The following is a 57,671-nucleotide window of genomic DNA, read 5'->3' on the forward strand; positions in this document are numbered from 1 at the left end:
CACAAAGCAAAGTGCTGCGTGAAGATATCTATTTCAGACTTGCGGTGTTTCCAATCACCATACCCACTTTGCGCGAACGCAAAGAAGATATTCCTTTATTAGCAAAAACCTTTATTGAAGAGTTTAATAAAGATAATGGCTCTAAATTTAGTTGGCAAGAAAGTCAGCTAAACACATTACAAGCCTACGATTGGCCAGGTAATGTTCGTGAATTACGCCACTTTGTTCATCGTGCTGCCATTATGAGCGACCCGACAAAACAGGTCATAGAGCTTCCTAAAACGATTGAATCGCCTTTTGCTAAAAAACAAAGCACAGCACCAGCACTTCAAGCAGGACGTACTATTGAAGATGTTGAAAAAGAACTTATTTATGCCACGCTTGAGAAGGTTAATGGGAATAAAACCATGGCCGCTGACATGCTGGGCATAAGTACCAAGACCCTATACAACCGACTTCACGCGTATGGCGATTTGGTCAAAGAAGACTAGTAAAGCAGGACAAAAGTTATGACTGAAGATGAGTTTGCCCGATTGAGCACCTATGTACACGATGCACGCAAACCGCTGAATCGCATTTCGATGCAAGCTGAATTGGTAAAAATGGCGCTTAATGGTGAAGTTCCCGCCCAAAAAGCGATGGCAGCATTGGATAAAATAATTTCCAGTGCTAAAGACTGCAGTGACTCCCTTTCTGAAATGACTTCAGATTTTGGCGACACATTATTGGATTGATGTAATGCTAAACAAAGTTTTGTCTTCGCTATACAGCTGGGTAATCATGGTGGTATTCGTGATTGCTATTATCACTGCGAATTCATTTTATGTAGTGCAAACCCTTGATGACTTATCGGCCCTAGAAGCGCGCTTGTTTACCACCAGTCGCGTAATAAGTGCGGTAAACAAGCTGCACGTGGCCGTTTTGCGCGCCGAATCAGGGCAACGTGGTTTCCTTCTTACTGAAGATGAAGCTTATCTGGAGGAGTACACACAAACACTGAATAACTTCACTGCCCTTGCTGATGAAGTTGAAGTGAGTGCTTTGGCGTCTGATTTGCCGGAACAATCAGAGCGGATAGAAAAGCTACTCGCCCTTACTCGCGTTAAAATTAACGGTATGGTGCGAATTGTAGAGCTAGTAAGAGTAGGTGATATAGAGCAAGCCTTCACGTTGCTTGAAAGTGACAGAGGTCTAGATTTATACAACGACTTCGAAAATATGTTCGAGCGCATCGATTCCTCTGAAAGGGATATTCAAGGTACGCACTTAGCCAGTTTAATGAAGCTAAGACGTGACTCAGTGAATACTTTATTAATTTCTTCAGGTACCACCCTGTTTCTTATTATCTCGATTTTCTTGTTGTTAAAAGCCAACATTCGAGAAAATGAAAAACACAAAGATACGCTTGTAGATGTTAATGAAGACCTAGAGCATAAAATTTCAGAACGAACCCAAGAATTACGTATTTATTCAGATGAGTTAGCCCGCAGTAACCGAGAACTCGAGGATTTTGCTTTTGTAGCGTCTCACGATCTGCAAGAGCCACTTCGGAAAATTCGCGCCTTTGGTAATCGATTAGACTCGGGCTATAAAGATGTAATGGACGAACGTGGGCAAGACTTTCTCGCCCGTATGCTTAATGCGGCAGAGCGTATGTCTATGTTGATATCTGATCTTTTGTCTTTTTCTCGCGTGTCTACACGGGGTAAAGATTTTGAACAGGTAAACGTTAGTGAGGTTATCGATGGCGTGTTAGGCGACTTAGAAATAGCTATTGAAGAAAAAGGCGCCAAAGTGATTGTGCAGGACATTCCGACTATTCGCGCAGACAAATCACAAATTGATCAGCTGTTTCTAAACTTGCTGTCTAACGCGCTAAAATTTCAAACCGCCGACAAAGAACCCCTTATTGAAATTACGGCGATACCACCAAGTGAAGCTGATATGAAAGACATATTGTTAGCTGACGAGTATGACTGGATTAAAATCCAAATCTCAGACAACGGTATTGGCTTTGAACAAAGTTTTGCAGAAAAGATTTTTGCCCCGTTCCAACGCTTGCACGGACGAAGCGAATACAAAGGAACAGGGATTGGCCTAGCGGTATGCCGACGCATTGTTGAACGACACAATGGTCAAATTTCGGCAAAAAGCTCGCCAGGTGAAGGCGCAACCTTTACTATCCTTCTGCCAACAAACAGCGAGCCTTTTGGCTCTCTAAATAATAATGGAGATACCACACATGACGCGTAAACAAACCCAACCAATTAATATCCTTATGGCAGATGACGATGAGGACGATCGTCTATTAACCGTGGACGCACTGAAAGAAAGCCGTGTGTTAAACAACTTATTTTGTGTTGAAGATGGCGTGGAATTACTTGAATTTTTACGTCATGAAGGCAAATACACAGATGCCAGCAAATTCCCCCGCCCTAGCTTAATTCTGTTAGACCTTAACATGCCACGTAAAGACGGCAGAGAAGCGCTGCAAGAATTGAAAACTGACCCTAAACTACGTGGGATCCCAGTAGTCATTCTTACTACCTCCAAAGAAGAAGAAGACATGCTTCGCGGATACGATTTAGGCTGTGCTTCCTATATCACCAAACCTGTGAATTTCGAGGGACTTGTCGAGCTTATGCGCGCGCTAGGTCGCTACTGGATTGAGTTTGTAGAATTGCCCCACGATTAATCGCCCTTTTCATCCGATTTAACGTGTTATGAGTCAATATTGATGGGCTCAATAAAGTGTTACTCAAGTTGTACGGCGCTAATTATTAGGGCCGTAATGTTTTAAAGTGCTGGGTATTCAGCGCTAAGTTTTACGGCTAAATGTTTTATGGAGCGCACAGTGACCGAAGTTATCCGGGTTTTACTGATTGAAGATGACGAAGATGATTATTTCCTAACATCGGATTATTTACTTCAATGTGAAGAACCCCGTTTCCAGCTTACCTGGGTAACCAACAGTGCTGACGCCATAGACGCGTTACAGCGTCGAAATTTCGACTTGTGCTTACTCGATTATTTGCTAGGTGCTGAAAATGCAGTAGATGTGTTGGAAGTACTAAAATCGAATCAGTTCAACCTTCCTGTTGTTATTCTAACTGGTCAGTCAGACTCTCAAGTTGACGAATTGGTAATGCGAGCAGGTGCAGCCGATTACCTACAAAAAACAGAAATTGAGTCGCCACGTTTCATGCGAACCATTCGTTACGCCATGGTTCGACGAGAGATAGAAAACGAACGATTAGAAAGACATAAAGTTGAACAGCAAAATAAAGCGAAAGATAAGTTTTTGGCCCACTTAGGTCACGAACTTCGCACCCCGCTTACGTCTATTCTAGGTTATACAGAACTACTATTAGACGACAAAGGTAATGATCCTCTCGCGCAAGAGCTTTCTATTATTCATTCCAACGGAAAACATTTACTAAGCCTGTTAAATGATTTGTTGGACATGTCTCGCATTATGGCAGACAAACTTGAGCTTAATATCAAAGAGGTACATTTAAGCCCTTTCCTCACTGATATTCACTCATTGATGCGATTGGCCGCCAAAGATAAAGATCTTATTTTCGACGTTATTGCAGAAACCAAGATTCCAGAAGTGGTTAAAACTGACCCTACCCGTTTGCGCCAGGTGTTAATCAACTTAGTCAGCAATGCCGTAAAATTTACCGATACCGGAAAAATTACCGTCACAGTAGAGATTCGTCCACCCGCGCCTGGCAAAACGAATGAGCGATTACACTTTATTGTTGAAGATACTGGTATTGGCATGCCACCAGATAAGCTAGATAAAATTTTTCAACCTTTCGAACAAATCGAAGATATTATGCGCGCGAACCATGGCGGAGCTGGATTAGGTTTAGCGATAAGCCGTGAGCTTGTCACTAAGCTAGGTGGTAGCATTAGTGTTGATTCCGTGTTTGGCAAAGGCAGTCGATTTTCATTTTCCATCGACCCTGGTGATATTAGTGAGCAAAGTCGCGCTCATCTTACGCTTAAGCCACCTAGCAAAACAGAATCGAACAATTTGGATTTACAAGTCACCGGCAAAGTACTAATTGTTGATGATATCCGCGAGATTCGCCGTTTAACTGGTCATTTAGTCAGTCAATGTCACGCTACTGTAGCTTATGCTGAAAACGGGGTTAAAGCGTTAGAGGCAGTACTACAAGCCGAAGAAGATAACGACCCTTTTCATTTAGTTTTGATGGATATTCATATGCCTGTAATGAATGGCATTGAAGCGCTTCATGCAATTAGGCGACACAAGAGCAACGTACCTGTTGTGGCCGTCACAGCCGCTAGCCGTAAAGGATTAAAACAGTCTTTAATGGATGACGGATTTAATAATGTTATTGGTAAACCTATTGAGCGAGCAGCGCTTACTGAAGTGCTCGACCAATATTTGGTGCGCTCTCAAGGACCAGCCGTGTCGAAAATAGAAACCGTTAAAACAGTCACCCAATGCACTCAACCTCAACCAACCTCAAAGAAAGTATTAGTAATAGAAGACGATGAGGATGCGGCTGAGTTATTGCAATTATTTTTGGTTCATCAAGGGCATGATGTTATTACGGCAAATACGGGCGCGGATGCTATCGAGCGTATGAACGAAGTAGTATTTGACCATGTATTGATGGATTTAACGCTTCCTGATTACCATGGATATGACCTAGCCGCCGAGTTGAATCAAATTCAACCCAAAGCGAAACTGGTTATTGTGAGTGGCAACGAGCCGGATAAAGATACTATGAAGCATTTAGGCGTGAGTCAGTCACTTCTAAAGCCTGTTAGTAAAGAAGATTTAATTAGTGTGGTGTCTTAAAAAAACACATCACATGAATCAGTTAGCTACTACAAGTAGCTAACTTTCCCTCCGCGTTATTTGTTAGATGCTCACCGATTACGAAATTATTACACGGCCTACCTTGCAACTCTTACGTTAAATTCAACTTAAGAATAACCCTTAAAACTCACCAAGAAATAAAAGACATATAAAACAAGAGCTTAAATATTTTTCCATGTTGGTATAAGCGTTGCAACTCTCTATGTGCAATCTAGCAAACTTAAGGAGAGTACTATGGCAACACAAACTACTACGCCAAAAACAGCGAAAGTGAATAGCGTAACCGAGCCTAGTCACCCAGTCACGGATCAGTTAAAAGAAACACTTCATTCGTCAGTTGATAAACTGGCTGATAGTGCGGCCGTAGCTGAGGACAACATTCGTAACACGGCAAGCCGTTCTGCGGACAATATGTCTGAACGAAAACGTTTAGCTGAGCAAAAATGGCAAGCCTCTGGTGTACGTAAGTATGCTATCGAGAACCCATTAGCAACTGCTGGTATGGCCTTCGCAGCAGGTATGTTAGTTACTTCACTATTTCGCAAGAAATAAAGCATGCAGCCTTTACCAGATTTTCGTAGTGCCACATACACGCTGAGCAGCGAAAATCCGTTTCGTCTGACTTCTCCGAGAAGTCAGGCGACATTTCGCATTCACCAGCAACGTATAAACGGCGCTTCATCCGAGTCGTCTAACGACATTCCCCCAGACATTGCTTTTGAAGAGGCGCTTTCTTCTTTTAAAGCGCTTTTCACGCAGAAAAAATATCAAGGTTATGCCTTAATCGACTTGGTTAACGCTGAACTTCAACTCATTACCAAATCTATTTTTGTCAGCATATTTGGCGCACTTACCGCATTTGCGTTAGGAGGTTTTTGCTGGATTTTGCTCAATTCATGTATTGGGTTAGCGATGCACCATGCTGGCATGCCGGCATTACTTATTATGGTTATATTGTTACTGGTTAACAGTGTATTGAGTGTTATCGCATTTATGCATGCGCAAAGTGCATTCCGCTTTATCAATATAAAGCGGCTTAGTACGTTAATGCAGTCTTTAACCAAATAGCAGCAAACTAATTACGGGATTGCCGTCCGTCTGTGTAAAACTAAGGAGCACTTATCATGAATATTTTTCTGAAAAAGAACTTGGAGGACATTAGGCAGTGCCAGCATAATTACCTAGCCCAAAAACATCACGCTGAAGAATCACTTGAAGAGGCAAAGCGAGACTGTCGACTGCTAATGGGCAAACCTGAAGTATTATTGGGTATTGTTGCTGCAGGGGCTTACAAGGGCATAAAAACTGACGCCCCCAAGAGCAAAAGAAATCAAGCTATTATGACCTTTGTGCGCACCACCGCACTTTCGTTCCTAAAATAATAGTCACTACAATTAATACTAGGAATTACCATGCGCCTACCAACAAAAATGAAAATAGCGGCTTTAGCATGCAGTTTATTTGTTACCGCTTGCACCACCACCCCTATCGCCTCACCAACACCTTATAAATCAGCAGTCACTAAAGAAGGTTACGGGTACTCTAGCGTTCAACTAACCGACAATGAATATCGAGTATTATTTAAAGCAACAGATCGCACACCTGCGGATGTTATTCAGCAATTTGCTCTGCGCAGAGCCGCTGAACTTGCTAAAAAACACAATTATGAATGGTTGGCTATTGTCAAAACCGATGTTGATAAAAAGCCCGTCATGGCCAGGGCAGTAACCCACAATACCGATGAGTCCCAACCGTTTGCCACCAATCAGCAATGCACTATGTCAGGATGTACCGAGGTGGCACAGCCTGTGCCGGGTCAGGGGCAAAATACGGTGACGCAGACACAGATAAACGATGTCTACTTCTCTATTCTTGTAAGAATGAGCAGTACCCAAGGTAGTTTAGGGAAAAACGTGATGTCTGTTCAGGAAATTTTGGCAAATCAGGCTGACAACGCGAAATAAGCGTTTCAGCTAACAAATATTGTGTAGTTAAACGACCGCCATCCGGCGGTCGTTCTATTGTCAACATGCATTACTATTTATTACTTTTTTCGGAGTCTAAATGTAATGTATTAGCACGTTCGACCCAATCCAGATCTTTCGTTTGTTCATCTAACGTCGCATTGGCATCTTCTAAGAAAACTTTACAGAAATATTCTACTGACTGAAATCGTTCTCGGTACTGTTGCAATTGCACTTCCATTTCATACATAGCATTTGAAAATTCTGAGTTGGATTTCGACAACTCATAATCACACTTAAGATACGCACATAAAACATCAGCCGCCTTAGCAAGTCGCACGTGAATGTCATCTTTATCTTGTTCTATTAAAGGCTGGTAACGCTTCTGTAGCGGCTCAGGCAAGGTTTGTATCAGCATAGCCTCAAACCTGCGCTCGAGCTTCTTAATAGCAGCAGTAGTTTCAGGGTCGTGATATTTCACAGGGCTTGGAATATCACTCATACCCGCAATTTCGCTACCTTCATGAAATATAGCCATAGCAGCAACTCGGTCAGGGTCGACATCTTCGTTAAACACATCCGCGGCTATTGCGCCTAGCATATGCGCTACCATAGAGGCTTCGTAGATGTGTGTAGACAACATCTCCTCTTGAAACTGTGCCATTAAAGGCCATCGTTTCACATTTCTTGCCCGTTGCATTAAACCTATAAATGCGGAGTGAGTTTTTGCCATTTCGCGCCCTTTAGTATAACGAGAGTTAAAAAGTGATAGTAGCATCTGCAAATCGTGAATGCTTCTTTGCTTCCTACCTGCCTTAGCTATGTAAAAAGTGCAAATGCTCTGTAAACCTTGTTTATCCCACAAAGAAATTACTAGCCTAAAGTAGCACAAATAAAAAATAAAACTTATTAAATCATAAACTTAACATTTAGGCACAGAGTTCGCATTAGTATCTATGTCAGTAACGGAGCAAAAAGAGGATTTAGCTATGTTAGGTTGGGCAATTACTTTTTTCATTATCGCCATTATTGCAGCAGTTTTTGGTTTTGGCGGCATCGCAGGTGCAGCAACAGGTATCGCACAATTTTTATTTTTTGTGTTCATCGCCTTACTAGTCATTTCACTAGTCGCGAATGCCTTACGCGGTCGGTCACCACGAGCATAAATTTATTACGCTTTTAGATATTTTTAAATTTTTAAGATACTTTTAGGAAACAGGAGAACGGACATGATCTCACAGAAATCATTATTAAAACTTTTAGCAGCTGGTACATTCGCACTAACACTTGCCGCATGCGGCGATAACAACGCAGAAGATGCAGGCGAAGAGCTAGACGAAATTGTAACAGATGCAGGCAACGCAGTAGAAGATGCTTGTGAAGATGTTAAAGAAGGCGCAAACGCCGAAGATAAAGATTGTTAATTCACGCTTTATCATGAAAAAAGCTGATGGACTTTGTCCATCAGCTTTTTTTTATACTTCTTCCCCGCCAAGCTCTCGCGCTAAATCGTCTAACTCTGATAACGTTCTATCAAACTCAGCTACCGCGTAACGGTAAGATACCAACACGTGACGATCACTGCGTCCAAACTTCACGACAAGTGAATCAACATCCATATGTTTAACCGTGTTGATAAAACGATATGCCGTCATCTCACTGGCAAAACCAAATTCAACTTGGCTTTTCATTTTAAGCAACCACCTCTGGATTGTTATCCAATACATTCACTACTCGTTCAAGTAAATGCGTTTCTTGGTCATCAACTTTCCCATGCGCAATCCAATCTTCCAACAACTGCGCAGGAGATAGGCTCTCGCCTTTCTCAAGTTTCGCCGTCATCATGGTTAGCTGTACATTGGTTCGCATACTGTTATCGCTCTGGGGGCTGGGTATATCAGTAGCGGCTTCCAACGCAACGGTTAGCCAATGACGACTTTGTTGCACAGGTGTAGGTTTAGACAGCGCAGACTTCCAACGCTTTCCTAGCAGGTCAGCGTCATCATCACTGATACTAGTAAAGTCGCCTGCCCGCAAACTTTCACTTAACACTGAAATAACCGATTGAGCCCGCTGTTGTACTTTACGAACGTGGCGCTGCTGAGCGCGTGTTTGCTGCTGCTTTTGAATACCGGTTATTTTCTTATCGAGTTTTGCACGCATTGCACCAGGCAAATCTTTCGCACGTGTTTCAATATCCTGAATTGAAGTAGCAATCGCCGATTCATCAGATTCCGAGTCAATAGCATTTAATTGAGTAAAAAGGGTATTAAAGGTTTCATTAAATGCAGATGACTGTGCCTTACGCTGCTCTTTTAAGCGTCCAAACAATGCATCATTTGCTAGGCGGAACTCACGCCACAATCGGCTTTCATCACGCTTACCGGCATGGCCTATGGCTTTCCAATCGTGTTGCAACTGCTGCGCTGTTTCAGTGGCACTAGCAATATCCTCTTGTGCTGACAGCGCTGATGCTTTAGCAACGAGTTCCTGCTTCGCTTTTTTATTCATCCCATGCCACTGGTTCACTTTCGTTTGCAGCGGGCTAATGGTTTTATTCCAACGTTGCTTTAACGACTCGTAATCACGCTTTTCAACTTGGCCACATTCGTGCCATTGTTTAACGGTTCTATCTAACACTTTAGCTAACACCGCTTCGTCTTGTGACAAATCGATGGCGGCAACTTGCTCAATTAATGCCTGACGAGCTTTAAGCGCTTTCTCACGCTCGGCATCTAATGCTGCGTAATGTTCGCGACACGGTTGAAATGCAAGTTCTAATGCCGCATCGAAAGCACGCTGTAGCGTGTCATCGTCGCTGCCAGCGCCTAACGAAAGCCACTGCTGTCGTAAATAACGAATAGCTTCACCGCGCTGTTTAATATCTTCAACAGGGGTTGCCGCTAATGCCTGCGCTTCTTCTACCAGCGCAGGTTTTCTAGGCGCCGCGATATAATCTTGCCAGCCTTCAAGGTGAGCAATATCTTCAGCGGTTTTCTCAAAACGCTTAGCCAATTGTTTTTTCACATTCTCAGGCACAGATTCGAAGCTTGCAGATAGCTTTTCAAACTTGGTAATAGCCGCGCGGTATTTACCTTGGGCAATCAAGTTATCAACCACACTGATTTGTTTTCTACACTGGCGAAGCGCGTGGTCTACCTCTGCTTTTTTAGCTTGTTTTTTCTGACTGAAAACACGGGAAGCTGCATGCCAGCGCTTATTAAGGGCGCTTGGTACTGCAATGAGTTCATTGCGTAAATCGTGATACTTTTCACTTAAGGCTTTAAATTCAGCCTCAATCGATTCTGGCGCTTTCTGGCTAACGTTGCTGTCTTTATCGGCTTTGGCTTGACCGACTTTGGCTTGAACAGCTTCGCCTTCAACAGAGGCTCTTTCAGTTGCATCAGTGCTTGCAGCTTCTAACACGTCAGTCGTTTGTTCTGTTTCGCCTTTTTCTTTAGCGTCTTGGGCACTTGTTGCTGGTTCAGTAGGCGTACCTGCCGCCTGCTGCTCAGACTCTTCTGCAAAAGACTCTTCTGCAAGGGATTCTTCTGCAAGAGATTCTACTTGAGACAAACAAATCAGAAGTTTTTGACCGTACTGCTGCTGCATCGAAAAGGCTTCTAAACTGTTGTTTAATGCCGCTATGCCAGCACGAACTTCGTCTAGCAGTTTGTTGCTGCCACCTAATGAAGCCATGTGTTCTGCGCTTACTTCTAACGCGCGTACCGATTCATTAACCACCGCTACATCAGCAAGGGTAGCCTCGCATAAACGCTCACCATAAAGCCAATTAACTTGCGTGGTGGCATGCGATAAGTGCTGCTTGCAAAGGGCTTCTATCTCAGCTTTTTCTTTTGCCGCTTTTTGCGCTTCCCATTCAGGTCGAATACGCGATAAGTGACGTGTTACTTTTTCGCTAATACGGGCGAACTTAGCGTCTACAGCGGTCTTTTCTTCTGTACTTAATATCGATGCATCTAACATTAAGTCGTTATATTCAGCTAACAATTCAGCTTGGCGCTTATCAATATCTTCAACGTCTGATTTATCTACCAGCGCTTGGTACTTAGACAAACATAAAGTAACACGTCGCATTAACTCAATAGGCTTTTCAGCTTGCGCTTTTAATTGCTGAAGCTTTGCAACGATAGCGCCGTAAATAGCATTATCTCGGCATTTCTTTTCCAGCTTTTGTAGCACACTACTATCTTCAATTGTGGCTAAAATAGCCTGTTGCAGTGCGTTATCTGCATGTTGAAGAAAAATGGTTTGAGTAAAAGCAGGCTTATCGACTTTGTGAAGCAATGTCATTACTAAGCTTTGGTCTGCCAACAACTTTGCGTCATTAACCAACACGGTCTGAATTAATTCACCATTGGCACTTTCGCGCAAGAATGAAGCTTTTTCATTCGCGTTTATATTGACATCACCCTGCCCCATCAATGCGGCTTCAACGGTGCGTTCAGCAATTTTTTTCACTTTCGCATGTTGCGCGCTTTGTGACATTTTAAGCCACAATACAAAAGTATTTAATTTGCTTAGGGCTGCAAGGCTGACATCAGCATTGGCATCGTTAAATGCCAATTCGTGTAAAATTGTTTTGTCTGTAGGCTTTTCCGGCGACAGGTTTTGAATGGCTTCCAGTCTTTTTTCGGGATTCTGACTGGTGTGAGAAGGAGCAAAGAACCGACTAAATATCATCCTGTTTAAACCGCGCTATAGTGTTGTTATCATCTTCTTGCTTGGAAAGTGCACGTTTAAAATCTGATTTACTTTTATGCACTATTTCGCCGCTTTCATTTACCGTCATATGTTCCGACGATTTCTCAATTTTTGCTTGATACAGCATAACTGCTTGCATACAGCTGGCTTTCTGATCTTCACTTAACGGTGTTCCATCAAGCCATTTACCGGTTTCCACCGATTGACGCAGGCGTTCGTACACCTCTGGCGTCATACTATTTAGTAATACTTCTATATTCATGAACGGAATCGTTTAATAAGTACAATTCTTACGCGGTTGACAAGATACCACACGAAGCCTGCAATACTGGCTACAATAGCGAGATTATGTTGCAAGTCGCCGGGTCTTGTTCCGCCCCAATACATAAAACCGAATCCCGCCACAAATATAATCATGGCAATAAGCGATTGATTTTGAATGCTCTGTAACTTTTTGAATTTTTGTAGATTTTTCTTACGTTCAATATCTTCTGAGGAAGCATCGCCTATTTTGAAATCACAATGCGGGCATATTTTTGCTTTGTCAGACGTCTTTTTATTGCACGATGGGCAGTCAACGAGTGCCATAGTTTGCTCCTGTAGGAATGATGCGGAAATAACCAGGTAGCATTGGTTTTAGAGGTGAGTATTTTACGTATTGAAATGCGTATTGCAAAGCCTATTCAAAGGCAGATGAGCATTAATATAATTTAATTGAAATTGTGGTGTGAAAGCCAAATTTAAAAGGCTACCACGTTGGCTTGCACACCACATTCACACTAACGATTATTTTTTGTGTCTAGACCAGTAATCATTAACGGTTTCTTTCATTTCTTTACTGAGCAGCACAATACCAAATAGGTTAGGTAAAGTCATTACTACAATGGCCACTGCCGACAGTGCCCATACCAATGTGGTATCAGAAAAGGCTGCCCATACAAAGCCAGCTACGTAAATAACACGATATGGCATTACCGAGCGGGGGCCGAGCAAGTAAGTCATCGCCCTGTCACCGTAATACGACCACGCAATCGCGGTTGAGAACGCAAACAGCATAAGCCCAATAGACACTATGTATTGGCCGAAGTTACCGAAATATCCGCGTGTAAAGGCAATGGTCGTTAGTGCAGCAGAGTGCACCAATGATTTACCGCTTACTTCTAGGTTGTCTCGTACGGGTTTACCCTCTTCGATTTTAAGCGTACCGGTAAACAAGTCTTCGCTACCAATGTTGTATTTAACATCTTCAGCAACTGAGCGTGAATTTAACAAGGTGAAGCCATCGCTAACCGCAGTGCCGTTTACTACCGTGATGCTACCTGTGTACGCTTTTATCTCGTTACCTTCTACATCGTTCAGGTAACCGTAAAGTTTATCGACATCGGCCTGATCGCTGTCATCATATTGGCCTTGAACGAAGAACATGTCTGAACGGTCGAATACGTTTTCATGCTTCTCCTTCCATACACCAGAAGACAAGATAACCAAACCAGTCACCGTACAGATAATGATAGTATCGATGAAAGGTTCAAGTAGCGACACCATACCTTCAGACGCTGGCTCTTTGGTTTTCGCCGCAGCATGAGCAATTGGCGCAGAACCTTGACCCGCTTCGTTCGAGAACAAACCACGGTTCACACCACGGTTAAAAGCATACGCAAGTGACGCCCCTAAGAAGCCCCCCGCAGCTGCTGACCCTGTGAACGCATCTTTGATTACTGACGTGAATGACGGAATAATATTTTCGATGTTGGCAAAAATTACCGCTAACGCACCAATAAGGTAAATAACCGCCATTACCGGCACGACTCGCGCAGTAAAGGCAGCAATGCGTTGAATACCACCAAGGATAACAAGCGCAAGTAAAATACCTAGCACGCTACCTACTGCCCAAGGCTCAAAACCAAACGTGGCTTCGATACTTTGCGCAATACCGTTACTCTGCGGCAAGTTACCTGTTCCGAATGAACTCACTACAGTGGCAATAGCAAACGCCACCGCTAACCATTTCATGTTTAAGCGTCTGTCCATGTAGTACATGGGACCACCCGCCATGGTGCCATCTTCGGTTTTCACACGGTATTTGTGAGAAAGGGTTACCTCAACGAATTTCGTAGTCATACCTAAAAAGGCAGTTACCCACATCCAGAACAAAGCGGCGGGACCACCTAAGAATATGGCGAACGCCACACCACTGATATTACCGGTACCAACCGTACCTGATAACGCGGTAGTCAGTGCGCGGAAATGGGTGGTATCACCTGGATCGCTCTCTTTGTCGAACTTCCCAGTTACCACTTGCCATGCGTGTTTGAAAAAACGAATTTGAGGAAATTTAAGGTAGATAGTGAAGAACAAACCTACACCTAGCAATACGTAAGGAAACCACCCTGCGCCGCCTAAAAAACCATCCAGTATGACGAGAAAACTATATAACCCTTCCAAGGTATCACCCCTTTATTATCTTGTTGTTATGATTTCTATTATTGTATTTATTAATAAAGCCCCGTTGAAAAGGGGCTTTTTTGTGATGCTAATTTAACGTATTAACCATTTAACTTCTTTACTACGGCATTTACGGCAATAAGTAAATCCTCGCCAAGCTGTCTGCTGCGCTGAACAGACCAGCCATAAATTTCATCTGGTACATCTGCGTTGTCCTTAAACGGCATTTCAACGGTGTAAGACATGCAGTTAAACTTCTCACCTACTGCATTGGCTGCCACGGTTAGGTTCCCCTCACCTGGCGCGTCTTTGTCGTATCCAAATTCGTCTTGGAACTCTGGCGTTGCATTTAACAATGCATCTTTAAAGGTGTCCTCTAACGCTTTGATTTCGTCAGAGTAACTTGGGTTACCTTCACAGCCTGCCACAAAATTGTACGGCAATGCTTCATCACCGTGCAAATCGACAAACATATTTACGCCAATTTTTTCCATTGCGTCCATCACATAAAGCACTTCGGGGCTTTTATCTGCACTAGGCGTTGCCCACTCACGGTTTAAATTGGTGCCTACCGCGTTGGTACGTAAATGACCGCGTGCGCTACCATCAGGATTCATGTTAGGGACGACGTAGAACACAGCGTTATCCAGCAATTGTCGCGCCAGTCCGTCTTGCTCATCAAGCAAACGGTAAATGAGCCCTTCTGCACACCACTCGGCCATGGTTTCACCTGGATGCTGTCTGGCGGTAACCCACACTTTTTTCTTATTCGGTGTCTCTTCACCAATCACTAGCATAGACATATCGCGACCATCTAGGGTTAAACCTAGAAAGCGATGTTCACATAGCAATGACATCTGCGCATCGTGCACTAGGTCAAGATGCCTTTCGTAGCTATAAGGGATGAAGTAAGCAAAATAAACGCTAGGCTGTTCGAGGGTAAGTGAGAATGTGAGGTTATCGCCGTCAAACTCGCTGGGAATACGAAACCAGGTTTGGCGATCGTATGACGCAAGCACATTGTAGCCTTTCCAACCATCTGGATAAGCTGACTTTGCCAGGTCAGTAATAGTCATTGTATGGGTAACAAACGACTCGCCAACTAAGCGAAAGTGAAACCATTGAGCAAATTCAGATTGATTATCTTTAGGTATAGCAAGACGAATGTCTTCAGGTGATTGTGCGCTTAGCACCTCAATATTACCGCTGTCGAATAGACTAGAAATATGCATAAACTGTCGTTTCCCTCTTTATTTGAGCGGTAATTTAGCATAGTCAGCAACACAAATACCATGTGCCAATGCGCTATTTATGCCACTTGAAGGCACGGTTTTGTTTACACAAATAAAAAACCGACCCTAGGTGGTCGGTTTTTTATTCAAATTGAATATTAAAGCGGCAATGTTGGGAAGCTTTGTCCTGCCATATCACGGATAACACGCATTACCTGACAGCTATAACCAAACTCATTGTCGTACCAAACATAAAGCGTAAGGCGTTTATCGGCTACAATCGTCGCCTGGGAATCGACCACTGACGCTGCTCGAGAGCCCACTAAGTCGGTAGACACAATCTCTTTACTGGCCGTGTAATCAATTTGGTGTTGCAAGGTAGAAAAGAGTGCAGCATCCCGTAAGAATTCATTCACTGCTACTCTATCTGTGCCTTTCGTTAAGTTAAGGTTCAAAATAGCCAATGATACATTCGGCGTAGGCACCCGAATAGCGTTACCGGTTAGCTTGCCAGCAAGCTTAGGGTAAGCTTTCGATACCGCTTTCGCTGCACCCGTTTCGGTAATAACCATATTAAGCGGCGCACTGCGACCACGTCTGTCACCCTTGTGATAGTTATCAATGAGGTTTTGATCATTGGTGTATGAATGCACGGTTTCAACATGACCGTCTTCAATGCCGTATTCTTCATCCAACGCTTTAAGCACAGGCGTAATCGCATTGGTAGTACAACTTGCTGCTGAAAGAATGGTATCGTCTGGCGTAATCTCTTCATGGTTAACCCCATGAACGATGTTTTTAATATCGCCTTTACCTGGTGCCGTTAGTACGGTTTTAGACGCACCTTTCGCTTTAAGGTGTAAACCTAAACCATCGCGGTCACGCCAAATACCGGTATTATCAACAATAATCGCGTTGTCGATACCGTATTGTGTGTAATCAACCTCGTCTGGACTGTTTGCGTAAATCACTTGAATAAATGAGCCATTTGCTTTTAATGCATTACGTTCATGATCAATAGAGATACTGCCATTAAATGGCCCGTGCACTGAGTCGCGGCGAAGCAAGCTAGCACGTTTTTCTAAATCGCCATCGCGCCCGCCACGCACCACAATGGCACGTAGACGTAGTTTGTTGTTTTTACCTTGGCGTTCTATTAGCAAACGCGCTAATAAACGACCTATACGACCAAAGCCATAAAGTACAACGTCTTGAGGCTTCTGATCGTCCTCTTTATCAATAACGTCGCCTAACTTCTCACTTAAAAATGCATTTAAGTCGTCGTTGTCTACCGCCGAACCGTAATTAAAGTCGAAGGCCAATTTACCAATATCAATTTGAGCAGGGGCAATCTGCATTTCGCTTAGCGCGAGTAAAATTGGGAAACTCTCCCGAAGTCGCAATTTTACTCCCTCGTGCAAGCGTACTTTGCGATGCGCTTTTATCACATCAGTCGCACTGGCATTTAATAAAGAGCGGCCATAAACTGAAATTTCTACTGCGCTATTTCGGTATAGTTTACCGATAAGGGGCAACATCATTTCCGCGTATTCCTGACGCTCTTGCCAGCTGCTTTGTAATTCCTGCTCAAACTGTTGGTTCATGTTTTTGCCTTTATCGACGTAAATTAACGGTATGTGACACGTCAGTTTTTTAATATTTTAGGGTACACTAGGTGAAGATTTCGTCTGACGGTGACGAGCAGTATCTTAAAGAAACAAACAAGGATGACCAAATTGTTGATAAATTTCATGAAATCACAAAATTCGCCAGTTCTAGGCACTTTATTTAGTAATTTTCCAACAGGTTATAAAAATGTTATTGCCACGCTATCGTTGACCGTCATGTTGTCTGGATGTAGCGATTGGTTCGAACCGACTATTAGTGAAATTTGCGAAACCCACAGTGAGATGTGTTTAGATTTGAGCCTAGATGCACGTTGTCGTCATGAACGTGCTGATATTATAAGGTTGAGATACAACCACCAAGCAGACACCTCAGAAGCATTCAAATACCCATTATTATTAGCATTTGAAGATTACTTAGTGTGTGTGGAAGAAGTTCAGCATATTGAACACGTGAAACGTAAAGGCAAAGAAGCCACCCGCCTTAAGGGAGTAATGACTGCTCAACGCGAACTTGCTCGATTAGCCCGTGAAACGAAACGTTCCCTCGACCCTTACCTTTCTTACTACCATTGGTCTCGTCACAATGATAAAGAGGCATTTCACCGGTTTGAGCGCTATGCCGCGAGTAACAAAGTTAAAGATCCAGAATTGCTCATCTCTTTGGCCTCGGCGCAAATTAAAACCGATCCTGAGCGCACTATCGATACCTTGTATAAAGCGCTAAGCCTATACAAGGATGCAGATGATATAGACAGTGCGGTTTACCTCTCATTGGTGTCGTTAGGCATGGATAAAGAAAACTACAGAATGGCTTATGTATGGCTAGGCGTAAGTGAATACTTTGACGAAAAAATCCCCTCAGCTAGACGGGAATCAATCGGTCAAAAGTTTAATTTACCGATTGATATTTTAGACAGCGTAGTGAGTGAAATAGTCTCTGCTCTTGATAATAGCCAGTTCGATGCAAGTGCACTTAAGCTAAATAGGCTGTGATAATGAAAATGAATTACATTTTTTTCGTATAAAATAAGTGTTAAAAAAAGAAAAAATCCGCCAAATAGAGGCGGATTTTTTTATTTCTAACATCAAGGCAATCACAACTGTATATTTTTTGTTCGACTGTTTACCTTGTGAAAATCACTTACTCAATGTATTCGCTACGGCGCTTATGCCTAGCCTTTTACCACAACATCACCATTGCCTTTAAACGTCAGTGAAATTGAATTTACACAATAGCGCTGCCCGCTTGGCTCTGGCCCGTCTGGAAACACATGCCCTAAATGGGAATCACATTGTTTACAGAAAATCTCTACGCGATGCATACCATGGGTATTATCGTCTCGATAGCCAACGTTATCGTTTTCAAGTTGTTGAAAGAAAGAGGGCCAACCACAACCAGCATCAAACTTGGTTTGTGATGAAAACAAATCAGCACCACAGCACTTACAAACATAGGTTCCTTCCCGGGCTTCATCTAACAATGCCCCAGTAAAAGGTCGCTCTGTCCCGGCATTGCGGCACACTCGGTATTCTTCTTCAGACAGCGTTTCTTGCCATTTTTGCTCAGACATAGTTTCTCCTAAAATTTAACCCTCAAAAAGAAAAAAGGTGCGCCAATAGAACCTGGCACACCTTTCAATTTGGTACAGGGACCGTGTTAGCGCTTTATAGAAGTTTGCGGACGTTGGGGATCACTCCATTCTAAGTGATACTTTTTACCCGCAGGCTTATCTACACGTTGGTATGTATGGGCACCGAAAAAGTCTCGTTGACCTTGTAGCAAGTTAGCCGGTAATACTGCAGTGCGGTATGAATCATAATAGCTTAACGATGACATCATAGCGGGGCACGGCACACCAGCAATAGTGGCTTGCGCAATTGACTGACGCCAATCAGATTGGAACTCAGAAATTTGATTGGCAAAGAAAGGGTCCATCAGCAAGTTCGACAACTCTTCGTTGTTTTCGTATGCCTTAGAGATAGACTGCAAGAACACCGCGCGGATAATACAGCCTGCACGCCAAATCTTGGCAATTTCACCAAACTCTAACTGCCAACCGTGTTCTTTGGCAGCAATAGCCATTAGCTGGAAGCCTTGCGCATAAGCACAAATTTTAGAGCAGTATAACGCTTGCTCTAGTTTATTAATGATGTCTTCTTTTTGCTCATCAGAATGAACAACAGGTTCAGGGCCACTAAGCACCTTACTTGCTGCCACACGCTCATCTTTCAAACTAGAAATGCTGCGCGCAAAAACGGCAGACGTAATGGTTTGAGCTGGGCTACCCACTTGCAATGCACTTACCGCAGTCCAAAGGCCAGTGCCTTTTTGCCCTGCTCTATCAAGAATTACGTCAACAAGAGGCTGCTGGGTATCAGGGTCGAGTTGGTCTAGCACTTCAGCGCTAATTTCCATCAGGTAGCTATTTAGCTTACCTTCATTCCAGCGTCTAAATACGGCTGCAATGTCAGAAGGCGACATTTGCAATGCTTCGCGCATCACATGATAGGTTTCACAAATTAGCTGCATATCGGCGTATTCAATACCGTTATGCACCATTTTCACATAATGGCCTGCGCCAACTGGGCCAATATAGGTAGCACAAGGTTCACCTTCTAATATAGGTTTACCTGGCACGAAACTCTCGAGAGGTTTACCCGTTTCTGGGTCTACCTTCGCGGCAATTGCTTTAAGTACAGGTTCAATACGGGTCCACGCATAAGGGTTACCTGATGGCATTAATGATGGCCCAAAGCGTGCCCCTACTTCACCACCAGAAACAGCAGTAGAAAAGAAGATAAACTTGCCTTTGTATTGCTCTTCGCGAGCAACGGAGTCTGTCCACAAGCTATTGCCAGTATCAACCACGATATCGTCGGCATGAATACCCGCATCAATAAGATGATTGCACACGTGGTCGACAGGGTCGCCAGCTGGAACAGAAAGAATAATAAGATGAGGGGCTTTTAGTTTGCTAAGTAATTCGGTGTAAGAGCTACAACCTTCTACGCGAGGTTCAGCGTTGGCATCTCGCTCACTGGCGTCTTTTGCAAGAATCGCATCAACCTTGTGCTGATCTAAATCGAAACATGCTACTCGATAACCATGGTCTACCAAGTTCATTGTAAGGTTATTACCCATTACGCCTAAACCGATAAAACCAATATCACACGCTGTTGTGGCGTGCTTACTTCCACCTTCATTTTGCATAGAAAAACCCTCACATTCAGATGGGAGAGCATAATACCACCTGTACCAATAAAGAACAGCATACCGTGCCGATATCCGTTCGGTATGCTATTTTTTTCGTCAGAGGTAAAGCTTACGAGGTAAATTCGTTAAAACTAAACAAGGTAAGAGACTTACCCGCTTGTAAAAAGACCTTTTGAATACAGATTTTAGGTTGCTCGCTAAGTGAGGCGTAACGAGTATCTAAATGCAACGTCCACCCTCCTTTCGGTGACAAACTTGGCAAATTAAATCTCACGTCGTTGTCACTGGCGTTTACACACATAAACCAATGTTCTGGGGTTTGCTCACCCACCGCGCACCCTCTGATTTCGACACCAAAAGCTTTGTTGTGTGCCGCGTTCCAATCTTCAGACGCTTTATCGGTGCCATCAGGTTTGAACCAATTAATTTGGCTGACATTTTTGGATAACGAGTAAGGGTCATCCTCTAGTTTTATCTCGCTTAACAAGGTAGAGCCTTGTTTTAGGCGAATAACATACTGACAAAAACTAAGGAAATCTTGTTGACGCTTGTTCATTTCCCATTGCGTCCAACTAATTGGATTATCCTGGCAATAGGCGTTGTTGTTACCGTTTTGCGTACGACTTAGCTCGTCGCCACCTAAAATATGCGGCGTGCCTTGCGAGAAAATAAGTGTGGCGAATAAATTCCGCTTTTGCCGCTCACGTAGCGCTAATATGTTTTTATCTTGGGTTTCACCTTCAGCGCCATAGTTAGCCGATAAGTTATGCCCGTGGCCATCTCGATTTTCTTCCAAGTTAGCCAAATTATGCCTATCGGCATAACTCACTAAATCATGCAGCGTAAAACCATCGTGATAGGTAATGTTATTTACCGATGTGGAAATATGACGGTAGCCTTTATGAAATAAATCGCGAGACCCCATAAAGCGAGTAGCAAAATCGGCTGCTAAACCTTCATCACCGCGCCAAAATGCCCGCGCCGTGTCTCGGTACTTATCATTCACTTCAAGCCAAGGCGTAGGGAAGTTACCCACCTGATAACCACCAAGCCCAATGTCCCAAGGCTCGGCCAGTAATACAGTTTGCTTTAAAACCGGGTCTTGTCCGATGGCACGAATTAGCCCCGCATATTTGTTGTAGGCTTGAGGCTCGCGCCCTAGGGTAACCGCCAAGTCAAAACGAAAGCCATCTACCCCGATAGTGGTTGCCCAGAAACGCATGGCGTCTAAAATGAGGGTCATCATGTAAGGATGAGAAGTGTGTACTGTATTACCGCAGCCAGAGTGATTCGAATAAACCAACTCTCCCCGCTTAGTTTGCTCTAACAAATACGCTTGGTAGGGGCAGAAACCTTTATACGACAAAATAGGGCCGCCTTTACCGCCCTCTGCCGTGTGGTTGTAAACTACATCGACAATCACCTCAAGCCCCGCTTTATGGTATTCATCAACCATATGCTTAATTTCGGCCAACGCATCTTTGCTGGCATAGCGAGGTTCAGGTGCGAAAAAGTTAACGGGGTTGTAGCCCCAGTAGTTCGTTAACCCTTTTTCCGTAATGTAAGGCTCTGGCATAAACGAACACATTGGCATGAACTGAACCGTGGTTATGCCCAGTGCTTTTAAGTGGGCAATAACCGCAGGATGGCTTGCCCCAAGGTATTTGCCTCTGTGTTCTTTTGGCACATCGGGGTGTAACTTTGTTAACCCTTTTACATGCGCTTCATAAACAATACGTTTGTGTTTTGGGATATCTACCTTGCGAATAGCACTTTCAGGGTAATCGGCGTCAGCCACCACCACGCACTTTGGCACCATAAATTGCGAGTCGAATTTATATTGCCTTGCATCCCAATGAATGGGTCTACTGAGTTTTTTCGCATAAGGGTCGATAAGTAGTTTATCGGTAGGCACGCCGTGAAGTTGCCCTTCCCCACGCTCTACACGGTAACCATATAAATGGCCTGCTTTTACATTGGGAAAGAAGCCATGCCAAATATCACCGCTTTTTTCAGGCAGCAATATTTCTTCCATAGGCTCTTCGGTATCGTTGTGAAAGAGACATAACGCCACCGCTTTCGCATCTGGCGCATAAACAGCGAAATTGCACCCATCATCATACGGCGTAGCACCTAATGGAAACGCTTCACCCAATAAAACATGGCTTGTCTCTGTGACGTTCTGTTTCGCGTCCAACGTAATTCCTATTTCGTAATGTAAAATACGGTAGATAATGGGGGTAAATTAATACTAACTGAGTGGTCTCGGTTATTCCATGCTATCGGAGTAGGCGTTACATGGCCGTCCACAGGATAATCGCTACCCCAAAATACCTGACTATCTGTATTTAGTGCAAGCGCCAACTCACCTGCCCCATCTACACCTACGCGGTAATGTTCTCTAGGAATAGGCGTAAAGTTACAAATCACATATACTTTTTGCTTACCATCTAAAGACGTGCGCACAAAAGACACCACACTTTGGTCTGCATTTTCATGGTCAATCCATGCAAAACCATTATGACTGTGATCTTGTTCGTACATGGCAGGGGTGTGGGTATAAAACTGATTCAAGGCCTTATACAAGCTTTGGATACCCTTGTGCTTTTTATGCTCAAGAAGGTGCCAATCTAAACTGGTGTCATGGTTCCATTCTTTACTTTGTGCAAATTCATTGCCCATGAAGCTTAATTTCTTACCTGGGTGACCAAACATAAAGCCAGCATAACAACGCAAGTTAGCCGCCTGCTGCCATTCGTCTCCGGGCATTTTGTGTAATAAGCTACCTTTACCGTGTACCACTTCATCGTGAGATATTGGCAGAACAAAGTTTTCGTCAAACGCGTAAACCATGCTGAAAGTAATTTCGCCATGGTGATAATTACGGTAGGCAGGATCTTTAGCAATATAGGTTAAAGAATCGTGCATCCACCCCATATTCCATTTAAAGCCAAAACCTAATCCGCCTTCAAACACCGGTCGTGACACTCCCGGAAAAGAAGTCGACTCTTCGGCGATAGTCATTGCATCAGGGTAGTGCTTATACACTTCTTCATTCATCCAACGCAGCAGGCTGATAGCTTCGTAATTCTCGTTTCCACCGTCGACATTCGGTATCCACTCGCCTTCATTGCGGGAGTAGTCGAGATAAAGCATAGAGGCAACAGCGTCTACTCTTAATCCATCTACATGGAACTTGTCTAACCAGAATAATGCATTGGCGACGAGAAACTGGCGAACGGTTTGTTTACCAAAATCATAGATGCATGAATTCCAATCAGGATGCCAACCGCGTCTTGGATCTTCATATTCATAAACATGGCTGCCATCAAAGCGAGCAAGACCATGGCCGTCTTCTGGGAAGTGTGCAGGTACCCAATCAATAATTACCCCTAATTCAGCTTGGTGGCATTTATCGACAAAGTATTTAAAGGCATCTGGGTTACCAAAACGGCTGGTTGGCGCAAACATGCCAACCGGCTGATATCCCCACGACCCATCAAACGGAAACTCTGAAACGGGTAATAGCTCAAGGTGGGTATAGCCCATCTCTTTTGCGTAAGGAATGAGGTCTTCGGCCAATTCTTCGTAAGTTAAATAACGCTGGCCACTGTCTGCACCAGGGCGTTTCCACGAGCCTAGGTGCACTTCGTAAATACTCATGGGGTTCGCGTATTTATTTTGTTTACGAGATGCAAGCCATGCATCGTCGTTCCATTGATACTTATCGTGGTTAAATATCTTTGATGCGTGAGAAGGATACTGCTCTGCGCTAAACCCTAGTGGGTCGGTTTTGTGCGGTAATTCATGTCCATGAGCATCTTTAATTTGGTATTTGTAGCGTTCGCCTTCGCCTAAGTTTGGAACCACTAATACCCAATACCCCAGTGAGGTTTTTTCCATAGGGTGTAAGCGCCCGTCCCATTGGTTGAAGTCACCGATTAATGAAACTGACGAGGCGTTTGGTGCGTAAACGCAAAAACGGGTGGCAGCGAGTGCTTCGCCTTCATCAGGCGTAACGGTAATAAGCTGTGCACCGGCTTGGTGATACAAATTCTCTGGTTTGCTGTCGATGTAATGTACAGCATGATAAGCATTTTCAGCGAATTGATAAGGGTCACAATAGGTATAGCTATCCGCTTTAGTGGTGATAGTCACCGAGTAAACCTGCGCGCTTTGGGCCTTTGTGATTTCACCTTCAAATAAACCAGCTTCGTTGAGCGGTTTCAGCATAACCTTTGGCAATGCGGTATCTGGCCAACTTATTTCGATGGATGAAGCGTCTGGACGCCATACTCGAATCTTAGTTTTACTTCCTGTTTCAATTGGCCCAAGAACGGAAAACGGCTGAGAACATGTTGCATGTTCTAATTGCTGCGCTATCTGTTTTATCCGCGTTACCTGCATCTGCTACTCCTATTAAAAACCCGCAAGAAAACGCGGGTTTACTGCCCTAATATTAGGCAAAGGCGTGCGTATTTGCACGCCAACATATTCATTTTTAAAAAATGAAAACTATAACTTAAGCACCGGCTTGTTTACGTGCTTGCGTTAATTGAGCTGCCAACTCTGTTATATCATGAGTCTCGAAAATAGCCTCAATATTCTTGGTCAGCTTTCTACGCCAGTTAGGGTACTCGTTGAAAGTACCTGGAATATTCACTGGCTTGTCCATTTGTAACCAATCTTCTAACTGTAAGCTTAATAAAGCACTTGAGCCGCCAGCCATATGCACTTGCATACCTTTACTAAGTTCCGCTGTCATGCCAGTAGCGTTAACATCTCTACCCACATTATCTGCTACCGAGTGATGGCCATGTAGCGAGTCTAATATAGACTGTTTATTCGCGTGACGGTCGGTATAAAGGGTTTGCAGAATTTCCTCTGTAGGGTAAAGGCCAATGTCTTTACCTAGCGCCAAATCTAAACAGTGCCAGTAGCCAATAAGTGTAGGCATGTCGTGCGTGGTAAGCGTAGACATAGACTGCACAGGGTAATGGCTTGGCGAGAAGAAACCACCGTCTTCTGCTTGCTCAAAGAAGAAAACTCGGTATGAGTACACACCATTGTCTGCCAACTTACTGCGAATTTCTTCAGGCACGGTGCCTAAATCTTCGCCGATAACTAAGCTTTGGTTACGATGACTTTCAAGGGCTAAGATACCCAACAAATCATCAACCGGGTAATATACATAACCGCCCTCTTTCGCATCATCACCTTTCACTACCCACCACAAACGTAGCAGAGCCATTACGTGGTCAATACGAAGCGAGCCTGACGACGCCATATTGGCTGAAAATAAGTCGATGATAGGTTGGTAAGCTTGTTCATAAAGCTTGCGAGGATCCATTGGAGGAAGACCCCAGTTTTGCCCCAACGGCCCTAAGATATCAGGCGGAGCTCCTACGCTTGCATCAGTGCAGTATAAATCTTTGTTGCCCCAAATTTCAGCGCTACCTTCACTTACTCCTACAGCAAGATCTCGATATAAACCAATTGTCATACCACAGTCAGTGGCTTTGCTGCTTGCCGCTTCTAGCTGTTGCGCCGCTATCCATTGCAAGAATAGGTAGAATTTAACTTCGCTAGCATTGGCTTTTTTAAATTTCGCGACGGCGGGGTTATGGTAATCTTTGTATTCTTCAGGGAATACAGGCCATCCCCAACAGTCTTTTCCTTTCGCTTTAAGGTGAGATTGAAGCGCATCGTATACCGCTAGCATATCTAAGCTTTCACCGCCTTCGGCAACAAACGCTTTGAATGCTTTATTTTGCTTGGTATTTTTACGAAGATGGCGAGCATCGTAAACATCAAACACCGCTTTAAGCGCTGCCAATTTAATATGCGCGACAGCCTCATAGTCTACGTGTTCTGTTTCACGGGCATGGGTCAGCGTGTTTTGGAACGCTTCAGCATTCACAACGGCCTGAACACTTTCGTCATCAAAACCTTCAATAGCAGAAGCATCAATGTACAAGTAGTTTAGCCAGCGGCGAGAACTAGGACCATAGGGAGAACACGCGTCTGGATTGGCAGGATAAAGTGCATGAATAGGATTAAGCCCGATGAAATCTGCCCCTACGCCAGCTGCTTTTTCAATTAGCGTTGCAAGGTCGGTGAAATCCCCTATTCCCCAGTTTTTCTCACTACGCACACAATAAAGCTGCACGCTCAATCCCCAAATCTTTTTGCCAGCCGCAATAGGCTCTGGGGTATAGCAGGCTTTTGGTGCAACAATAATGCGAGACTCTGCAAACTGATCATCGTCCGCACTTAACGCTATGGTGTGATAACCAAGCGGTAAGTTAAGTGGCAACGACACTACATACTCATGGAACTCCACCTCGTCGATGTGCGCCATGGTCGTCATTTCTTGGTCTACCGGTGTAAACGTATGTTTTTCAATTTTTCCGTTTTCACAGTGAACTGTAATCACATGCTCATCGTTTACAAGCTCTATAGGTAGGCGCACAACGATAACAATAGCTTCATCGCTACGAACCACTTGAACAGGGTTCAAAGGAGATAACCATACTGAGCTAATGTCGTCTATAATTTGCGACTGAATCTTTTCTTCACTGGCGGTGTCATAACCCAGCACGTTAAGTAATTTTGCCTTACTTGACTCTGCGATGGTTGCTGGTTTGCCCCATGCGTCGACGTATTGAGTCTCTATTCCACGCATTTCAACCAGTTGTTGCAGAAGATCTTGTGTCATCGTAACTTGTTCCTGTATTCCTGTGAGAGGCACGCTTGATTTGCACTAAGCAAATTTGCTTATACGTACAAAATATTAACATTATTCTAGAAACAGTCGCGCTATGAAAACTGAATACGATTGCATAAGCTGTTGTTCGTAATTTTCCAACAGTTTAGCGTTTTTGTTTTGCCAATTATGGCATTTTGATCCATACTTTACGTAATTTATTTTCATATTCAAAAATAATCGAGGTACGTCATGACAATTCGCATCGGTATTAACGGTTTTGGTCGCATTGGTCGCTTAGTAATGCGTGCGGCTGCTGCCCGTGAAGACATCGAAGTAGTTGCTATTAACGACTTATTAGATACAGATTACATTGCCTACTTATTAAAATACGATTCAACGCACGGTTTATTCGACGGTGAAGTTAAAGTAGACAACAACGACTTAGTTGTAAATGGTAAAACTATTCGCATCACCTCTGAAAGAGATCCTTCAGACCTTAAATGGAATGAAGTAGATGTAGACGTGGTAGTTGAGTCAACGGGTCTGTTCTTAACAAAAGAAACTGCCGCTAAGCACATCGAAGCGGGTGCGAAGAAAGTGGTTATGTCTGCACCTTCTAAAGATGATACCCCTATGTTCGTTATGGGTGTTAACGATGAAAGCTACGCAGGCGAAACTATTGTTTCAAATGCATCGTGCACAACTAACTGTCTAGCGCCTCTTGCTAAAGTACTTAACGATAAGTTCGGTATTGTAGACGGCCTAATGACAACAGTTCACGCAACGACAGCTACACAGAAAACGGTTGACGGTCCTTCTATGAAAGACTGGCGCGGTGGTCGTGGCGCTGGCCAAAACATCATTCCATCGTCTACTGGCGCAGCTAAAGCTGTAGGTAAAGTTATTCCTGCGCTTAACGGCAAATTAACGGGTATGGCTTTCCGCGTTCCTACGCCAAACGTTTCAGTGGTTGACCTTACTGTTAACCTAGCTACACCAACTAGCTACGACGCTATTTGTGCGGCTATGAAAGAAGCGTCTGAAGGCGAGCTTAAAGGTATCATGAGCTACACTGAAGACGCAGTAGTATCAAATGACTTTATCGGCAACGCTAATACGTCAATTTTTGATGCAACAGCGGGTATTGCACTTACCGACACATTCGTAAAAGTTATCTCTTGGTACGACAACGAATGGGGCTATTCAAACAAAGTTCTAGACTTGGTTGCTCACATTTCTAAGTAATCAAGTTTATCAATAACGGCAACTCGGTTGCTCAGTTATTGAAGACATTGTTAATAGACTGAAAAAAAGGTGCGAATACTATTCGCACCTTTTTTGTTTTCATAGCACAATAAGCCATTATTAAATGGGAATGCGAGACCTTGTGGAAATCTCGACAACGGTACAATCAACACGTTGCTTCATGGAGGATTTATGTCAACAGAATCATTGCAAGTAAGCGAATCAAACGGATTGACGTTTTTAGAGGTAGATAACCACCTCGGGTCAGCAAAAATCAGTTTATTTGGCGGACATGTTTTATCTTTTATTCCAAAAAAAGATGGGCAAGAACGCTTATGGGTCAGCCCCCATGCCTACCTTAACGGTGAACGCCCTATACGCGGTGGAATACCTGTGTGTTGGCCATGGTTTAGTGACGATCATGGCAAAGCGAAAGGTGAGCTGCCTGCCCATGGTTTTTTGCGTACACAAGTGTGGCAATTAACATCATCAAGCGAAGATGAAACTGGCACGCATATTACACTTACCCCTTCCTTCACGCGAGCGGAAGGCTTTGAACATGACTGTGCAGTTACCCTATCAATTACTGTAGGTGACGCCCTCACCGTATCGTTAATTACAGAAAACACAGGCGTAGTGCCTTTTACTTACAACTGCGCGTTACACAGTTACTTTCATGTTGATCATATTCAAGCGGTTCGCCTTGACGGTATAACCGGTGACTATAAAGATAAACTGGATGACTGGGCGATAAAACCCACACCTGAAAATTATACTTTTACCGGTGAAACCGACCGTATTCATATGAGCGCGGTAGAAAAGGCGTCTATTGTGGTAAACGATACCCCTTTTACCGATGTTGGCTCAAAAGGTCATGACTCGTTGGTGGTATGGAACCCATGGCAAGGCGCTGCGTCAATTTCTGATATGGATCCGTTTGGTTATAAACATATGGTGTGTGTAGAGTCGTCTATCACCCAAGGCAAGACACTACAGCCAAGTGAGTCTCATGCCATGGTGCAAACGATAACGCCTGTGTAATGCGCTAGCGAGCCGTTTAACGGCTTAAATAAAGTAATGCGCTAGCGAGCCGTTTAACGGCTTAAATAAAAAGCCCCGATAATAAATGACGTCATATCAGTCACCATTACCGGGGCTTTTTTATAATGTTTTTAATTAGCTGATGTTGGCACCCGCAACCGCTTCTTTAGCAAGTTGCGTAATACGATCCCAATCACCTGACTCAATCGCATCGTCTGGCGCTAACCAAGAACCACCAACACAAACCACATTCTTAAGGGCTAAGTAATCATTGTAGTTACCTGGGCCAATGCCGCCAGTTGGACAGAATGTAAATTCAGGGAATGGACCACTGATAGCTTTAATCGCTTTCACACCACCAGATGCTTCAGCTGGGAAGAATTTCATATGGGTGTAACCCGCGTCTTTCCCTTTCATCAGTTCAGACGTTGAAGAAATACCTGGGATAAGTGGAATTTCTGCTTCCATACCCGCTTTTAACAAATCAGCTGTCATACCAGGGCTAATTGCAAATTTGGCACCCGCTTCAATTACCGCTTTAAGCTGCTGTGCGTTTGTTACTGTCCCAGCACCAATAAGAGAATCAGGCACTTCATCAGCAATACGCTTGATTACGTCAATAGCAGCTGGTGTACGAAGGGTTACTTCCAATACTTTAATACCGCCGGCCATAAGCGCTTTTGCTAGAGGAACTGCCTTTTCCACATCGTTGATAACCAATACAGGTACAACAGGGCCAGCAGCAAAGATATCAGCTGGCGAATATTTCCATTTACTTGTCATAAATCAGCTCGCAGTATGTTGTTGAAGATAAGCAGCTGCACCTAATAAGCCGTGATCAGGCTCTGCTATCAAATAAGTAGGAATATCTTTCACATAGTGCTTCATCTGCCCTTTTGCTTCGAAACGGGCTCTAAAGTCACTATTTTGAATGAATTCAGGGAAACGGTTTGCTATACCACCGCCGATGAAAATGCCACCTGTTGTGGCCATATTTAACGCCAAATTACCGGCAAAGCTGCCCATAATTCTGCAGAACTGCGTTAACGTGGCAGCAGCAATATCACAGGTACCCGCTAATGCGGCTTCTGTAATTTGAGCAGGTTCAGCGAATGTAGCTTCTTTACCTGCATCTTGTGCTAGTGCGGTATAGATATTATGTAATCCCCTGCCAGACATCACTTCTTCAGCAGAAGCACGGCCGAAACTTTTTTGCAGGTGACGCCATACCACAACATCGGTTTCATCAACAGGAGAGAAGTCAACATGACCGCCCTCGCCGTCTAGGGTTTGCCACCCAGTAGAGGTCATCGTGATATGCTCTACACCCAAGCCAGTACCTGGACCAAATACCGCAATGTTACCACCGGCTTTTGCCGTGCCATCACCAATTTGAACAACTTGTGAGTCATTCAGAACCGGCAGTGAATGTGCCACCGCGGTAAAGTCGTTGATCACGAACAGTGAGTCTAACTTTAACTGCGAGCGTAGCGCGTTTTGCGAAAACGCCCAGCTATGGTTAGTCATCACGACTTGGTCGCCCAATACTGGGCAAGCAATACCAATACACCCTTCGGTGAATTGGTATTCAGGCATATCACTAAAATACTGTGAAATTGCCAAGTCGATACTGGCAAAATCATTACACATATATTTCTTTATATCGGTAACGCCTGTTTCGGTAACCCGAGCAACGCGAATGTTAGTGCCCCCTACATCGGCCACAAACTTCTGGCTCATAGCGCCTGCTCCTGGTTGTAGAACAACGAGCATGCACCTTCTTCAGCGCCAGTAAGGATGGCACGCATGCCGCCAAACATTTCACGGCCCATACCAATGTGGTGGTGACCAATATCAGCAGGTTTCGCTTCACGGGCTTCAAGGGTAGCTTCATCAACGTGCAAGGTTAATGCGCCTGTTTCTGTATTTAGCTCAATCAAATCACCCGCTTCAACTTTTGCAAGCAAGCCGCCTTTATAGGCTTCTGGGGTAACATGGATTGCTGCTGGTACTTTACCTGAGGCACCAGACATACGACCGTCAGTAACCAAGGCCACATTGAAGCCTTTGTCTTGCAACACGCCAAGAGGCGGTGTTAAGCGATGCAGTTCTGGCATACCAATAGCAGAAGGCCCTTGGAAACGAACGACAACAATGCAGTCTTTGTCTAGGTCACCCGCTTTAAATGCAGCGTCTAAGTCGAACTGATCTTCAAACACAACCGCTGGCGCTTTAATGGTGCAATGTGGGGTGCGAAGCGCTGATGTTTTAATTACACCGCGACCAAGGTTACCCTCTAGTACACTTAATCCGCCATCTGGTTTAAACGGTGCTTCTACCGTAGCAAGGACTTCTTTGTCTAACGACTCAGTAGGACCGTCACGCCATTCAAGTTCACCGTCTTTCAACATTGGCTCTTTGGTGTAGAAGTCTAGCCCTTCACCACAAATGGTATTAACGTCATTATGCAACAACCCAGCATCTAGCAATTGCTTGATAAGCAATGACATACCGCCAGCTGCAACAAAATGGTTAATGTCGGCAGAGCCGTTAGGGTATATACGAGTAATCAATGGCACAGCATTAGAAATATCTGAGAAATCATCCCAGTTAATGATGAAACCAGCTGAACGAGCAACGGCAATTAAGTGCATAGTGTGGTTTGTTGAACCACCTGTTGCTAGCAAGCCTACTAGGCCATTCACAATAGCTTTAGCGTCAACAATGTTACCGATTGGGCGGTATGTATCGCCTAAATCAGTAATACGTGTCGCTTGAATTGAAGCCGCTTTCGTTAGGGCATCACGAAGCTCTGTACCTGGGTTTACAAACGAAGATCCAGGTAAATGAAGGCCCATCATCTCAACCACTAACTGGTTAGAGTTTGCAGTACCGTAGAAAGTACATGTACCCGCAGAGTGATAAGACTGAGATTCAGCTTCAAGTAGCGCATCACGGCCTACTTTACCTTCTGCGTATTCCTGACGAACACGGGCTTTTTCTTTATTCGGTAAGCCTGAAGGCATAGGACCGGCTGGTACAAATACCGTTGGTAAGTGACCAAAGCTTAACGCACCCATTAATAATCCAGGTACGATTTTATCGCAAATACCTAGCATAAGGGTTGAGTCGAACATGTTGTGCGAAAGCGCAATAGCAGCACCTTGGGCAATGTTGTCACGGCTCATCAAGCTCAAATCCATACCGGTTTGACCCTGAGTAACACCGTCACACATAGCGGGAACACCGCCAGCAAACTGAGCCACACTGCCTACACTTTTAACTGCATCGCGAATAATCGCAGGATACGTTTCGTAAGGCTGGTGTGCAGAAAGCATGTCGTTGTAAGCAGATACAATCGCTACGTTTGCTTTTGTCATCGAGCGCAGATCAGATTTATCTTCTGTTCCACACGCTGCAAAACCGTGCGCTAGGTTTCCGCACGACAACACACCGCGGTGAGGACCTTGGCGGCGTGCGTGTTCAATTTTTTCTAAGTATGCCTTACGGCTGTCTTTGCTACGCTCTATTATACGCTGCGTAACTTCTGCAATTCTTGAATCCATCATTGTCTCCTATGGCGCCCACATCAAGGTTACCGGGGCTCTGTTTACCACGGCCGTGATGGGCTTTTGCGCTTCGGTAGCATTATCCAGTGCATCAAGCAGTACCTGCTTTTTCTTTTCACCGGTTAAATGCAGAAAAATATGTCGACTGTTTAGCAACGCCGGCAACGTAAGGGATATACGTTGATGGGGTGCAGTTGTAGGTTGTACAGCAATACATGTGCGACCACTGTTCATGCTCAAGCCATCATTGACTTGTTCAGAACAGGGGAATAGCGATGCGGTATGACCGTCTTCACCCATGCCTAAAATAAGCGCATCAAAAGGCTGGGACATACTTGCAATCGCTTTTTCAGCAGCATTTACGCCTTCACTAGCATCAGCAACATCGCTTTTTAATTCAACGAAATGCGCTGCACTGGCTTTATTTTGAATAAGATTCGCTTTAACTAAGCTGGTGTTACTGGCTTCATGACCTTCTTCCACCCAACGTTCATCAGCAAGGGTAATATCTACCTTGTCCCACTCTATGTCGGTTTCGCTCAACTGCTTAAAAAGTGCAAGAGGCGTTCTGCCGCCACTTACCACAAGCGAAGCACGCCCGCGGGTTTTAATACCAGTTTTAAGAATGCTAACCAAGTCTTCAGCAAAGGCTGAGGTAAGCGCATCGGGTGTATCAAATGAAAGGGTTGTTAAAGCCATATTATTTCTTCTTCCTTACCGTTTTGCTTTCGTACCAACTGCGATTCGCTCGTGCCAAAAGGCCAATTGAATCTACTGGTCCCCACGTGCCAGCCTGATAAGGCTCTGGTGGTTCATTAGACGATTTCCATGCTTCAAGAATTGAATCAACCCATGTCCAGGCTTGTTCAATTTCATCACGGCGAACGAACAGCGCCTGGTTGCCTAGCATGACTTCAAGAAGCAGCTTTTCGTAGGCATCAGGAATACGATCGTCGGCAAAGGCTTCAGAGAAGCTCAAGTTCAACTTAGATTTTTGTAAATCCATAGAGCCAGAGCTGGTTAAGCCCGGGACTTTGTTCATAACAGTAATTTCAACGCCTTCATCAGGCTGAAGTCGAATTACCAATTTGTTTGGCGGCAAGTTCTTAAAGCTATCGCCAAACAAGTTATGTGGCTGACGCTTGAAGTAGATAACCACTTCACTGACTTTCGACGGCATACGTTTACCCGTACGAAGGTAGAACGGAACACCCGCCCAGCGCCAGTTATCAATCTCTGCTTTAATTGCAATGAAGGTTTCCGTTCTACTTTGGGTGTTAGCACCCTCTTCTTCCAAGTAGCCTGGAACTTCTTCACCTTTCACAAAACCTGCGGTGTACTGACCACGAACCGTGCTATCGCTAATGTTCGATGAATTAATCGGGCGCAGTGCTTTAAGTACTTTAAGCTTTTCATCACGAATGCTGTCTGCATCTAGTGTCGTTGGAGGCTCCATGGCCACTAAGCTTAAAATTTGAAGTAAGTGGTTTTGCACCATGTCGCGCATTTGACCCGCGTCATCAAAATACCCCCAACGCCCTTCAATACCGACTGATTCCGCTACTGAAATTTGAACATGGTCAATACAGTTATGGTCCCAGTTGGTGGCGAAAATAGAGTTAGCAAAACGAAGTGCAACAAGGTTAAGTACGGTTTCTTTACCTAGGTAATGATCGATACGGTAAATTTGTTTCTCGTCGAAGTACTCAGCAACCTGCTCGTTAATCACTTTTGACGATTCAAGATCGTGACCAATCGGCTTTTCAAGTACAACACGTACACTTGAATCGATAATTTTGCAGCTGTGAAGACCACGACAAATGTCACCATAGATAGAAGGCGGTGTTGCTAAATAACACACCATGGTGCGCGCTGGGTCAACATGATCTTCTAAAACGCAGTAGCTACCGATATCTTTCATATCGACGCATGCATAATGAAGACGGGCTTTCATACGCTCCCAAGTTTCTTCACAAAGCTCTTTATCGCCAAACTTTACTAAGTTTGTATGGACTTCGGCAATATAGTCTTCTAATTCCATTTCATGTCGGGCTACGCCAACAATGGTTGTATCTGGATGAATGAGCTCTGCTTTTTCAAGCTGATATAAAGACGGCAGTAATTTGCGTCGTGAAAGATCACCCAATGTGCCAAATAGCACGAAATCACAGGGTTCGTAGGAATTTTCCAATACCATTTTCGTCGACCTTTTAAATGTATGTGTGAAACTAACGTGAGGTAGACGTACCTTCTAACGCCATCCACGTGTTATTAGCATATAGTTAACACCAAATGTAGTAAAATTACAACTTTTGGAAACTATTGAATCTCATTTCTATATATTAACGGGTTAGTACCCTATCCAGCCCCCTTTTGTTCCCCGCAAGTGATAAAAAATGTCAAAAAATTACATTTTTCTTGTCACTTCCGTCACATTGGGTACTATGAGTCGGGTAACCTACATCAAATTTCCCTTACTAATTGCCATTTTTGTATGAATATTTTAGAAAAAATTACACAAAATAAAGCGTCATTCAGCAAATCAGAACGAAAAGTGGCTGATGTGATCCTTGCGAATCCGCAAACAGCTATTCACTCGAGTATAGCAACCTTGGCTAAAATGTCGGATGTTAGTGAGCCGACAGTTAATCGCTTTTGTCGACGTTTAGATACTAAAGGCTTTCCAGACTTTAAACTTCATTTAGCACAAAGTCTCGCAAATGGAACGCCCTACGTAAACCGTCATGTTGATGAAAATGATGGGCCAGCAGATTATACCAACAAAATCTTCGAATCGACCATGGCTTCTCTTGAAGTTGCGCGACAGTCTGTAGACGTGCAAGTGGTTAATCGCGTTGTAGATTTGTTAACTCAAGCACAGAAGATTTCGTTTTTTGGGCTTGGCGCATCCGCCTCTGTGGCACACGATGCATTAAACAAATTTTTCCGTTTCAATGTGCCTGTTGTCTACTTTGAAGACATTTTGATGCAGCGTATGAGTTGCATGAATTGTTCGACTGGCGATGTTGTGGTGCTTATTTCACATACGGGTCGCACCAAAAGCTTGGTAGAGATTGCACAAATTGCTCGCATGAACGATGCAACGGTAGTGGGTATAACTTCAGCCGACAGTCCATTGTCGCATGAATGTACGTACGTATTATCTCTTGAGGTACCGGAAGATACCGATATGTATATGCCAATGGCATCACGTATTGCGCAGCTTACGCTTATTGACGTGCTCGCTACAGGGTTCACATTACGCCGCGGTAACAAATTCAGAGAGAATTTAAAGCGGGTGAAAGACACCCTGCGCGGTTCGCGCTACGAAAAGCGCAACGAATAAACATTTCTCTTTATTGCATTCGAGTTAGTCTATCTTTATGTTCTGCTACATTCTGAAGAGACTAACTCGGATTCGTTACATTTTAAGAACGTCGCTAAGCGACTAGCTTCCTACCCTATTCGGTAATTAACCACATTTTCTCTCCATACCTGCTACCCTAGTTAAGTGGAAACAAGCTTAACTATTGATTATTTAAAATACAGAATAGGCAGTGAATGGCATTAACACTCTTTATTGAGATGAATGACGTAACTGGTCGGCTCAGTTCCCAATTCTTCATCTTTCATTCACATTTATGTCAGATTCATCTACTATTCTGTAATAAAATTACGTAAAGCGATTACAGGTTAACCTTTGTACAAATTACACAGGCTAGCCATATATCTATTTGTGCTACATCACTTAAAAATTGCGACGGACTCCTAATGACCAGAAGAACGAAAATTCTTGCAACGCTTGGCCCTGCCACTGATTCACTCGAAAAAATCCAAGAACTAATTGCCGCCGGTGCAAACACGGTTCGCATGAACTTTTCACACGGACAAGCAGAAGATCATATCGAGCGTGCAAAACGCGTAAGAGAAGCGGCTAAAAATTTAGGTAAGTACGTTGCCATTTTAGGCGATTTACAAGGCCCAAAAATTCGTGTTGCACGTTTTGCTGAAGGCGCGGTTAAATTGTCTATCGGCGATAGTTTCACGCTTGATGCTGAACTAGACCGCGATGCTGGTGATGCTAAGCAAGTTGGTATCGACTACAAAGCGCTACCTGATGACGTCAGTGCTGGCGATATTTTGTTACTTGATGACGGGCGTATTCAACTTAAAGTCACCGGCGTAGAAGGCCGTAAAGTGCTAACAGAAGTGACTGTCGGCGGTAAATTATCAAACAACAAAGGCATTAATCGTCAAGGCGGTGGTTTATCTGCTGAAGCCCTGACTGAAAAAGATAAGAAAGACATTATCACAGCGGCTGAGATTGGCGTTGATTACCTTGCGGTTTCATTCCCTCGTAGTGGTGAAGATCTTAATTACGCAAGAAAGCTGGCTGAAGAAGCAGGCTGTTATGCGAAAATTTGTGCCAAAGTAGAGCGTGCTGAAACCGTAGCCACTGATGAAGCTATTACTGACATTATCAGTGCTTCAGACGCGGTAATGGTGGCGCGTGGTGACCTAGGTGTTGAAATTGGTGATGCCGAGCTAGTGGGTGTTCAGAAAAAGCTGATTGCCCGTTCACGCCAGCTAAACAAAATCGTTATTACCGCAACGCAAATGATGGAGTCGATGATTGATAGCCCTATGCCTACACGCGCAGAGGTTATGGACGTCGCTAACGCAGTACTTGATGGCACAGATGCGGTTATGCTTTCTGCTGAAACAGCGGCAGGTAGCTTCCCAATTGAAACTGTTCAAGCGATGGCCCGTGTATGTGAAGGTGCAGAGACGCATCCTAGCGTTAAAATTTCAAAGCACCGCATGGATGAGCTTTTCTCATCTACCAGCGAATCAATTGCGTTGTCAGCAGTATATGCAGCTAACCACCTACCTAGCGTAAAAGCGATTGTAGGATTAACTGAAAGCGGCAACACGCCTAGATTGATGTCGCGTATTACTACCTCGTTACCTATCATTGCGATGTCTCGTCATGAAGGCACCCTAAATACTATGGCGTTGTTCCGTGGTGTTAAGCCTGTTTATTTCGATTCATCGAAAAGCGAACCTGGTCAGTTAAAGTATGATGTAGTGGCGGCACTTAAAGCCAAAGGTTTAGTGCAAAGTGGCGACAACATCATTTTGACTTACGGTGATGAAATGGAAAAAATTGGGGCAACTAATACCCTTAAGATTGTCGAAGTAGAATAAGCGTTATTCGCACTTAACACGTTTTAAAGGCAGCCAGTGGCTGCCTTTTTTTATGCGTATTCATCATGCTATTTCACCCGCACCTACCGCCTATTCACATTGTAATTTACATACTGAACTGGTAGAAATGGATGGCGTCTTTTACTTGCAGTTTTACTGACCACTCTTACTTAAACGGAATAACAATGAAAATAATGGCACCACTTTTTTCCGCGCTTTTTGCGCTACTTAGCGTTAACACCATGGCTGAATCTTCCATGAAAAGCGTAACAGTAGCCTCTTCTGAAACCCCATTAGCGCCAATCATGATTCAAGGGCCAATGCCAATTGAAGCAGAATACTTCGCGTCACTATTAACCGACGTACGTGTTGAGCACTCAGGTAACGCGACCTTCTATTTAGGAACATTAAATGGCCACCCTATCGTAGTGGCAAAAACAGGGAAAGGTTTAGAAAATACAGCTGCGGCAACGGCCATAGGCATAAGCCGTTACCAGCCAAGAATCATCATTAACCAAGGTACGTCAGGCGGGCACGATCCTAAACTTAATGTCGGCGATATCGTATTGGGCGAAAAAAGCGTTAATGCAAGTAATTTCAAGACCCCCAAACTAGAAGCGGGTGAAGGCTCTCGCCCTCTGAATTGGATCCCTATGGATTTAATGGCGTCAGAAGGCAGTGCCGGCGAAGGTGACAGTGCAACAGATGCTGAAAAAATTCGCTTTTATGCGGGTGACGAAACCTTACTTGACCTCGCCATGTCGTTAAGTAAGGAGCACAAAACTGGAAACGTTGTGAAAGGCACCATTGGCAGCGGTAATTTTTGGAACAACGAAATTGATCGCATTGCATGGCTTCACAAGAATCTAGGTACCAGCGTAGAGGAAATGGAGTCTGCGTCGGCAGCGCAAATTGCCCATGCTTATGGCGTACCGTTTCTTGGTATTCGTATCTTATCTAACAACATTACCAATCACGGTGAATATAACCCTGATACAGCAGAAGCTTGCCAAGTCTTCGTAAAAACCGTTGTTGAAGCCTATATCGCATCGTTGCCTAAGCCTTTATAAGCGCCTAGGCAAATAGCCCCATTCTTGCCGCCAAGTTATTTTACCCTTACAGGAAATAACTTGGCACTTTCATTCTTAAAACCCATTGGCATTTATTTTATGAAATTGACCCTGCTTGGTAAGCTTATACTGGTGCTCACCCTAGTGTCTCCATCACTAATGGCGAACAACGCCGACTCTAATGCATCATCGAGTGACTTAACGGTTGCAAACCGCTTTGCCCAACTCGCATTAGCCTGTGTTCATAAAGAGTACCCAAACATCATTAAACACATGATGACGGGGGCAGAACACGTCAAGCCGCCTAAACAGCTATATCCTGCGTTTTACGGCTGCTTTGATTGGCACTCATCTGTACATGGGCATTGGTTATTAACCCGAATTGCAAGCCAATATCCAGAAACGCCTCACTACCCGGACATTATAAAACACCTCGACATCAGTTTTACCGAAGAGAATATCGCTGGTGAAGTCGCTTACTTTAACCGTGAGGGTACAGGCACAAGCTTCGAACGTCCTTATGGACTTGCTTGGTTTTTACAATTAACCAGTGAACTACGTGAATGGAATTCACCTGAGGCAAAAAAATGGCTAACCACCCTACTCCCACTCGAGCAAAAAATCGTGGCAAATGTAACAGATTGGCTTCCTAAACTGTCGTTTCCAATTCGTGTGGGCGAACATAGTCAAACCGCGTTTGCATTCGGCCTTATGTTGGATTGGAGCCGCACGGCTGGTGATGTTGCATTTGAAAACTTGCTCACTAAAACCATCACCAGGTTATACGCAACTGATGTGAATTGCCCACTGGCTTATGAACCATCAGGCCAAGATTTCTTATCCCCCTGTATTGCCGAAGCCGATTTGATGCGACGAGTGTATTCAAGTAAGAATTATGCAACGTGGCTATCTTCTTTTTTACCCAGCATTCCAACTGACGGAAATGCTGCTTGGATAACCGTAGCGACGGTAGTGGATAAAAGTGATGGTAAACTTGCGCACTTAGATGGCTTAAATTTAAGTCGTGCATGGATGCTTGAAGGTATCGCTTCAGCACTGCCTTCAGGCGATAAGCGTGTAGCAGCAATAAGTAGTGCAGCACGTGCACATAAGGCAGCGGGAGTAGATTCTGTTATAAACGATATGCATTATATGGGGAGTCATTGGCTTGGTAGCTTTGCTACCTATTTAGAAACCCAACGTGGCCTTTAAACCACTGACAGTTGCTAAATTACCTGATACAGAGTTGGCGAGCTTAAATGCTCGCAAACTCAGTTGTCGTTGCAGTAAACTGTGTCTGGTGGTGAACTAAAATATTCTTTGCGCGGTCAATCAAATCATCACGTTTGAATGTCCAATTACGCAGGTCTGCCTGTTTCGCTTCTGCAAGGTAAAACTCGATACGTGTTTTACGTAATAAATCACGCTTTTGAGATACATCGAACTCGGTCTGAGCAAGTATGCGCTCTATTTTTACGATAGAGGCGTGATGGGCTTTGTTTGAATCATCAGCGTTCGCTTTACCTACATAAGCCATGTTATTTGTTAACACGCCTGCAAGTACAATAAGCATTGAAATCAACACACCTGAAACCAACCAATTTAATACTTTCATCATTCACTTCCTTTTATACTAACTTGCGATTATCCATGTAAGAACGCGTTGGTTCTAAATGACTACTGCACGTTGTAACTTAAAAACTTAATTACAACTTGTATTGCACATTGTGTTCCAAATTTCTTAACGCCACCTCATTACCGCGAAGAGTATACGCAGCAATGGATAGGAAGAAAATCCGACAAAGGTTGTAAGACAAAAGTTGTAAAGTGGATGGGAAAATACTACATATTGCTGCGAAAAAACGGGATATAGAAAAAAGTGGCTAACAACACTTCTTGACTTAATACAGGGTGTTATTATAGAAATCTACCGTTATCCAGACATAAAAAAGGGGCCCATTGGCCCCTTTCATTTCACTAATAACTGCTTAGTTTTTCATTGCTGTTTCAGTAATAACCTGCAAATTGTCTTCAACGTTTTTCACATCTGAAGCGTTTTTGGCTATTTCAACAGCAAGCTGTCGCTCGGCATCGGAGTCTACGTTACCTGTTAGTGTAACGTTACCTGCTTCAACATCTACATCAATATCGAAGCCAGAGATGTCGCTATCCATTAATAGACGAGTTTTAATTACGGTAGCAATTTTGGCATCAGTAAGCGTGCCCGTCTGCTCATCATATTCTGATTCAGCGTCATCTGACATGTCGCTTGCCATTTTATCCATATCTTTCTCTTCAATAACAGAAAGTTGGTTGTCTACTGACATAACACCGTCAATATTTGAAATTAGCTCTTCCGCTAATTTCTTATCGACTGAATGATCTACTTTACCTGTTAGAACAACATTTCCGTTGTTTACATCTGTATTGATATCGAATGAATCAAGGTTGCCGTTGAATAGTAATGTTGCTTCGGCTTTGCCGTCTATCCACGCATCCTTAGCGCCTTTTTCCCATTTGTTATCTGTCTCCATGTCACCAGCAAAAGCTGCGGTTGTCATCGAGGTCGCTACAAGTATAGAAAGTAATGTGCGTTTCATAACAGTTCTCCTTTGTTGAAACTCCCAATAACCAATGCGAAACTCGAGCCAACATAGCAAACAACTGATTTATAACAAGTTACCCTACTTTCACCCTAGTTATCACTTGTTAACATCTCTGCAAACTTTTCGGCCTATGAGCATTTTTTACCTACAATTTGCCTAACCGGAACGAAAATTGAATATTCATTAACCAATATACTTATTATTAATCCAACAATAGCCGAGTTTGCCTTTTTTAAAGCGTTTGCAAGCAAGCTAATAATGCAAAAAACAACTTAGTCAGGAACGACAATGAATATTTTACTGAACACCATGGCGATATTTCTTATCGCTGCCACTTTAGCGCCTTCACTCCCGTCGAAGCATTGGCTGGTTAGGGTATGGGAATTTCCACGGCTACAGCTGCTAGGTTTAATGGTGATAGTCTTGATTACCCGAGGGGTTATGTCTCCGTCGGATCTTTCTGCATTTAACACGCTTATCATCGCATTGCTTTATATTGGATTAATTGCCTGCGCGATTTACCAAGCTATTTGGATCTTGCCTTATACCTTCTTTTATAAAAAGGAAGTGGTTAAAGCATCTTCTCAAGATGCTGGAGAGAGTATTAGTATTTTATCTAGCAATGTTTTTATGCCCAATGAAGATTACGACAAGCTATTGAAGCATGTGCGTGACACCAATCCAGACTTCGTCGTTACTCTCGAATCTAACAAGCGCTGGGAAATAGCCCTATCGGCGTTAAACGAAACTCATCCTCACCAGCAGCATTGCCCGTTAGAGAATCTGTATGGCATGCACTTATACAGTAAATACCCACTGAAAACTGCCAAGCTCAACTATTTAGTAGAAGATGATGTGCCTTCCATGCTTGTTACTATCGATATGGATGGACAAGATGTGACACTTTACTTTTTACATCCGAAGCCTCCTAGCCCTACAGAAAACAAAACGGCTAAGCCCAGAGATGTGGAACTTACTATGGTAGGCCATGAAATAGCTAAAAAAGACGGGCCTATTATTGTGGCGGGTGACTTAAACGATGTGGCATGGTCACCTACTACCCGAAAATTTAAGAAAATAAGCGGTATGCTGGACCCAAGAATTGGTCGTGCATTTTTCAATACGTTTCATGCCCACTACCCATTAGTTAAATGGCCATTGGATCATGTGTTTCATTCAAGTCACTTTATGCTTGAAGACATTAGGAAACTACCTGATATTGGCTCAGATCATTACCCGCTGTTAACGCGGTTGAAACTAAAGCCAAAAGCCTAAATACAGAAAGTAAAAAGCCGCTATAAAGCGGCTAAATATTGAAAAGGCTTACGACTAGGTAGGCACACGATGTGCTGGAACTGACCTCACCGCTTTCGTATTGTGATTAACACACCACATTACGCTTTCGCATGCTTCTTCACGACGTTTAAAATGTGCAAGACCAATAAGTTTGTCTTCTCGAGGCCACACCGCTTGTTTCAAAATGGCGGTGTCGGTTTCGCTAAGTGCGCTGGTGTCTAAACTCATTTCAACCGCTTTCTTATTCGGTTTAATCAGTGAAGGTTGAGCATCGGTGATAATACTTTTTTTGACGCACACATATTCACGCAGAACAGGATCTCGTACCACACCTATGTAATCGTCATCGCAAATAATGGCTGGCCAGCCTTCAGATATTCGGCTCTGCCAAAACATTACAACGGTGAAGGCCACCAAAACAAACAAGGTTAAACCAATAAACTGACTGTCTAAATCCGGTGCAACAGAAACAATTATTCCTACTAATGCAGCAAATAATATCCATCCACCAAATACCCTTCGCATGGCATTGGGTGAAATACCAGAAATAACACTAACTTGTTTTAACTGGCTTTTTTCATAGTTGCGAAGTTCAACTACCGATTCAGAGTTCACAACTCTCTCCACTTGACTTTTACTCACTTTATAAAGATTTGAATACGCTCACAAGTGAACCATAGTTTATTATACTAATTAAGATTTACGCTGACTTAGGAAGTTCCGTCGACAATTGACATATTTCAAAATGCATTGAGTCTGCAAGATTATCTTGCTGACGACGTAATTTTGTTAAGATCACAGACGGCTCTGGCTCTCCGAAAAAAAACCATTCAGCAAAGCGCTTTCCAAGCCCGCCACTTCGTAACTGATAAACATGCACTACATAGCGGTATCCATTTACGTAAGCATCGTGGTAAGCACGGCTTTCGTCTACTGATGTCAAACCGCCTCTAGGGTGAATGGCAAAGCTTTTCACCCCTGCTCCTCGTTTGGTTAAAAACGATATTCCCGCTTCAGATACACGCTTAACCGCGGCCTGCTTGAGGGCCTCTAGCGAAATATGCAAATAAGGCACATCAATTTTACCGAACAACCTACAGGCATTTGGGCATCCTGGCGCTAGTCCCACTGAAAAAGCCGTGTGGTCACGTCCTTCCCAAGGGCGGATCCATACGTAAGGGCTAACGTGAACATAAAGTTCAATGCCATCACACTGAATGCTAAATACGTCTGGAACCTCTGAATTTCTGGCGTTTACTAGCTCGTTAAGGCGCTCGTCACTGTATTGCATACTAGGCCTCCAATAAGATATTTTAAGCTAATGCGCTGTGAAAAACCTAACAAAAGGGCGCGCTATTAATGCTTAGCTTAATGATTGACTAGTATGACATATTCGGTATTTTTTTGTTAGAGCGTTCTGTAATAACAAAGCAAAAACTGACGGTGCATATTTACACTGCCAGCTTACGTTTTTAGATGGGTAAAGAAATAATATACTGGGGAAATTAACGTTGTTGACGATGGTTTTCAGGAACCGCTACCAGTTGTTCCTCAACCAATTCGCAAGTACCTTCCACGCTGTCACCGCGACGGGTTTCAAAAGAGACTGTATCACCCTCAGATTTATCTTCACATGCTTCAATAGCTTCAGGTGGCGGACCATTCGGACGACCCTGTTGCGCAAATGCGCTTAAACTTCCTGTGAGAAGCGTGGCAACGAATACAAGCTTTAACAATTTCATGACTTTTCCTAAGAAGATTAACTAACTCACATTCAGCATACGCGTTAAATGTGCAGATTCAGTGCAGAGAACATGTAGAAGTAACGGAATAAAAGCAGAAACAATTGTTAGCAACGTACAAGCATAGATATACTCAGCACAATGAAACTATCCCATAAATTGCTTGTTATTCTTGTTGGCTTTACCTGTGTGTCTTTGTCGCTTTCACTAGCACTTGCACGATGGAGTTTCGAGCAAGGCTTTAATGAATTTATTCAAAATCAGGAACGAGAGCGCCTGATGAGTTTACGTCGCGTGCTTATTGCAGAGTACCGCAGCAATAATAATAGTTGGGAAAATATCGAAATAGAGCGTGTTGCACCTACTGGCATGCCTCATCGCCGCCCCGGCATGCGCCCTCGACCCGGTGGATTCCCTCCCCCTAGGCATCAGATTGACGATACATCTGCCGGCCCACCTACATTACTGACTAATGCCTCTGGGGAAATCATATCGGGGCAAGATTCCTATGCTGACGAAAACGAACGAAATGAAGTCAGTGTACAACTTGAAGTTAACGGCGAGCTCATAGGTTGGCTTACCAGTTACCCACCCCAAACACCTGACTCAGATGTGGCTCGTGCTTTTTCTGCACAACAGCTGCACGCCATTATTTTTATAGGGCTAGTATCACTTATCGCCTCGCTTGTACTGGCATTAGGCGTTGCGCCCCGCATGCTAAGCCCTTTTAAGGCTATATTACAAAGCGTTAAAGGCCTTACCGCACATCAATATAAAACCAACTTGCCAGAAAACCGTCCTGATGAGTTTGGCGAGCTAATGCGCCACATCAACACATTGGGAAATACCCTTGAAGCGCATAAAAATACTAAAAGCCAATGGCTAGCTGATATTTCTCATGAACTTCGTACGCCCCTCACCATACTGTCTGGCGAAATTGAACTGATAAAAGCAGGAATTCGACCACTTGATCAAAAACAACTGGCTTCGTTTGACCAAGAGGTCTCGCGCTTGTCTTTATTGGTTGAAGATTTATATCAATTATCACTGTCAGATATTGGCGGGCTTTCTTATCATTTCTCGTCAGTGGATGTGAGCCAAGTAATAGCGCAACAAAGCGAAAGCCTTGCGCATATTTTTGATACAAAAGGGCTTACCTTCACGTTTTCCTGCCCGCCCAACATCACTATTAATGCCGATCACCAGCGCTTGAAGCAACTTATGCTTAACTTGTTAGTTAACGCATGTGAGTACACCGATGCGCCCGGTACTGTAGAGTTATTGGTTTCAGAACAACCTTCATTTATTGTTATTATTGTACAAGACTCAGCGCCCAGCATTGCGAAAGAAAATGCAGCGGCATTATTTGAACCTTTGTTTAGAGAAGATGCCTCACGTAGGCGTCGAACGCAAGGTGCCGGCCTTGGTCTATCCATTAGTAAACAAATTATAGAGGCCCATGGTGGCAAAATTAGCGCGTCAGTTTCGTCACTCGGCGGCGTTAAAATTACAGCAGAGCTGCCCAAACATTTCACTACGGATAATAACTAATGACATCGCACAAACATGTACTCATTGTTGAAGATGAAGATAAAATTGCGCAAATTTTAGTTGAGTTTCTAGCCTTAGAAGGGTTCACATCTACCGTACTGAACGAAGGCACCCATGTGGTTGATACGGTAAAAAAAGAAGCTCCCGCGGCCATTATTCTTGATAGGATGTTGCCCGGTGTGGACGGACTCACCATTTGCAAATCGTTACGTCGTTTTTCCATGGTGCCCATTATCATGTTGACCGCCCGAGTCGATGAAATAGACCGACTTATTGGTCTTGAAGCGGGTGCCGATGACTATGTATGTAAACCTTTTTCAGCGCGTGAAGTGGTAGCACGAATACAAGCTGTATTGCGGCGTAGTACCCAACAAACCAAAACGGAGTCTTCATCAGAAAAACTCACTTTTCGCCACATCGAGTTGGATATGTCTCGCTTTGAATGCGCTGTGGATGGCAACATTATTGAGCTTACGCCGGTAGAATTTCGGTTGTTGAAAACGATGATGACGAAACCCGGTATCGTTTACTCGCGAGACCAACTTATGGAACTTGGCTACGAAGATGGCAGAGTGGTCAGTAACCGCACTATCGACAGCCATATGAAAAACCTACGTCACAAATTAGCTACAGCTGAACATATCAGTCCTATTCATGCGGTATACGGCATAGGCTACAAAGTACAGTAAAAAAGTACAGTAGCCTGTTTTAGATAAAGTACAGTAGCCTGTTATACATCTTCATTAAAGCCTCATTGAACCTGCACTTAAACTGCACTTTTTAGCGATAGTCTTTGATTTGGTATTCCAATAAATATTCAAATCTAAAAGACAGTTCTGGGGCATTTTATGAAGACGTCATTTTACGCACTGCTTGTGCTTACATTGCTGGGCACATCCGCCTGCTCTGATAGCGACAATTCCAATAACACTTCAACAACAGCAAGCGATACTTCCACTGATTCTGGCTCAGATTCAGATGGCGACGCCGACAATGTCGTTATTGGCCCCAACCCAGACTATTTCCTAGCCGCAGGCCTGGCCGAAACTATTACTACCACAGCTTGTACGCTTACGGATGGTACCATTACCGAATGCTACAAAGTCGTTATCAATGGAGCCCCTGCCAATACGGAAATTGGCCCCTTTTGCCCTTCTAATATTGCAGACGATGCCACCAAAGGCGGTATATGGTTTGACGGAAGTGGCGACGTATATCAGCTGGAAGGGCAATTCTTTGTTGACGTTAAAACCCTCTATGGCGATGACTGGGAATTATACGATGAAGATACTGGCGATATTTTTGTGACCGATACACAAGTGGCGTGTGAAGCTGCAGCCCGCCCAAATGTAGCAGCGGAATATCAAAATCACTGCGTTCAGTGTTCAATTAGTTACTACGACGGCGGTATGCAACAAACTATTCTTATTCCAGTTACCCCAGTGCCTTTATCAAACCCCGACTCTATTGGTGCTGACTTGGGCGTTTCACTCAATGGCGTAGTGATAGCAGGCCCTGCCCCTGTGTCCCAAATACTGGCGGCAAATACCATTGCAGCATTCGACGATTGTGGGGGCCACGTGAACCCCGCTGAAGGCTATCATTATCATGCTTCTTTAGGGTGTAGCGAAGTGGTAACCAGTATTGATGAGCATGCCAACCTAATGGGCTATGCACTTGATGGCTACGGTATCTACGGCATGTTGAATGCCAATGGAGAGGAAGACTACGATCTTGATGAATGTAGAGGCCATGAGGACGATACAAGAGGTTATCACTATCACGCAGCAAGTGCGGCAGAAAATATGTTTATCGGCTGCTACCAAGGTGCTCAAGGCAGTATAGAGGTAAATGAATGATGTCTATATGTGCCAAATCACTCAATATATTATTTGAAAAGTCATCCGAACGTTTACCTCTACTTTCATTGGTAACGGTACTAGCGATGACATGCTCGACGACAGTTTTGGCTCACAGCGGTCATATTCACAACGAAGCATTTGATGCCTGCAAAACAAAAACGAAGGGCGAAGCATGTCAGTACCTTGTAGCCGATACCCAGCGTTATAAAGGCAGCTGCCAAGTTTTCAATTTAAAGACCTTATGTGTTCGAAATGAACCCATCGAATATTCACAAACCTTACCAGATGAAATAGGAATAGAAGCTAAAATAAATCAGGTAAGTACGCCGCAACCAGTTACTGCTAAAGCCAATGATGTTAATGCGGCTAACACTCTTCACCAGTGAGTAGGAGTCCTCCCAGTAAACAGAAAACCCTTTCTAGAATGGGGTATTGGCCCCATTTTAAAACTATGAAATAGATTCACACTGAGTGAATTCTTTGCAAGCCTAAGCGCTACCGCCCTCCGCCAAAAGAAACAATCTCCAAACTTTTCAACATATTAGACTAAGGTCTAATTATTGCTAGTTAACCTGCAAGTAAGCATTACAGATAAGACAGTTAGTGCGACGTTTGATAGCGATGACAGAAGTTCAGTTATCAATCACTCACCAAAGGGAAATTAGGAGGTTTACATGCATTCACCCGTCAGTGTTGTCACGATAGTAAAAAGTCGTACAGAAAAACTCTGCAGACTCATAGAACAGCTTGAGTCGTGTAACCCACTACCCGATGAACTTGTCATTGTTTGGATGTGCTCTCCTTCAACGCTTTCACTAGCGAAGAGTGAGAAATTTAACATCGTGCATAAGTTTGTGGCTAGCGGCGCGTTACCCATTGCTAGAGCACGTAACCGAGGCTTACAAGAAGCCAAGAGTAACCTTTTAGCTTACATAAATGTTGATGCCATCGTGGATAAAAATTTCATCGCCAAGGGGATGAACGCGTGGTGTCCAGGCTCAGTGGTATTTACCAAAGTGACATTCGTTCCAGAGTCACAATGGACTTTTCCCCACGACACTTTATGCCACATTAAAAGCCAAGAATTACCAGACGAAGACAATAACGAAATTCCGTCAAGACAACAGGAAGATGATCATGGAAAGTTTAGTGACGATAGCATTTGTTCTACAGTGTTTTTTATTAGCAAGACAGATTTTAAGAAAACCGGCGGTTTCGATGAAGGTTACGACGGCTTCGGACTAAACGACGAAGACTTTTTTACCAATTGTCGTTCACTGGGTTTTTCTTTAAATCAAATTGAATTGCAGACCTTTGCTCCAGAGCGACCAAATTACCGTTGCCCTATTAATCACCTTCTAGATTTTGTCAGAAACGCCGAGCGTTATCACGCGAAATGGGGCGTTAACCCTTGTATCGATGTGCTAAATGCATATGCAGAAGCCGGTTACATTAATGAAGATTTTGAAACCGCTGGCATTCATGTTCTGCAATTGCCTAAGCGCGAAAAACCGGTCTCTGAAAACGATAATTCATCGCAAGAAGACGATACAGCGATGATTAAGCAATCTGCTTAAAATTCGTGGGAAGACTAATCAAGGAGTGAGTATGTCTATTTTAAAACCTGATTTAGAACACAAGGTTGCTGCATTTATTGATCAAGCTGAGTACCCCTGCGTGGGGGCAAAAACTGCTTTGAACAAAGGTAAAATCACGGTAAAACAGTACGATAATTTTCGATGCGACATGAATGACACCGACATCTTGACGGACATCTACGACTTCATTCATCGTTTTGAGCTAGAAAAAGACATGTATTCCTCGCTGGTACTAACTTTTGAACAACCGGAAATTTTGAGCGAGGTTGTTTTTGATAAATTACTGTGGCGCAAGCTTCAGCAACTTCATGATATCGACACCTGTATGCATGACTGGGATAACCAAGTAGACGAAAATCCGCATAGCCCTAACTTTAGTTTTAGCTTGGGTGGTAAAGCGTTTTTTATCATTGGACTCCACCCAGGTGCGAAGCGAAAAAGCAGACGCTTCGAACGCCCCGCACTGGTGTTTAATCTTCACGAACAATTCGAATTACTTCGTGAGCAAGGCAAGTTTGAAGATTTAAGAGACCACATTCGTCAGCAAGACGAAGCCTTCTGTGGGTCAAAAAATACCTTATTGCAAAATCACGGTGAGCAGTCAGAAGCTTATCAATACAGCGGAAAGCAGCAACCCAAGCGTTGGCAATGTCCTTTCCACGCAAGTCAAAACTAATTTACACAAATTCAAATAAAGAAAATAACGAGGCAGCAATGCGACAAACCATTCAACCAAGAAGCGGCACAGCATTCACCATTAAAAAAGGTGAAAGACTTAAAGTTATTGATCCTGAAGGGGAACAAGTTGCCGATTTATATGCTTTTAATGCCCACGATAAAAATGAGTTCATGTCGTCAGGCCGTTCGCTAGATTATAATGAAAGTACCCATTTTGCAGCTGGCTGTAAGCTCTATTCCAATGAGAGTCAGGTGATGTTTGATATAATTGAAGATACGGTGGAAGAACACGATTTTCTTTTAACCCCTTGCAGTGTGGATACCTTCAAACACTTCTACCCTAGTGAAACTCCCGTACCTGGATGCCATGGCAACCTAGTGGCCGCTTTTGCTGAGTTCGATATTCCTGCACATCACATTGGCACAACATTCAATACCTTTATGAACGTGGATGTGAGCCCCGAAGGAAAAATTGCCGTGTTACCGCCTACAAGTAAAGCTGGTGACTACACTATTTTTGAAGCAAAAATGGATATGATTGTAGGCCTTACCGCATGCTCTGCGGGCGAATCGAATAACTTTCGCTATAAACCTATTCAATTTGAAATTTTGCCTGCGTTATAGGTAAAAGTTAACTTCAATAAGCTTGCTCTCATTGAGAGCAAGCCTGCCACATCAGCGTTAAAAAGCCGTTTTATCCATATTCTTCAACACTGCTTCTTGGTATTTGATGTACTGCTATTTCGTATCAAATACCTCTGCATTCAAAAAAGCCTAATATTTAGTCCTATAGTTAAATTGCGTAAATGATTGGTATCAATTATCTTTTAGGTACTCTAAGAAAAACGTAATTTTTATGTCCATTCGCATACGGTACACGCTAGCGCTGCTTCTCATTGCCTGCCTTGTCACGGCATCTGTGTTTACAATGCGAACACTGCTGAACGATCAGCGCCTCGATGCAGAAATCATCAATATTGCAGGACAGCAGCGAATGCTCTCCCAGCGTATTGCATTACTTGTACAAAAAATAAATGCCTGTGGCGAAGACAGCGCTTCGTCTACTGACATGCTTGAAGCGGCTATTAGTACCTTTTCAAGTAATCATAAAAAACTTACCTCTTTGCCCTCTTTACCAAGCTCTGTCTCTGACATGTATTTCGGTGCTAGCCAACTTGATGCCAAAGTTAATCAATACATTACGCAAGCAAGGGCACTTGTTAAGACGCCCCAATGTTCATTCTCTATTACCATTCCTATAGAACAAGCCACGGGGCTGCTAAAGCAGTTAAATACTGTAGTTTACATCTTTGAAAAAGAGGCGAAAAGTAATGTTGATGCGGTCTCATCACTAGAGTTTTATTTGTGGCTTGCCACATTATTCCTGCTAGGGGTTGAAGCTTTTTTCATTTTTGCGCCTATGGATAGAAAAATTAAAAAGACGATACAACACTTGTATGAAGCATCAGACAAAGCAGAAACAGAAGCGCAAAAGGCTCACGAAGCCAATAGAGCTAAATCTGAATTTCTATCGAGCATGAGTCACGAATTACGCACGCCAATGAACGGGTTGTTTGGCATGATTGAACTTGCGATGGATAATCCAAGCAAGAGTGAAAATTACTTAAGAAAGGCTAAAGCCGCTGGACGACAGTTACTTACCCTTATAAATGACATTCTTGATTTATCAAAAATTGAAGCGGGAAAAATTGTTGTTGAGAAAAGCCCTGTCGACTTGCTTCAACTGCTTGATGAGGTGGTATCTATACAGCGCATTTATTGCCAGAACAAAGGCTTAGCATTTCATTATAATAAACAGCAAACACTAGCGCCCGTTATTCAAGGTGATATCACCCGAATTGCACAAATTTTACATAACTTATTAAGCAACGCCATTAAGTTCACCGAGTCAGGTAGCGTAACCTTATCGGTTAGCCAGGCTGCGACAGCGAATGGCAATACCCTACGGTTCTCAGTTAAAGATACCGGCATAGGTATCGATACTGATAAATTGTCGACCATTTTTCAAAAGTTTGAACAAGCAGACCAATCTACCACCCGTCATTATGGGGGCACTGGACTGGGGCTAAGTATTGCTAAAGAATTAGCGGAATTAATGGACGGTGATATTTTAGCCTCCTCCACCTTAGGAGCGGGGAGTGAATTTACGCTAATCCTTCCGGTGGTTGAACAGTCTCTACCCGCCATCGAAGTTAAAACCGATGCCACATTGAAATGCGCTATTGTGGATGACTTACTGACAAGCCGAGAATACCTAGAACACGTCGTTGCCGCGATGTCGCTTATTCCTACGTCTTATTCAAGCGCCAAGGACTTTCTAGAAGATACGCCCAACAAATACGATGTTATTATTCTCGATTTAGCAATGCCAGAGATGAGCGGCGTTGATTTATTACGCGAATTGGTGAAACTAGACATCTCGCCATTTCCAAAAATTATTCTGATTTCGGCAGAACTAGAACAATTAAACTGCGAACAAGCCGTAAAAGACGTTATTTGGCGCTCACATGCTAAGCCGATCATACGTAAAGATTTAGAACTCGATTTACAAAAGCTCGTGTCGCATGCAAGTAAGCCTGCCGGCTTTCCCGTTAAGGCAACGCCACGACTGCGCATTCTTATTGCAGAAGACAATGATATTAATGCCGAAATTGTGAAAGCTATGCTTGAAGGCGAAGGCTATAAAATTGTGCATGTAAAAGATGGAGAGCAAGCCGTTGCCGCCTGTGCTAAGCACTTATTCGATTTCATATTAATGGACTGCAACATGCCCGTCATGGACGGCATTATGGCCTCTAGCATCATTCGCAACGGATTAAAGGTGAACACCCCTATCGCCGCCCTTACGGCCAATGCCTTCCCTGAAGATAAAGAAGAGTGCTTAAACGCAGGTATGAATGATTTTCTTACCAAGCCATTAAATAAAGATTTGCTGCTTTCAAGCATTAAGCAATTTACACAAAAGTGGTAACGCGCCCGTAAACTATCAATAAACCACCATGTAACAGACGCCCTGTTACTCGTAGCGTTTTTCTTCGCTTATATACCCTGGTGCAATGGCAAGATTATCGGTATTTTCCAGCGTTTCTTGGTTTCGCAACCACAGTTGGTATTCACCCGTTCTAAGGCTAGCATGTTTAGTACAATCTACATTCCACCGGCGAAGTAAATACCCTGCCATAGCGGCGCGAACTTCAAGCTGAAGACCCCCCTCTTCCATACCATAATCGAGCTCTATGGCAGTAGGATGATTTATATTCTTCGGGTGCGGCACCACTTCTAAGGCTATTTTTCGTTGCCAAGCTTCATCGGCTAGGCTCTGTTCACTTAATGCAGGATCGGCTTTTAAGGTAACTTTACTAATACGGGTTAGCACGAAATCCCTGAAGCTTCCTGTTTTTCTATCAAACGCGCGTACATGCCAACGCTGGCCATTATCTACAATACTATGGGGTACCAATTCTCGCGCCCCCGAACCACTGGAAAGCGATGTATATATAACACTCACCGCTTTATTATTAACAATAGCTTGCACTAATTTTGCTACCACATAAATGTCGGGCACATTTAACGACGATGCACTTTCTACCGGAAAATGAATATCTCCGATAGCATCGAAACCGTCTGATATATCGTTCGCCAACTTCACCAAGGTTCTACGGGGATCGTGCTCGAACAAAGGTACAAAAGTATCGGTTTGAAAGTAACGCTTATCTCTTGCGTCGTAGGTTAGATTATTTGGCGCCAGCACTTTATACAGGCTGAAATCGCGAGAGCCCGCAGACAAGCCCACTTCGAAACGCCCAATTAAATCTTGGCGATAAATCGCCCCTTTAAACAGCAAACAAAAATCGATATACGCCAACCGCTGACGCTGAGCAAAACTAATGGTATCAAGATTGGCATTTTCTGAAGATGAAGCATCGTTAAGGCCGAATTCTCGCCCTTCATTACCTCGCATTTGGGTGGCAGACATAATATTTTCACTTAACTGTATTTTTAACCAGTGTGGTTTATTTTAAGCTGGCTGTAAATAAAAATTTTATCGTATTTTTTTACTGGTCGCTTGAACAAGAAGTCTTAGATGATTTAGCGAGTTTAATATATAAAAAACCCAGCAGATGCTGGGTTTTATTAAAACGCTTTGTAAAAAGCTTATTTCACTTTATCGCTAGGATATCTCGATTAGCGACGAGCCTTAACCCGCGATACCATCATACCGAAGCAAGCAAGTAGTGCTAAAACACCTGTACTTGGCGCGGGTACTGAGGTCGCTTCAACAGAAAACTCTGTTGAGGCAGTTGATACCGGCGTTCCTACCAATGAGCCAAACTCACTCACACTAGCAGTGAGACCGAAAAACGCATCTGAAACGCTGTTTAAAGCGGTAAACTCAAGTGAGAAAAGTTCGAAAGACGTTAAGCCAGCTTGAAAGAAAAACACGTCAGGGGTAAACGCAGCAGACTGTATTGAATACATTCCCAATCCTGCTGGAAAAATAGCGCCAAGCGCAGTTGTACCCAATTTATCACCAAACATAATTGAATCAGCATTATATGAAAGGCTTGCGGTATCTGCCATCAATGACATAACAAAACCACCAATAATTGGTTGTGCCAGATTACTACCTTGTAATTCGACAATATCAATCCAAACATTGGCAGTTATGGTATCACCCACGTTATACGATGCTTGATCAGTGCTGATGTTAATAACCGCTGCTTGAGCACTAAAACCAATTAGTGCAAATAAACCAATAATAAATTTTCTCATTTTTTAATTCCTACTTATTCTACTGCACAACCAGCGCGGGTACACATGGCCATCAAGGCATTAAGGTCAAAGAAGTTAACCATGCCATCGTTATTAAAATCATTCGCCAAATCGTTCGCACCACCTGATAAGAACAAGCCGTAGAACGCCATAATGTCGTTGTAATCTACGTCGTTGTCGCCATCAAAATCGCCAGGTTGAACCGCATCTGGGAAGTTAAGCACTACCAATACTGGATCGTGATCAGAAGAGCGATACGCATCAGCACCATAATAATCGGTGATTTGCGCGTCAGTTTTATACTCTTCGTTGTAATCAAACACTCGAGGCTCATCTGAGTTAATGTGCCATACCGTCGCATCAACCACATATTCGGTTAAGCTAGGGCTTGATAGTGCATGGTCTAGGTAACCTAGCTCGCCACCAAAGGTGTATGAGTACGCCGAGTCGCCACCAAAGGTGTTAACTAGGTTGGTATAGCCTGCACTTTCAAGGGCCAAAATAGGCTCCTCTGCGGCATACGCGTTCAAATCGCCCATAATCAACAAGCGGTCAGACAAGGTATCGCTGTTGTTTTCTACAATAGCAACCAAGCCGTTTGCCGCATCGGTACGCAATGCGTTCCAACAGCCTTGGCCATCACCTGAATCGGCATTATCGCCTGTAGCGCTAGAACAGCTTCCTTTCGATTTAAAGTGGTTTACGGCAAGAGTAAATGCTTCACCATTGGCGTTCACTGTAAACGATTGAAGAAGTGGTTGACGGTTACCATAGTCAAACGGTGTTTCAGACGACGTCACTGCATTACCAAATGGTGTAACTACTGCAGGCTTATAAATCATGCCTACTGCAATTTCATCAGTACCCAACGCTTCAGCAATTGACACATAGCTATAAACATCGCCGCCCATTTCAGCATTTACCGCTGCGGTTAGCGTTGCAATAGCAGAATCTTCACCGTGCCCATCATTTTCAACTTCTACAAGCCCAACAACATCTGCGTCCATTGCCGCTAATGCTGCAACAATTTTTGCTTCTTGGCGTACCAATTCAAATTCATTGGTGGCACCGCGAGACGTTGGGAAGTCTGGTCCATCGAAATAGTTAAGTACGTTAAAGCTAGCCACTTTCACATCGCCAGTTAAGCCGATTAATGGGTAAGCTGTACGTGCATTGGTGCGTACTAACTCTAGGTCAGTTACAGGCAATAATTGGTACTCGCCAAACGAGTAATGCATGACACCTGTTAGGTTTTCAACCGTATCGCCTAAGCGAAGCGGATTGCTATGAGTTAACCCACCTACTGGGAATGGAATACCATCTAGGTTTTGGCTGTTTGAAGCATCATCTACCAATAACGTATTGAGGGCATTTTCTTCCGCTAATGCTAGCGCGCCAGCAGAACCCGCAGGATATTGGTTAGTGGGGATCATCACGCGTTCAGAACCCACGTTAAACTGACCATAACGACCTAAGTTATACACATCATTCACTAGCAAAGACTGTGTAAAGGTAATTTGCATACCTTCATAGGCTTCAAGGTTGGTATCAGCACCAAATGGCATACTAAGTTCGGTGTATAACACACTGCCGCCCGCACTTAGCACTTCAACGTCACCTGTTAATAAAAACTCTGTTAAGTCGTTATACTCAACCACATCACCTTGTATGCGCACTACGTCACCTACCGCAGGGTAAGTGTCGAGCGAAGTGGCATATACAAATACGCCTTCAGAAGTCGCATCGTTACCGTCAGAATCAGCCGCTTCTTCTTGAACGAAGAAACCAGATAAGTCTTCAGCTACTTTAGTCACAACCGCTTCAATAATGACGGTTGTGTCAGCTAATGGTGAAGCATCACCTTCGCCTTGTAGTTCACTGACAAGCACCAATTCAACCGTTGGGTCTACCGGATCGACTGGGTCAACAGGGTCCGTCGGATCAGTTGGGTCTGTGGGGTCGGTTGGATCTGTGGGGTCTACAACACTGCCGTTATGTGAACCAAAATAATCAAAAGTGTTTTGACTATAACTGTCCCACTCACTGGCTGGGTCGAATGCCGCATTACGTGTTGCATTACCTTCGGTAATAGAAGCTTTACGCACTAGGGTTACATCTTTACCCCAGTTAGTTTTTACCCCAAACGTACCCACAGCATCAATAGTCACATCGCCGTAACTTAGCTCGATGTAATCATCACCATTGAAGTTCATCACAAAGCTACTTAGCGTTGAACCTGTTGTCAGTGCGTCATCAGCACTCTCATGACTAAAGGTAGCCACGGCACCAGAGGCTAATGTGCCGCTAAGCGCTAGTACTTTCTCATCACCTACTGCGGTTGCGCCGTTTGAAAGCAGCTTAAGTTTATAGTTACTTAAATCTACGGCTTCTGTAGAACCATTATAAATTTCAACGGCCTTGCTGAAGCTACTGCCTTCAATGTATTCAGAAATGAATACTGCATGCCCTGAACCTGTGCTTCCGTCCGTAGTGTCTCCATCTGAGTCACCACCGTCTGAACCGCCTGTATCACCACCGTCTGAACCACCGCCATCTGAATCACCAGCGTCACTGCCATCACAACTTGCATTGAAAATTAGTGAAGCAAGCTCAGGCTTATCAATGAACGGGTT

Annotated in this window: 53 protein-coding genes (2 of these 53 cut by a window edge); 27 read left to right on the forward strand and 26 right to left on the reverse strand. The window is 43.7% G+C overall.

What is annotated here, in order from left to right:
- The 9 genes from J8L84_RS14565 to J8L84_RS14605 all read left to right on the forward strand — a co-directional run.
- Positions 1 to 491, forward strand: partial view of a sigma-54 dependent transcriptional regulator gene (locus tag J8L84_RS14565; protein WP_126873401.1) — the end only. It extends 841 nt beyond the left edge of the window; only the last 491 of its 1,332 coding nucleotides appear in the window; its start codon lies beyond the left edge, outside the window; its stop codon occupies positions 489 to 491.
- 18 nt (positions 492 to 509) lie between these two features.
- The gene (locus tag J8L84_RS14570) at positions 510 to 734 is read left to right on the forward strand and encodes a hypothetical protein (RefSeq protein ID WP_057791242.1); all 225 of its coding nucleotides are present in this window, start codon (positions 510 to 512) and stop codon (positions 732 to 734) included.
- A 4-nt stretch (positions 735 to 738) separates the two neighbouring features.
- Positions 739 to 2,253, forward strand: coding sequence for a sensor histidine kinase (locus J8L84_RS14575; protein ID WP_211071321.1), 1,515 nt, complete (start codon positions 739 to 741; stop codon positions 2,251 to 2,253).
- A complete protein-coding gene (locus tag J8L84_RS14580) occupies positions 2,243 to 2,695 on the forward strand; it encodes a response regulator (protein ID WP_057791240.1) in 453 nt (150 codons plus the stop codon). Before J8L84_RS14575 ends, J8L84_RS14580 begins: the two co-directional genes overlap by 11 nt.
- Before the next feature lie 159 nt (positions 2,696 to 2,854).
- Positions 2,855 to 4,840, forward strand: coding sequence for a response regulator (locus J8L84_RS14585; RefSeq protein WP_211071322.1), 1,986 nt, complete (start codon positions 2,855 to 2,857; stop codon positions 4,838 to 4,840).
- 255 nt (positions 4,841 to 5,095) lie between these two features.
- The gene (locus J8L84_RS14590) at positions 5,096 to 5,413 is read left to right on the forward strand and encodes a hypothetical protein (protein ID WP_057791236.1); all 318 of its coding nucleotides are present in this window, start codon (positions 5,096 to 5,098) and stop codon (positions 5,411 to 5,413) included.
- A gap of 3 nt (positions 5,414 to 5,416) precedes the next feature.
- Entirely contained in the window at positions 5,417 to 5,929 is a 513-nt protein-coding gene (locus tag J8L84_RS14595) for a hypothetical protein (RefSeq protein WP_211071323.1), read from the forward strand.
- Between the two features lie 56 nt (positions 5,930 to 5,985).
- Positions 5,986 to 6,243: a hypothetical protein gene (locus J8L84_RS14600; RefSeq protein ID WP_057791232.1), complete on the forward strand. Its 258-nt coding sequence runs from the start codon at positions 5,986 to 5,988 to the stop codon at positions 6,241 to 6,243.
- Positions 6,244 to 6,273: 30 nt separating this feature from the next.
- Positions 6,274 to 6,825: a hypothetical protein gene (locus tag J8L84_RS14605; RefSeq protein ID WP_211071324.1), complete on the forward strand. Its 552-nt coding sequence runs from the start codon at positions 6,274 to 6,276 to the stop codon at positions 6,823 to 6,825.
- A 73-nt stretch (positions 6,826 to 6,898) separates the two neighbouring features.
- Here the strand turns inward: J8L84_RS14605 and yfbR are convergent, their stop codons facing one another.
- The gene (gene yfbR, locus J8L84_RS14610; RefSeq protein WP_211071325.1) at positions 6,899 to 7,558 is read right to left on the reverse strand and encodes a 5'-deoxynucleotidase; all 660 of its coding nucleotides are present in this window, start codon (positions 7,556 to 7,558) and stop codon (positions 6,899 to 6,901) included.
- 256 nt (positions 7,559 to 7,814) lie between these two features.
- Between yfbR and J8L84_RS14615 the strand changes: the two genes are divergently transcribed.
- The gene (locus J8L84_RS14615) at positions 7,815 to 7,991 is read left to right on the forward strand and encodes a DUF1328 family protein (protein ID WP_041452796.1); all 177 of its coding nucleotides are present in this window, start codon (positions 7,815 to 7,817) and stop codon (positions 7,989 to 7,991) included.
- Between the two features lie 63 nt (positions 7,992 to 8,054).
- Complete coding sequence (locus tag J8L84_RS14620; RefSeq protein ID WP_211071326.1) at positions 8,055 to 8,249, forward strand: hypothetical protein; 195 nt, start codon at positions 8,055 to 8,057, stop codon at positions 8,247 to 8,249.
- A gap of 51 nt (positions 8,250 to 8,300) precedes the next feature.
- Here the strand turns inward: J8L84_RS14620 and J8L84_RS14625 are convergent, their stop codons facing one another.
- From J8L84_RS14625 to J8L84_RS14655, 7 genes are all read right to left on the reverse strand, one after another.
- Positions 8,301 to 8,516, reverse strand: coding sequence for a hypothetical protein (locus tag J8L84_RS14625; RefSeq protein WP_061997703.1), 216 nt, complete (start codon positions 8,514 to 8,516; stop codon positions 8,301 to 8,303).
- Position 8,517: 1 nt separating this feature from the next.
- The gene (locus J8L84_RS14630; RefSeq protein WP_211071327.1) at positions 8,518 to 11,529 is read right to left on the reverse strand and encodes a DUF349 domain-containing protein; all 3,012 of its coding nucleotides are present in this window, start codon (positions 11,527 to 11,529) and stop codon (positions 8,518 to 8,520) included.
- Entirely contained in the window at positions 11,519 to 11,812 is a 294-nt protein-coding gene (locus J8L84_RS14635) for a DUF1315 family protein (protein ID WP_013783657.1), read from the reverse strand. Before J8L84_RS14635 ends, J8L84_RS14630 begins: the two co-directional genes overlap by 11 nt.
- Positions 11,809 to 12,138 carry a zinc ribbon domain-containing protein gene (locus tag J8L84_RS14640; protein WP_013783656.1) on the reverse strand — a complete coding sequence of 110 codons (330 nt, stop codon included), beginning with the start codon at positions 12,136 to 12,138 and terminating at the stop codon, positions 11,809 to 11,811. Before J8L84_RS14640 ends, J8L84_RS14635 begins: the two co-directional genes overlap by 4 nt.
- Positions 12,139 to 12,336: 198 nt before the next feature.
- On the reverse strand, positions 12,337 to 13,995 hold the full coding sequence (locus J8L84_RS14645; RefSeq protein ID WP_211071328.1) for an AGCS family amino acid carrier protein: 1,659 nt from the start codon (positions 13,993 to 13,995) through the stop codon (positions 12,337 to 12,339).
- A gap of 101 nt (positions 13,996 to 14,096) precedes the next feature.
- On the reverse strand, positions 14,097 to 15,227 hold the full coding sequence (locus J8L84_RS14650) for a M14-type cytosolic carboxypeptidase (RefSeq protein ID WP_211071329.1): 1,131 nt from the start codon (positions 15,225 to 15,227) through the stop codon (positions 14,097 to 14,099).
- 158 nt (positions 15,228 to 15,385) lie between these two features.
- A complete protein-coding gene (locus tag J8L84_RS14655) occupies positions 15,386 to 16,831 on the reverse strand; it encodes a glyceraldehyde-3-phosphate dehydrogenase (RefSeq protein WP_211071330.1) in 1,446 nt (481 codons plus the stop codon).
- A 147-nt stretch (positions 16,832 to 16,978) separates the two neighbouring features.
- On the opposite strand from J8L84_RS14655, the gene J8L84_RS14660 reads away from it, so the two are divergent.
- Positions 16,979 to 17,848 carry a DUF2989 domain-containing protein gene (locus tag J8L84_RS14660; protein WP_247670802.1) on the forward strand — a complete coding sequence of 290 codons (870 nt, stop codon included), beginning with the start codon at positions 16,979 to 16,981 and terminating at the stop codon, positions 17,846 to 17,848.
- Positions 17,849 to 18,027: 179 nt separating this feature from the next.
- On the opposite strand, the gene msrB is transcribed toward J8L84_RS14660, so the two are convergent.
- From msrB to malQ, 5 genes are all read right to left on the reverse strand, one after another.
- Entirely contained in the window at positions 18,028 to 18,426 is a 399-nt protein-coding gene (msrB, locus tag J8L84_RS14665; RefSeq protein WP_013783651.1) for a peptide-methionine (R)-S-oxide reductase MsrB, read from the reverse strand.
- Between the two features lie 86 nt (positions 18,427 to 18,512).
- A complete protein-coding gene (gene gndA, locus J8L84_RS14670; protein WP_057791213.1) occupies positions 18,513 to 20,066 on the reverse strand; it encodes an NADP-dependent phosphogluconate dehydrogenase in 1,554 nt (517 codons plus the stop codon).
- A gap of 112 nt (positions 20,067 to 20,178) precedes the next feature.
- Positions 20,179 to 22,266: a glycogen debranching protein GlgX gene (glgX, locus tag J8L84_RS14675; RefSeq protein WP_211071332.1), complete on the reverse strand. Its 2,088-nt coding sequence runs from the start codon at positions 22,264 to 22,266 to the stop codon at positions 20,179 to 20,181.
- Positions 22,267 to 22,274: 8 nt separating this feature from the next.
- Positions 22,275 to 24,476: a 1,4-alpha-glucan branching protein GlgB gene (gene glgB / locus J8L84_RS14680; protein ID WP_211071333.1), complete on the reverse strand. Its 2,202-nt coding sequence runs from the start codon at positions 24,474 to 24,476 to the stop codon at positions 22,275 to 22,277.
- Between the two features lie 115 nt (positions 24,477 to 24,591).
- Positions 24,592 to 26,787 carry a 4-alpha-glucanotransferase gene (gene malQ / locus J8L84_RS14685; RefSeq protein WP_211071334.1) on the reverse strand — a complete coding sequence of 732 codons (2,196 nt, stop codon included), beginning with the start codon at positions 26,785 to 26,787 and terminating at the stop codon, positions 24,592 to 24,594.
- 240 nt (positions 26,788 to 27,027) lie between these two features.
- Between malQ and gap the strand changes: the two genes are divergently transcribed.
- Positions 27,028 to 28,023, forward strand: a complete 996-nt coding sequence (gene gap, locus J8L84_RS14690) for a type I glyceraldehyde-3-phosphate dehydrogenase (protein ID WP_062087409.1) — start codon at positions 27,028 to 27,030, stop codon at positions 28,021 to 28,023.
- A 192-nt stretch (positions 28,024 to 28,215) separates the two neighbouring features.
- Positions 28,216 to 29,064 (forward strand): D-hexose-6-phosphate mutarotase, encoded by an 849-nt coding sequence (locus J8L84_RS14695; protein ID WP_211071335.1) that lies wholly within the window; start codon positions 28,216 to 28,218, stop codon positions 29,062 to 29,064.
- Positions 29,065 to 29,199: 135 nt separating this feature from the next.
- Here J8L84_RS14695 and J8L84_RS14700 read toward each other — a convergent pair whose 3' ends face one another.
- From J8L84_RS14700 to zwf, 5 genes are read right to left on the reverse strand one after another with little or no spacing between them, the layout of a single operon-like run.
- On the reverse strand, positions 29,200 to 29,847 hold the full coding sequence (locus tag J8L84_RS14700) for a bifunctional 4-hydroxy-2-oxoglutarate aldolase/2-dehydro-3-deoxy-phosphogluconate aldolase (RefSeq protein ID WP_129739037.1): 648 nt from the start codon (positions 29,845 to 29,847) through the stop codon (positions 29,200 to 29,202).
- Positions 29,848 to 29,850: 3 nt separating this feature from the next.
- On the reverse strand, positions 29,851 to 30,804 hold the full coding sequence (locus J8L84_RS14705) for a glucokinase (protein ID WP_063456920.1): 954 nt from the start codon (positions 30,802 to 30,804) through the stop codon (positions 29,851 to 29,853).
- Positions 30,801 to 32,630 carry a phosphogluconate dehydratase gene (edd, locus tag J8L84_RS14710; RefSeq protein WP_211071443.1) on the reverse strand — a complete coding sequence of 610 codons (1,830 nt, stop codon included), beginning with the start codon at positions 32,628 to 32,630 and terminating at the stop codon, positions 30,801 to 30,803. The genes J8L84_RS14705 and edd overlap by 4 nt, the downstream gene beginning before the upstream one ends.
- Before the next feature lie 9 nt (positions 32,631 to 32,639).
- Positions 32,640 to 33,332 carry a 6-phosphogluconolactonase gene (pgl, locus tag J8L84_RS14715; protein WP_211071336.1) on the reverse strand — a complete coding sequence of 231 codons (693 nt, stop codon included), beginning with the start codon at positions 33,330 to 33,332 and terminating at the stop codon, positions 32,640 to 32,642.
- A gap of 1 nt (position 33,333) precedes the next feature.
- The gene (gene zwf / locus J8L84_RS14720) at positions 33,334 to 34,830 is read right to left on the reverse strand and encodes a glucose-6-phosphate dehydrogenase (protein ID WP_211071337.1); all 1,497 of its coding nucleotides are present in this window, start codon (positions 34,828 to 34,830) and stop codon (positions 33,334 to 33,336) included.
- Positions 34,831 to 35,127: 297 nt separating this feature from the next.
- Between zwf and J8L84_RS14725 the strand changes: the two genes are divergently transcribed.
- The 4 genes from J8L84_RS14725 (at position 35,128) to J8L84_RS14740 (ending at position 40,123) form a co-directional block, all read left to right on the forward strand.
- A complete protein-coding gene (locus J8L84_RS14725) occupies positions 35,128 to 35,979 on the forward strand; it encodes a MurR/RpiR family transcriptional regulator (protein WP_057791191.1) in 852 nt (283 codons plus the stop codon).
- Between the two features lie 425 nt (positions 35,980 to 36,404).
- Positions 36,405 to 37,841: a pyruvate kinase gene (gene pyk, locus J8L84_RS14730; RefSeq protein WP_211071338.1), complete on the forward strand. Its 1,437-nt coding sequence runs from the start codon at positions 36,405 to 36,407 to the stop codon at positions 37,839 to 37,841.
- 185 nt (positions 37,842 to 38,026) lie between these two features.
- Entirely contained in the window at positions 38,027 to 38,911 is an 885-nt protein-coding gene (locus J8L84_RS14735; protein WP_211071339.1) for a 5'-methylthioadenosine/S-adenosylhomocysteine nucleosidase, read from the forward strand.
- A 159-nt stretch (positions 38,912 to 39,070) separates the two neighbouring features.
- A complete protein-coding gene (locus J8L84_RS14740) occupies positions 39,071 to 40,123 on the forward strand; it encodes a DUF2891 domain-containing protein (protein WP_247670811.1) in 1,053 nt (350 codons plus the stop codon).
- 43 nt (positions 40,124 to 40,166) lie between these two features.
- On the opposite strand, the gene J8L84_RS14745 is transcribed toward J8L84_RS14740, so the two are convergent.
- On the reverse strand, positions 40,167 to 40,529 hold the full coding sequence (locus tag J8L84_RS14745; RefSeq protein WP_247670803.1) for a hypothetical protein: 363 nt from the start codon (positions 40,527 to 40,529) through the stop codon (positions 40,167 to 40,169).
- 370 nt (positions 40,530 to 40,899) lie between these two features.
- Positions 40,900 to 41,511, reverse strand: a complete 612-nt coding sequence (locus J8L84_RS14750) for a BON domain-containing protein (RefSeq protein ID WP_211071341.1) — start codon at positions 41,509 to 41,511, stop codon at positions 40,900 to 40,902.
- Positions 41,512 to 41,805: 294 nt separating this feature from the next.
- Here J8L84_RS14750 and J8L84_RS14755 point away from each other — a divergent pair, with 294 nt between their 5' ends.
- On the forward strand, positions 41,806 to 42,792 hold the full coding sequence (locus J8L84_RS14755) for an endonuclease/exonuclease/phosphatase family protein (RefSeq protein WP_211071342.1): 987 nt from the start codon (positions 41,806 to 41,808) through the stop codon (positions 42,790 to 42,792).
- Between the two features lie 54 nt (positions 42,793 to 42,846).
- Here the strand turns inward: J8L84_RS14755 and J8L84_RS14760 are convergent, their stop codons facing one another.
- The 3 genes from J8L84_RS14760 to J8L84_RS14770 all read right to left on the reverse strand — a co-directional run bounded on the left by J8L84_RS14760 (position 42,847) and on the right by J8L84_RS14770 (position 44,555).
- On the reverse strand, positions 42,847 to 43,428 hold the full coding sequence (locus J8L84_RS14760) for a hypothetical protein (protein ID WP_211071343.1): 582 nt from the start codon (positions 43,426 to 43,428) through the stop codon (positions 42,847 to 42,849).
- A gap of 85 nt (positions 43,429 to 43,513) precedes the next feature.
- Positions 43,514 to 44,104, reverse strand: a complete 591-nt coding sequence (locus tag J8L84_RS14765; RefSeq protein WP_211071344.1) for a hypothetical protein — start codon at positions 44,102 to 44,104, stop codon at positions 43,514 to 43,516.
- Between the two features lie 214 nt (positions 44,105 to 44,318).
- On the reverse strand, positions 44,319 to 44,555 hold the full coding sequence (locus J8L84_RS14770) for a hypothetical protein (RefSeq protein WP_057791175.1): 237 nt from the start codon (positions 44,553 to 44,555) through the stop codon (positions 44,319 to 44,321).
- A 141-nt stretch (positions 44,556 to 44,696) separates the two neighbouring features.
- Between J8L84_RS14770 and J8L84_RS14775 the strand changes: the two genes are divergently transcribed.
- The 8 genes from J8L84_RS14775 to J8L84_RS14810 all read left to right on the forward strand — a co-directional run bounded on the left by J8L84_RS14775 (position 44,697) and on the right by J8L84_RS14810 (position 53,236).
- Positions 44,697 to 46,106 (forward strand): ATP-binding protein, encoded by a 1,410-nt coding sequence (locus tag J8L84_RS14775; protein ID WP_211071345.1) that lies wholly within the window; start codon positions 44,697 to 44,699, stop codon positions 46,104 to 46,106.
- Positions 46,106 to 46,795: a response regulator gene (locus J8L84_RS14780; protein ID WP_211071346.1), complete on the forward strand. Its 690-nt coding sequence runs from the start codon at positions 46,106 to 46,108 to the stop codon at positions 46,793 to 46,795. The genes J8L84_RS14775 and J8L84_RS14780 overlap by 1 nt, the downstream gene beginning before the upstream one ends.
- Before the next feature lie 159 nt (positions 46,796 to 46,954).
- Positions 46,955 to 47,965, forward strand: coding sequence for a YHYH protein (locus tag J8L84_RS14785; protein ID WP_211071347.1), 1,011 nt, complete (start codon positions 46,955 to 46,957; stop codon positions 47,963 to 47,965).
- Positions 47,962 to 48,354: a hypothetical protein gene (locus J8L84_RS14790; protein ID WP_211071348.1), complete on the forward strand. Its 393-nt coding sequence runs from the start codon at positions 47,962 to 47,964 to the stop codon at positions 48,352 to 48,354. Before J8L84_RS14785 ends, J8L84_RS14790 begins: the two co-directional genes overlap by 4 nt.
- 288 nt (positions 48,355 to 48,642) lie before the next feature.
- Positions 48,643 to 49,545 (forward strand): galactosyltransferase-related protein, encoded by a 903-nt coding sequence (locus tag J8L84_RS14795; protein WP_211071349.1) that lies wholly within the window; start codon positions 48,643 to 48,645, stop codon positions 49,543 to 49,545.
- Between the two features lie 31 nt (positions 49,546 to 49,576).
- Positions 49,577 to 50,242 (forward strand): guanitoxin biosynthesis heme-dependent pre-guanitoxin N-hydroxylase GntA, encoded by a 666-nt coding sequence (gene gntA / locus J8L84_RS14800; protein WP_211071350.1) that lies wholly within the window; start codon positions 49,577 to 49,579, stop codon positions 50,240 to 50,242.
- Between the two features lie 38 nt (positions 50,243 to 50,280).
- A complete protein-coding gene (locus J8L84_RS14805) occupies positions 50,281 to 50,868 on the forward strand; it encodes an urea carboxylase-associated family protein (protein ID WP_062089052.1) in 588 nt (195 codons plus the stop codon).
- 232 nt (positions 50,869 to 51,100) lie between these two features.
- Positions 51,101 to 53,236 carry a response regulator gene (locus J8L84_RS14810; RefSeq protein WP_211071351.1) on the forward strand — a complete coding sequence of 712 codons (2,136 nt, stop codon included), beginning with the start codon at positions 51,101 to 51,103 and terminating at the stop codon, positions 53,234 to 53,236.
- Positions 53,237 to 53,281: 45 nt separating this feature from the next.
- Here the strand turns inward: J8L84_RS14810 and J8L84_RS14815 are convergent, their stop codons facing one another.
- The 3 genes from J8L84_RS14815 to J8L84_RS14825 all read right to left on the reverse strand — a co-directional run.
- Positions 53,282 to 54,241 (reverse strand): WYL domain-containing protein, encoded by a 960-nt coding sequence (locus J8L84_RS14815; RefSeq protein WP_247670804.1) that lies wholly within the window; start codon positions 54,239 to 54,241, stop codon positions 53,282 to 53,284.
- Positions 54,242 to 54,450: 209 nt separating this feature from the next.
- A complete protein-coding gene (locus tag J8L84_RS14820) occupies positions 54,451 to 55,038 on the reverse strand; it encodes a hypothetical protein (RefSeq protein WP_211071352.1) in 588 nt (195 codons plus the stop codon).
- Positions 55,039 to 55,052: 14 nt separating this feature from the next.
- A protein-coding gene (locus tag J8L84_RS14825) for an ExeM/NucH family extracellular endonuclease (protein ID WP_211071353.1) crosses the window boundary here: on the reverse strand, positions 55,053 to 57,671 show its 3' portion. Its footprint extends 1,431 nt past the window's final position; 2,619 of the gene's 4,050 nt are visible here — the last part of the coding sequence; its start codon lies beyond the right edge, outside the window; it ends in the stop codon at positions 55,053 to 55,055.

Origin of the sequence: Alteromonas sp. MMG017 (assembly GCF_018100795.1) — a bacterium.
Lineage (GTDB): Bacteria > Pseudomonadota > Gammaproteobacteria > Enterobacterales > Alteromonadaceae > Alteromonas.

Bases quoted from the DNA above. Each gene is read 5' to 3' on its own strand.
- J8L84_RS14625 (WP_061997703.1), bottom strand. From the start codon at position 8,516: ATGAAAAGCCAAGTTGAATTTGGTTTTGCCAGTGAGATGACGGCATAT.
- J8L84_RS14815 (WP_247670804.1), bottom strand. From the start codon at position 54,241: ATGTCTGCCACCCAAATGCGAGGTAATGAAGGGCGAGAATTCGGCCTT.
- J8L84_RS14635 (WP_013783657.1), bottom strand. From the start codon at position 11,812: ATGAATATAGAAGTATTACTAAATAGTATGACGCCAGAGGTGTACGAA.
- pyk (WP_211071338.1), top strand. From the start codon at position 36,405: ATGACCAGAAGAACGAAAATTCTTGCAACGCTTGGCCCTGCCACTGAT.
- J8L84_RS14650 (WP_211071329.1), bottom strand. From the start codon at position 15,227: ATGCATATTTCTAGTCTATTCGACAGCGGTAATATTGAGGTGCTAAGC.
- J8L84_RS14790 (WP_211071348.1), top strand. From the start codon at position 47,962: ATGATGTCTATATGTGCCAAATCACTCAATATATTATTTGAAAAGTCA.
- J8L84_RS14705 (WP_063456920.1), bottom strand. From the start codon at position 30,804: ATGAGCCAGAAGTTTGTGGCCGATGTAGGGGGCACTAACATTCGCGTT.
- J8L84_RS14735 (WP_211071339.1), top strand. From the start codon at position 38,027: ATGAAAATAATGGCACCACTTTTTTCCGCGCTTTTTGCGCTACTTAGC.
- gntA (WP_211071350.1), top strand. From the start codon at position 49,577: ATGTCTATTTTAAAACCTGATTTAGAACACAAGGTTGCTGCATTTATT.
- J8L84_RS14595 (WP_211071323.1), top strand. From the start codon at position 5,417: ATGCAGCCTTTACCAGATTTTCGTAGTGCCACATACACGCTGAGCAGC.
- J8L84_RS14770 (WP_057791175.1), bottom strand. From the start codon at position 44,555: ATGAAATTGTTAAAGCTTGTATTCGTTGCCACGCTTCTCACAGGAAGT.
- J8L84_RS14695 (WP_211071335.1), top strand. From the start codon at position 28,216: ATGTCAACAGAATCATTGCAAGTAAGCGAATCAAACGGATTGACGTTT.
- J8L84_RS14810 (WP_211071351.1), top strand. From the start codon at position 51,101: ATGTCCATTCGCATACGGTACACGCTAGCGCTGCTTCTCATTGCCTGC.
- J8L84_RS14660 (WP_247670802.1), top strand. From the start codon at position 16,979: ATGAAATCACAAAATTCGCCAGTTCTAGGCACTTTATTTAGTAATTTT.
- J8L84_RS14590 (WP_057791236.1), top strand. From the start codon at position 5,096: ATGGCAACACAAACTACTACGCCAAAAACAGCGAAAGTGAATAGCGTA.
- J8L84_RS14740 (WP_247670811.1), top strand. From the start codon at position 39,071: ATGGCGAACAACGCCGACTCTAATGCATCATCGAGTGACTTAACGGTT.
- J8L84_RS14615 (WP_041452796.1), top strand. From the start codon at position 7,815: ATGTTAGGTTGGGCAATTACTTTTTTCATTATCGCCATTATTGCAGCA.
- J8L84_RS14750 (WP_211071341.1), bottom strand. From the start codon at position 41,511: ATGAAACGCACATTACTTTCTATACTTGTAGCGACCTCGATGACAACC.
- edd (WP_211071443.1), bottom strand. From the start codon at position 32,630: ATGGATTCAAGAATTGCAGAAGTTACGCAGCGTATAATAGAGCGTAGC.
- gndA (WP_057791213.1), bottom strand. From the start codon at position 20,066: ATGCAAAATGAAGGTGGAAGTAAGCACGCCACAACAGCGTGTGATATT.
- zwf (WP_211071337.1), bottom strand. From the start codon at position 34,830: ATGGTATTGGAAAATTCCTACGAACCCTGTGATTTCGTGCTATTTGGC.
- J8L84_RS14620 (WP_211071326.1), top strand. From the start codon at position 8,055: ATGATCTCACAGAAATCATTATTAAAACTTTTAGCAGCTGGTACATTC.
- J8L84_RS14765 (WP_211071344.1), bottom strand. From the start codon at position 44,104: ATGCAATACAGTGACGAGCGCCTTAACGAGCTAGTAAACGCCAGAAAT.
- J8L84_RS14570 (WP_057791242.1), top strand. From the start codon at position 510: ATGACTGAAGATGAGTTTGCCCGATTGAGCACCTATGTACACGATGCA.
- J8L84_RS14745 (WP_247670803.1), bottom strand. From the start codon at position 40,529: ATGATGAAAGTATTAAATTGGTTGGTTTCAGGTGTGTTGATTTCAATG.
- J8L84_RS14725 (WP_057791191.1), top strand. From the start codon at position 35,128: ATGAATATTTTAGAAAAAATTACACAAAATAAAGCGTCATTCAGCAAA.
- J8L84_RS14805 (WP_062089052.1), top strand. From the start codon at position 50,281: ATGCGACAAACCATTCAACCAAGAAGCGGCACAGCATTCACCATTAAA.
- J8L84_RS14755 (WP_211071342.1), top strand. From the start codon at position 41,806: ATGAATATTTTACTGAACACCATGGCGATATTTCTTATCGCTGCCACT.
- yfbR (WP_211071325.1), bottom strand. From the start codon at position 7,558: ATGGCAAAAACTCACTCCGCATTTATAGGTTTAATGCAACGGGCAAGA.
- malQ (WP_211071334.1), bottom strand. From the start codon at position 26,787: ATGACACAAGATCTTCTGCAACAACTGGTTGAAATGCGTGGAATAGAG.
- J8L84_RS14780 (WP_211071346.1), top strand. From the start codon at position 46,106: ATGACATCGCACAAACATGTACTCATTGTTGAAGATGAAGATAAAATT.
- J8L84_RS14640 (WP_013783656.1), bottom strand. From the start codon at position 12,138: ATGGCACTCGTTGACTGCCCATCGTGCAATAAAAAGACGTCTGACAAA.
- pgl (WP_211071336.1), bottom strand. From the start codon at position 33,332: ATGGCTTTAACAACCCTTTCATTTGATACACCCGATGCGCTTACCTCA.
- J8L84_RS14795 (WP_211071349.1), top strand. From the start codon at position 48,643: ATGCATTCACCCGTCAGTGTTGTCACGATAGTAAAAAGTCGTACAGAA.
- J8L84_RS14785 (WP_211071347.1), top strand. From the start codon at position 46,955: ATGAAGACGTCATTTTACGCACTGCTTGTGCTTACATTGCTGGGCACA.
- J8L84_RS14700 (WP_129739037.1), bottom strand. From the start codon at position 29,847: ATGACAAGTAAATGGAAATATTCGCCAGCTGATATCTTTGCTGCTGGC.
- J8L84_RS14820 (WP_211071352.1), bottom strand. From the start codon at position 55,038: ATGAGAAAATTTATTATTGGTTTATTTGCACTAATTGGTTTTAGTGCT.
- J8L84_RS14605 (WP_211071324.1), top strand. From the start codon at position 6,274: ATGCGCCTACCAACAAAAATGAAAATAGCGGCTTTAGCATGCAGTTTA.
- msrB (WP_013783651.1), bottom strand. From the start codon at position 18,426: ATGTCTGAGCAAAAATGGCAAGAAACGCTGTCTGAAGAAGAATACCGA.
- J8L84_RS14655 (WP_211071330.1), bottom strand. From the start codon at position 16,831: ATGAACCAACAGTTTGAGCAGGAATTACAAAGCAGCTGGCAAGAGCGT.
- J8L84_RS14775 (WP_211071345.1), top strand. From the start codon at position 44,697: ATGAAACTATCCCATAAATTGCTTGTTATTCTTGTTGGCTTTACCTGT.
- J8L84_RS14575 (WP_211071321.1), top strand. From the start codon at position 739: ATGCTAAACAAAGTTTTGTCTTCGCTATACAGCTGGGTAATCATGGTG.
- gap (WP_062087409.1), top strand. From the start codon at position 27,028: ATGACAATTCGCATCGGTATTAACGGTTTTGGTCGCATTGGTCGCTTA.
- J8L84_RS14580 (WP_057791240.1), top strand. From the start codon at position 2,243: ATGACGCGTAAACAAACCCAACCAATTAATATCCTTATGGCAGATGAC.
- J8L84_RS14600 (WP_057791232.1), top strand. From the start codon at position 5,986: ATGAATATTTTTCTGAAAAAGAACTTGGAGGACATTAGGCAGTGCCAG.
- glgB (WP_211071333.1), bottom strand. From the start codon at position 24,476: ATGCAGGTAACGCGGATAAAACAGATAGCGCAGCAATTAGAACATGCA.
- J8L84_RS14630 (WP_211071327.1), bottom strand. From the start codon at position 11,529: ATGATATTTAGTCGGTTCTTTGCTCCTTCTCACACCAGTCAGAATCCC.